Annotated in this window: 49 protein-coding genes and 1 tRNA gene (1 of these 50 cut by a window edge); 22 read left to right on the top strand and 28 right to left on the bottom strand. The window is 71.0% G+C overall.

What is annotated here, in order from left to right; translation table 11 throughout:
- Window positions 1–151: the 3' portion of an APC family permease gene (locus ACWD6P_RS11130; RefSeq protein WP_451443758.1), read on the top strand. The gene continues 1454 nt to the left of window position 1, outside the view; only the last 151 of its 1605 coding nucleotides appear in the window; its start codon lies off the left edge, out of view; it ends in the stop codon at window positions 149–151.
- Window positions 152–262: 111 nt separating this feature from the next.
- Here ACWD6P_RS11130 and ACWD6P_RS11125 read toward each other — a convergent pair whose 3' ends face one another.
- Together ACWD6P_RS11125 and ACWD6P_RS11120 are read right to left on the bottom strand one after the other, a co-directional pair.
- Entirely contained in the window at window positions 263–1168 is a 906-nt protein-coding gene (locus ACWD6P_RS11125; protein WP_451443757.1) for a zinc-binding dehydrogenase, read from the bottom strand.
- Window positions 1169–1506: 338 nt separating this feature from the next.
- Window positions 1507–3030, bottom strand: coding sequence for a CehA/McbA family metallohydrolase (locus ACWD6P_RS11120; protein ID WP_451443756.1), 1524 nt, complete (start codon window positions 3028–3030; stop codon window positions 1507–1509).
- A 241-nt stretch (window positions 3031–3271) separates the two neighbouring features.
- Between ACWD6P_RS11120 and ACWD6P_RS11115 the strand changes: the two genes are divergently transcribed.
- The 4 genes from ACWD6P_RS11115 (at window position 3272) to ACWD6P_RS11100 (ending at window position 11612) form a co-directional block, all read left to right on the top strand.
- On the top strand, window positions 3272–4096 hold the full coding sequence (locus ACWD6P_RS11115) for a TIGR03619 family F420-dependent LLM class oxidoreductase (RefSeq protein WP_451443755.1): 825 nt from the start codon (window positions 3272–3274) through the stop codon (window positions 4094–4096).
- A 433-nt stretch (window positions 4097–4529) separates the two neighbouring features.
- Window positions 4530–4931 carry a VOC family protein gene (locus tag ACWD6P_RS11110; RefSeq protein ID WP_451443754.1) on the top strand — a complete coding sequence of 134 codons (402 nt, stop codon included), beginning with the start codon at window positions 4530–4532 and terminating at the stop codon, window positions 4929–4931.
- A gap of 134 nt (window positions 4932–5065) precedes the next feature.
- Complete coding sequence (locus ACWD6P_RS11105) at window positions 5066–7729, top strand: bifunctional FO biosynthesis protein CofGH (protein WP_451443753.1); 2664 nt, start codon at window positions 5066–5068, stop codon at window positions 7727–7729.
- A 217-nt stretch (window positions 7730–7946) separates the two neighbouring features.
- A complete protein-coding gene (locus ACWD6P_RS11100; RefSeq protein ID WP_451443752.1) occupies window positions 7947–11612 on the top strand; it encodes a tetratricopeptide repeat protein in 3666 nt (1221 codons plus the stop codon).
- A gap of 4 nt (window positions 11613–11616) precedes the next feature.
- Here ACWD6P_RS11100 and ACWD6P_RS11095 read toward each other — a convergent pair whose 3' ends face one another.
- Window positions 11617–11871: a hypothetical protein gene (locus tag ACWD6P_RS11095; RefSeq protein ID WP_033271241.1), complete on the bottom strand. Its 255-nt coding sequence runs from the start codon at window positions 11869–11871 to the stop codon at window positions 11617–11619.
- 94 nt (window positions 11872–11965) lie between these two features.
- Window positions 11966–12934 carry a D-2-hydroxyacid dehydrogenase family protein gene (locus tag ACWD6P_RS11090; protein ID WP_451443751.1) on the bottom strand — a complete coding sequence of 323 codons (969 nt, stop codon included), beginning with the start codon at window positions 12932–12934 and terminating at the stop codon, window positions 11966–11968.
- Between the two features lie 330 nt (window positions 12935–13264).
- On the opposite strand from ACWD6P_RS11090, the gene ACWD6P_RS11085 reads away from it, so the two are divergent.
- Window positions 13265–14383, top strand: coding sequence for an ADP-ribosylglycohydrolase family protein (locus ACWD6P_RS11085; RefSeq protein ID WP_451443750.1), 1119 nt, complete (start codon window positions 13265–13267; stop codon window positions 14381–14383).
- Window positions 14384–14618: 235 nt separating this feature from the next.
- The gene (locus ACWD6P_RS11080; protein ID WP_451443749.1) at window positions 14619–15047 is read left to right on the top strand and encodes a DUF4345 family protein; all 429 of its coding nucleotides are present in this window, start codon (window positions 14619–14621) and stop codon (window positions 15045–15047) included.
- A 218-nt stretch (window positions 15048–15265) separates the two neighbouring features.
- Here the strand turns inward: ACWD6P_RS11080 and ACWD6P_RS11075 are convergent, their stop codons facing one another.
- From ACWD6P_RS11075 to ACWD6P_RS11065, 3 genes are all read right to left on the bottom strand, one after another.
- Window positions 15266–15700, bottom strand: a complete 435-nt coding sequence (locus tag ACWD6P_RS11075) for a hypothetical protein (RefSeq protein WP_451443748.1) — start codon at window positions 15698–15700, stop codon at window positions 15266–15268.
- A gap of 236 nt (window positions 15701–15936) precedes the next feature.
- Window positions 15937–16722, bottom strand: a complete 786-nt coding sequence (locus tag ACWD6P_RS11070) for an SDR family oxidoreductase (RefSeq protein WP_451443747.1) — start codon at window positions 16720–16722, stop codon at window positions 15937–15939.
- Window positions 16723–16978: 256 nt separating this feature from the next.
- Window positions 16979–18205, bottom strand: coding sequence for an aminotransferase-like domain-containing protein (locus ACWD6P_RS11065; RefSeq protein ID WP_451443746.1), 1227 nt, complete (start codon window positions 18203–18205; stop codon window positions 16979–16981).
- 162 nt (window positions 18206–18367) lie between these two features.
- Between ACWD6P_RS11065 and ACWD6P_RS11060 the strand changes: the two genes are divergently transcribed.
- The gene (locus ACWD6P_RS11060; RefSeq protein ID WP_451443745.1) at window positions 18368–19339 is read left to right on the top strand and encodes a hypothetical protein; all 972 of its coding nucleotides are present in this window, start codon (window positions 18368–18370) and stop codon (window positions 19337–19339) included.
- A gap of 102 nt (window positions 19340–19441) precedes the next feature.
- Here ACWD6P_RS11060 and ACWD6P_RS11055 read toward each other — a convergent pair whose 3' ends face one another.
- The 3 genes from ACWD6P_RS11055 to ACWD6P_RS11045 all read right to left on the bottom strand — a co-directional run bounded on the left by ACWD6P_RS11055 (window position 19442) and on the right by ACWD6P_RS11045 (window position 21733).
- Complete coding sequence (locus ACWD6P_RS11055) at window positions 19442–19651, bottom strand: DUF397 domain-containing protein (protein ID WP_451443819.1); 210 nt, start codon at window positions 19649–19651, stop codon at window positions 19442–19444.
- 198 nt (window positions 19652–19849) lie between these two features.
- On the bottom strand, window positions 19850–20716 hold the full coding sequence (locus ACWD6P_RS11050) for a helix-turn-helix domain-containing protein (protein WP_451443744.1): 867 nt from the start codon (window positions 20714–20716) through the stop codon (window positions 19850–19852).
- A gap of 264 nt (window positions 20717–20980) precedes the next feature.
- On the bottom strand, window positions 20981–21733 hold the full coding sequence (locus tag ACWD6P_RS11045) for a GOLPH3/VPS74 family protein (RefSeq protein ID WP_451443743.1): 753 nt from the start codon (window positions 21731–21733) through the stop codon (window positions 20981–20983).
- Window positions 21734–21957: 224 nt separating this feature from the next.
- On the opposite strand from ACWD6P_RS11045, the gene ACWD6P_RS11040 reads away from it, so the two are divergent.
- A complete protein-coding gene (locus ACWD6P_RS11040; protein WP_451443742.1) occupies window positions 21958–24849 on the top strand; it encodes a D-alanyl-D-alanine carboxypeptidase in 2892 nt (963 codons plus the stop codon).
- Window positions 24850–25134: 285 nt separating this feature from the next.
- Window positions 25135–26574, top strand: a complete 1440-nt coding sequence (locus ACWD6P_RS11035; protein ID WP_451443741.1) for a glycosyltransferase family 39 protein — start codon at window positions 25135–25137, stop codon at window positions 26572–26574.
- 12 nt (window positions 26575–26586) lie between these two features.
- Here ACWD6P_RS11035 and ACWD6P_RS11030 read toward each other — a convergent pair whose 3' ends face one another.
- Window positions 26587–26970 carry an ADP-ribosylation/crystallin J1 gene (locus ACWD6P_RS11030; protein WP_451443740.1) on the bottom strand — a complete coding sequence of 128 codons (384 nt, stop codon included), beginning with the start codon at window positions 26968–26970 and terminating at the stop codon, window positions 26587–26589.
- A 68-nt stretch (window positions 26971–27038) separates the two neighbouring features.
- The gene (locus tag ACWD6P_RS11025; RefSeq protein ID WP_451443739.1) at window positions 27039–27170 is read right to left on the bottom strand and encodes a hypothetical protein; all 132 of its coding nucleotides are present in this window, start codon (window positions 27168–27170) and stop codon (window positions 27039–27041) included.
- A gap of 63 nt (window positions 27171–27233) precedes the next feature.
- Between ACWD6P_RS11025 and ACWD6P_RS11020 the strand changes: the two genes are divergently transcribed.
- The gene (locus ACWD6P_RS11020) at window positions 27234–28064 is read left to right on the top strand and encodes an isocitrate lyase/PEP mutase family protein (protein WP_451443738.1); all 831 of its coding nucleotides are present in this window, start codon (window positions 27234–27236) and stop codon (window positions 28062–28064) included.
- Window positions 28065–28136: 72 nt separating this feature from the next.
- Here the strand turns inward: ACWD6P_RS11020 and ACWD6P_RS11015 are convergent, their stop codons facing one another.
- Entirely contained in the window at window positions 28137–28421 is a 285-nt protein-coding gene (locus ACWD6P_RS11015) for a hypothetical protein (protein WP_451443737.1), read from the bottom strand.
- Window positions 28422–28904: 483 nt separating this feature from the next.
- Here ACWD6P_RS11015 and ACWD6P_RS11010 point away from each other — a divergent pair, with 483 nt between their 5' ends.
- Together ACWD6P_RS11010 and ACWD6P_RS11005 are read left to right on the top strand one after the other, a co-directional pair.
- Window positions 28905–29504 (top strand): hypothetical protein, encoded by a 600-nt coding sequence (locus tag ACWD6P_RS11010; protein WP_451443736.1) that lies wholly within the window; start codon window positions 28905–28907, stop codon window positions 29502–29504.
- Window positions 29501–30775, top strand: coding sequence for a sensor histidine kinase (locus ACWD6P_RS11005; protein WP_451443735.1), 1275 nt, complete (start codon window positions 29501–29503; stop codon window positions 30773–30775). The genes ACWD6P_RS11010 and ACWD6P_RS11005 overlap by 4 nt, the downstream gene beginning before the upstream one ends.
- Before the next feature lie 11 nt (window positions 30776–30786).
- On the opposite strand, the gene recQ is transcribed toward ACWD6P_RS11005, so the two are convergent.
- The gene (gene recQ, locus ACWD6P_RS11000) at window positions 30787–32829 is read right to left on the bottom strand and encodes a DNA helicase RecQ (RefSeq protein ID WP_451443818.1); all 2043 of its coding nucleotides are present in this window, start codon (window positions 32827–32829) and stop codon (window positions 30787–30789) included.
- Between the two features lie 184 nt (window positions 32830–33013).
- Between recQ and ACWD6P_RS10995 the strand changes: the two genes are divergently transcribed.
- The 5 genes from ACWD6P_RS10995 (at window position 33014) to ACWD6P_RS10975 (ending at window position 40352) form a co-directional block, all read left to right on the top strand.
- Window positions 33014–34729, top strand: coding sequence for a sensor histidine kinase (locus ACWD6P_RS10995; RefSeq protein WP_451443734.1), 1716 nt, complete (start codon window positions 33014–33016; stop codon window positions 34727–34729).
- Window positions 34722–35411, top strand: coding sequence for a response regulator (locus ACWD6P_RS10990; RefSeq protein WP_451443733.1), 690 nt, complete (start codon window positions 34722–34724; stop codon window positions 35409–35411). Before ACWD6P_RS10995 ends, ACWD6P_RS10990 begins: the two co-directional genes overlap by 8 nt.
- 204 nt (window positions 35412–35615) lie before the next feature.
- Window positions 35616–36398 carry an ABC transporter ATP-binding protein gene (locus ACWD6P_RS10985; RefSeq protein WP_451443732.1) on the top strand — a complete coding sequence of 261 codons (783 nt, stop codon included), beginning with the start codon at window positions 35616–35618 and terminating at the stop codon, window positions 36396–36398.
- Window positions 36399–36476: 78 nt separating this feature from the next.
- The gene (locus ACWD6P_RS10980) at window positions 36477–39077 is read left to right on the top strand and encodes an ABC transporter permease (protein ID WP_451443731.1); all 2601 of its coding nucleotides are present in this window, start codon (window positions 36477–36479) and stop codon (window positions 39075–39077) included.
- Window positions 39078–39437: 360 nt separating this feature from the next.
- Entirely contained in the window at window positions 39438–40352 is a 915-nt protein-coding gene (locus tag ACWD6P_RS10975; RefSeq protein WP_451443730.1) for a hypothetical protein, read from the top strand.
- Window positions 40353–40598: 246 nt separating this feature from the next.
- On the opposite strand, the gene ACWD6P_RS10970 is transcribed toward ACWD6P_RS10975, so the two are convergent.
- From ACWD6P_RS10970 to ACWD6P_RS10920, 11 genes are all read right to left on the bottom strand, one after another.
- Window positions 40599–42014: a glycosyltransferase family 39 protein gene (locus tag ACWD6P_RS10970; protein WP_451443729.1), complete on the bottom strand. Its 1416-nt coding sequence runs from the start codon at window positions 42012–42014 to the stop codon at window positions 40599–40601.
- A gap of 136 nt (window positions 42015–42150) precedes the next feature.
- Window positions 42151–44370, bottom strand: coding sequence for an ABC transporter permease (locus tag ACWD6P_RS10965; protein ID WP_451443728.1), 2220 nt, complete (start codon window positions 44368–44370; stop codon window positions 42151–42153).
- Entirely contained in the window at window positions 44367–45035 is a 669-nt protein-coding gene (locus ACWD6P_RS10960; protein ID WP_451443817.1) for an ABC transporter ATP-binding protein, read from the bottom strand. Before ACWD6P_RS10960 ends, ACWD6P_RS10965 begins: the two co-directional genes overlap by 4 nt.
- Window positions 45036–45202: 167 nt before the next feature.
- Window positions 45203–45553 carry a hypothetical protein gene (locus ACWD6P_RS10955; RefSeq protein WP_451443727.1) on the bottom strand — a complete coding sequence of 117 codons (351 nt, stop codon included), beginning with the start codon at window positions 45551–45553 and terminating at the stop codon, window positions 45203–45205.
- 80 nt (window positions 45554–45633) lie between these two features.
- Window positions 45634–45978, bottom strand: coding sequence for a hypothetical protein (locus ACWD6P_RS10950; protein ID WP_451443726.1), 345 nt, complete (start codon window positions 45976–45978; stop codon window positions 45634–45636).
- Between the two features lie 240 nt (window positions 45979–46218).
- Complete coding sequence (locus ACWD6P_RS10945) at window positions 46219–46818, bottom strand: DUF3987 domain-containing protein (protein ID WP_451443725.1); 600 nt, start codon at window positions 46816–46818, stop codon at window positions 46219–46221.
- Window positions 46818–47615 carry a DUF3987 domain-containing protein gene (locus tag ACWD6P_RS10940; protein ID WP_451443724.1) on the bottom strand — a complete coding sequence of 266 codons (798 nt, stop codon included), beginning with the start codon at window positions 47613–47615 and terminating at the stop codon, window positions 46818–46820. The genes ACWD6P_RS10945 and ACWD6P_RS10940 overlap by 1 nt, the downstream gene beginning before the upstream one ends.
- Window positions 47564–47926 (bottom strand): DnaB-like helicase N-terminal domain-containing protein, encoded by a 363-nt coding sequence (locus tag ACWD6P_RS10935; RefSeq protein ID WP_451443723.1) that lies wholly within the window; start codon window positions 47924–47926, stop codon window positions 47564–47566. Before ACWD6P_RS10935 ends, ACWD6P_RS10940 begins: the two co-directional genes overlap by 52 nt.
- 342 nt (window positions 47927–48268) lie before the next feature.
- Window positions 48269–48344, bottom strand: a tRNA-Arg gene (locus ACWD6P_RS10930).
- A gap of 108 nt (window positions 48345–48452) precedes the next feature.
- On the bottom strand, window positions 48453–48773 hold the full coding sequence (locus ACWD6P_RS10925) for a hypothetical protein (protein WP_451443722.1): 321 nt from the start codon (window positions 48771–48773) through the stop codon (window positions 48453–48455).
- Window positions 48770–48985, bottom strand: a complete 216-nt coding sequence (locus tag ACWD6P_RS10920; protein ID WP_451443824.1) for a hypothetical protein — start codon at window positions 48983–48985, stop codon at window positions 48770–48772. The genes ACWD6P_RS10925 and ACWD6P_RS10920 overlap by 4 nt, the downstream gene beginning before the upstream one ends.
- Window positions 48986–49036: 51 nt before the next feature.
- On the opposite strand from ACWD6P_RS10920, the gene ACWD6P_RS10915 reads away from it, so the two are divergent.
- A complete protein-coding gene (locus ACWD6P_RS10915; protein WP_451443721.1) occupies window positions 49037–49732 on the top strand; it encodes a TetR family transcriptional regulator in 696 nt (231 codons plus the stop codon).
- Between the two features lie 53 nt (window positions 49733–49785).
- Here ACWD6P_RS10915 and ACWD6P_RS10910 read toward each other — a convergent pair whose 3' ends face one another.
- Window positions 49786–51033, bottom strand: coding sequence for a M6 family metalloprotease domain-containing protein (locus tag ACWD6P_RS10910; RefSeq protein ID WP_451443720.1), 1248 nt, complete (start codon window positions 51031–51033; stop codon window positions 49786–49788).
- 404 nt (window positions 51034–51437) lie between these two features.
- Between ACWD6P_RS10910 and ACWD6P_RS10905 the strand changes: the two genes are divergently transcribed.
- Window positions 51438–52049: a TetR/AcrR family transcriptional regulator gene (locus ACWD6P_RS10905; RefSeq protein WP_451443816.1), complete on the top strand. Its 612-nt coding sequence runs from the start codon at window positions 51438–51440 to the stop codon at window positions 52047–52049.
- A gap of 135 nt (window positions 52050–52184) precedes the next feature.
- Complete coding sequence (locus ACWD6P_RS10900; protein ID WP_451443719.1) at window positions 52185–53717, top strand: MFS transporter; 1533 nt, start codon at window positions 52185–52187, stop codon at window positions 53715–53717.
- A gap of 96 nt (window positions 53718–53813) precedes the next feature.
- On the opposite strand, the gene ACWD6P_RS10895 is transcribed toward ACWD6P_RS10900, so the two are convergent.
- Window positions 53814–54311 (bottom strand): MarR family winged helix-turn-helix transcriptional regulator, encoded by a 498-nt coding sequence (locus tag ACWD6P_RS10895; RefSeq protein WP_451443718.1) that lies wholly within the window; start codon window positions 54309–54311, stop codon window positions 53814–53816.
- Window positions 54312–54474: 163 nt separating this feature from the next.
- Here ACWD6P_RS10895 and ACWD6P_RS10890 point away from each other — a divergent pair, with 163 nt between their 5' ends.
- Window positions 54475–55242 (top strand): DODA-type extradiol aromatic ring-opening family dioxygenase, encoded by a 768-nt coding sequence (locus tag ACWD6P_RS10890; RefSeq protein ID WP_451443717.1) that lies wholly within the window; start codon window positions 54475–54477, stop codon window positions 55240–55242.
- Between the two features lie 30 nt (window positions 55243–55272).
- Here ACWD6P_RS10890 and ACWD6P_RS10885 read toward each other — a convergent pair whose 3' ends face one another.
- Entirely contained in the window at window positions 55273–56331 is a 1059-nt protein-coding gene (locus tag ACWD6P_RS10885; RefSeq protein ID WP_451443716.1) for a questin oxidase family protein, read from the bottom strand.
- Between the last annotated feature and the right edge of the window lie 292 nt (window positions 56332–56623).

Raw genomic sequence — 56623 nt, 5'->3', positions numbered from 1 at the left:
CTTCGGCATCGGCTCGGTCTTCGTCATCGGCGTCGGACTGCTCCTGCTGGGCGCCGTCATCATGCTGGTCATGCAGCGCCGCAGCCCCGCTTTCTTCCGCGGCGAGGTACTGACCCGGGCAACACCGGCACTGGTGGTGGAGGGGGAGTAGGCGGCGGGGGGCCGGGGTGTCCGGGTGTCGGGGTGCGGGAGTGCCGGGGCGCCCCGGCCCGCTCCGCCCCACCCCGGCCCGCCTCGCCCGCCCTAGCCCGTCCCGCCTCGTTCAGCTGGTCGTCAGGACCGCCTTGCCGCGTATCTCGCGGTTCAGAAGGGCCGTAGCGGTCTCGCCGGCCTGCTCCCAGTCGGCCACCCGGTCCACGCTCGCCTCAAGGCGGCCCTCTGAGGTGAGGCGGACGAGGTGGGCCAGGTCGGCACCGGTGTTGCCGCCCGCCTGGATGCCGATCAGCGTCAGACGGCTGAGTATCAGCTGGTACGGCTGGATGGGCGTCGGCTCCCCGGACGTCGCGCCGATCGAGATGACCGTGCCCTCCGGGGCTGTCCGCCCGAGCAACTCGCCCAGCAGCGACCCTCCGACGTTGTCCAGCACCACATCCACCGGCTCGTCCAGATCGGCCGGACGGGTCAGTACGTGGTCCGCGCCGAGGGCGGCCAGGCCCGCCCCGCGCGCCGGACTGCCGACGAACGCGTACACCTCGGCACCCGCCTGATGCGCGAGCTGGACGGCGAACCGCCCCACACCACCGGACGCGCCGGTGATCGCGACGCGCTGCCCGGGCCGTACACCCGCCCTGCGCAGCGCGCGCAGCGCCGTCAGGCCTGCCACCGGCAGCGCGGCGGCCGTCGTGAAGTCCACCGTGTCGGGCAGCACGGCGAGTTCATCGACCGGGACGGCCCGCAACTCAGCCCAGCCGGCGCCCCATCCCCAGGTGATCACGCGATCCCCCGGCTTGGGGCCGCGGCCACTGGCGGCCGCCCGCTCGACCACCCCGGCGGCGTCCCAGCCGGGCACCGTGCCCTCGGCGACGTCGTCGGACTTGGGCAGCTCGCCGTAGTTGAGCGATATCGCGTTGATCTTGACCAGGGCCTCGTCGGGCCCGGGCACGGGGTCGGCAACGGTCCCCAGCGCGAGCCGGCCGGGCGCGGAATGATCAACAACAAGAGCACGCATCGGAAATCCCTCCTGATGGGGCTGCGGAACGCGCACAGCGAACGCGCAATCCCCGCAGCGTGAACAGCGACGTGAAGCAACGCGAAGCGACTTGAAGCAACGCGAGGCAGCGTGAGCAGTGCGAAGCAATGACGCGTTAACCGGCGGTTGCCTCCGGTTATTCCGCTTGCCCCCGCCCCCTGCCCCCTACCGCCTGCTGTCTACTGCTCCGCCACCTCGCGTCAGCCGCAGTCGACTGACGTGGCCACCGCTCACCCGCGCAGGGCTCAGGCCCGCCGCCGGGCTCGGGCTCTCCGCCGGGCTCAGACCCTCCCCAGGGCTCAGGCCCTCCGCCGGGCTCAGGCCCTCCGCCGGCCCAGGAACACCGGATTGGTCAGGGCCGCCATCGGGCCCGGCAGCCCCGCCGTGGTCGGTGGGTGGCGGATTTCGGCGCGTATATAGGCGGCGTGGTCGGGGGTGGTCTGCCAGCTGACGGTGCCGTCGCCGGCGGGCGGCAGCGGGGTCGAGTAGAGCCGGCCCTGGTCGGTGACGAAGGAGACCGTGCAGCCCGGGGCGCCGGAGACCTTGAGCCGGGCGGTGGCTTTCGCCGTACGGGAGACCTCCAGGCGTTCGCCGATCCCGGCGTGTTCGCCACGCTCGCCGGTCACGGAGAAGGCCAGGTCGACCTTCGCGGACTCGGCGATCCAGACCCGGCCCGCCCGTATGCCGTCCTGCAGGGCGCGGCGCGAGAGATCGTCGGCGAGCACCACGGTCTGCGGCAGGCCGACGACATCCGGATCGCGATGGGCGTCGCTGTGGCCGACGGCCGGCAGCCAGTCCGCGCGCCCCCGGGCGTGCGCGACCAGGGTGTTGTCCCACTCGGCGAGGGTGACCTCGTCGTCGGGGGTGTACGGGCCGTTCCAGACCTCCACGGCATCGGCTTCGTTCAGCCCGAACTTCCAGCTGCAGCCGATGCATGTGGCGTGCGGATGCGCCGGGATGACCAGTCCGCCGGCCCGCCGGATGGCGCGCGCGTACTTCCCGAAGGCGTTGTCGCGAGCCCGGTAGCGCCAGTCGATGAAGACCCCGGGGTCGGTGCCCATCGCCACCACGTGCCCATTGCGGGTGGTGACCTCCTCGCCGGTCAGGATCAGCAGGTCATCCCCCCACAGGCCGTCCCAGGCGCGGTGCGCCGAGGTGGTGTTGTGCTCGGAGGTGTTGATGAAGTCCAGCCCGGCGGCGCGGGCCAGTGCCGCGATCTCGGCGGGGGTGCGCTTGCCGTCCGAGTGGACCGAGTGCAGATGGTTGTCGCCGCGGTACCAGGCGCGCCCGCGGCCCCGGGCGCGCTCGGGCGGGTACACAGGCGCCGGGGTGTGCCCGGCGGGCCCGTACCGCAGGGTGATCGTGACGTCGTAGGCCAGCCCCTGCGGCGCGACCGTGTACGGCCCGAGGGCGATGTGCCAGGTGCCGGCGTTGACGGGGCCGGGGAGGTAGCCCGGGGTGGCCTCGTCGGCGCGCAGGAAGAACTCGCTGCGCGCGCCGCCCGACCAGCCGCGGAAGCCGGCCCCGCCCGGCTCCGTGCCCCGCTCGTCGAAGATGCCGATGTCGCAGGCGTTGCCGACCGTGCCCTCGGGGACGGTGGGTTTGTCGTAGCGGTAGGAGACGGCGATCTCCCGCACCCCGGACGGCACTTCGACCGGCAGGTAGACGAAGTCCGGCGCCCCTGGAGGCAGATGGCCGGTGACCGTGCGGGTCTGCTCGCCCGGCCCGTCACCGGGCCGCCCGGCCGCCGGCTCCGCGTCGGCGAAGCTCACACGTCCGAGCGTAAGCGCGCCCGTCGCGCCCGCAACTGCCGAAAGTCTCAGAACGTCGCGTCGTTGCATCTCCGCCCCCGTGCCGTCTCGTGTCGTGTGTGGTGTCGTGCCCTGTCGAGTACTGCTGTGCGGCCCTGTACCGCGGCGCGGCCCCAGCCGCCGCGCGGACCCGTGCCGCTGCGCGGTCGGTTCGTTGCGCCGCGTGAAAACTGTTGTACGCGGCTGTGACGCGCAGGGAAAGGCCTGTGGATAACCGCCGGACGGTAGGGCAACATGCGGTCACTCACACGCGTGACGGAGGTGTCCACAGATGCGGATCGCGACCACGATCTTTCTGACCGACGAGACGATCCGGCCGGACCGACTCGCCCGTGAGCTGGAGCAGCGCGGATTCGCGGGCCTCTACCTCCCCGAACACACCCACATCCCCGCCAGCCGCGACACCCCCGCCCCCATGGGGGAGCCGTTGCCCCGCGAATACGGCCGCACCCTCGACCCGTTCATCGCCCTGGGCCAGGCCGCCGCGGTCACCGAGCGGCTCGGCCTGGGCACCGGCATCACCCTCGTCGCCCAGCACGACCCGGTCGACCTCGCCAAGCAGATCGCGACCCTCGACTTCCTCTCCGGAGGCCGCTTCACGCTCGGCATCGGCTACGGATGGAACGTCGAGGAGGCCGCCGACCACGGGGTGGAGTGGTCGACCCGGCGTGAGCTGACCCGCGACCGGGTGGCGCTGATGCGCGCCTTGTGGGCGGACGAACCGACGGCGTACAAGGGCGAATTCGGGTCCGTACGGGCATCCCTGGCCTACCCCAAGCCGGCACACGGCGCGCCGCGCACGCTGCTGGGCGGCGCGGCCGGCCCCAGACTCTTTGGGCAGATCGCCGAGTACGCGGACGGCTGGCTGCCGATCGGCGGCCGAGGACTGACCGAGACCGTTCCGGTCCTGCGGCAGGCCTGGTCGGACGCCGGACGCTCGGGCGAGCCGGTGGTCGTGCCGTACGCGGTCCGGCCCTCGGCCGGGAAGCTGGCCCACTACCGCGCGCTGGGGCTGCAGGAAGTGGTCCTGCAACTGCCCGCGGCGGGGGAGGCGGAGGTGCTGCGGACGCTGGACGACTTCGCGCAGTACCTGTGACCCAGCAGCTCACCGGGCGGCTGGCGCGCAGCACCGGTGACGTACCGGAGCGTGCCGTACGGGCAGCGTGACGGACGGGCAGCGTGACGGACCGCGGGCTGGCAGACGGGGCCGACGGACCGGGTGGGTGGCGGACCGGCTGTGTGACGGGGCGGGCTGCGGGCTGGAGGCGGGCGGCCGGCGGCGGGCGAGGGCCTCGGTGCGCCCTAGGACCAGGTGCGCCCTAGGACCATCGGTGTACGGCCCTCCCGGTCCTGGCCGGGACCGTAGACCGATCCGCGCCCGCGCCCGCGGTCGTACCGTCGAAGGTGAAGGACCCGCAGACCAACGGTCCCCAGGAGATCGATCACCGGTCCCGCAGATCGGCGGCCCGAGCCGAGCCAGAAGCTCACAGGGGCGTCGCTCGCGGAATCACAGAGATCAAGGAGATCCCATGCCTCGCCTCGACCACACGATCGTGCAGAGCACCGACCGTTTCGCCTCCGCCCGCTTCCTCGCCGACCTGCTGGGGGCGCCCGAACCGAAGTCGTTCGGCCCCTTCGCCGCCCTCAAGCTGGACAACGGGGTCGCCCTCGATTACGCCGAGCACATCACCGGCGGCGGTGATTTCGTGCCCACGCACTATGCGTTCCTGGTGACCGAGGAAGAGTTCGACGCGATCCTGGGCCGCATCAAGGAGCGCGAACTGCCCTACTGGGCTGACCCCATGCACAACAAGCCCCAGGAGATCAACACCCTGGACGGTGGCCGCGGCGTTTACATCAACGACCCCGACGGCCACAACATGGAGTTCCTGACCCGGACGTACTCCGACGAGCTGCTGGCCAGTCTGTAAGCGTGCGGAGAGCCGCCGCCGGGGAACTGCCCCCAACGGGTGCGGAAGGAACCTCTGTCCGCAGTGATCAGCGGCACACCGACCGCCCCTTCTCCGGCGGGGGCGCTGTCAGCGGGCGCTCGTATGCTCGGAGAATGACTTCCAGCGCGCAGGTACCTGACCAGGCATCCGGCCAAGGGGCCGACCGCGGGACGAGCGCCCGGCCCGGCTCTCAGGGCCGCCCCACGGCCAATGCGATGCGCCGCGCGCTCCGGCGGGCCCGCGACGGCGTGACGCTGGACGCCGGCGAGGCCGCGGTGCTGCTGCAGGCCCGCGGCGAGGACCTCAAGGACCTGTGCGCTTCCGCGGCCCGGGTGCGGGACGCCGGCCTGGAGGCCGCGGGCCGCCCCGGCGTCATCACGTACTCGCGCGGGGTCTTCATCCCCCTGACGCGTTTGTGCCGGGACAAATGCCACTACTGCACCTTCGTCACCGTCCCCGGCAAGCTGCGCCGCGCCGGCCACGGGATGTTCATGTCGCCCGACGAAGTGCTGGACATCGCGCGCCGCGGCGCGGAAATGGGCTGCAAGGAAGCCCTGTTCACCCTGGGGGACAAGCCCGAGGAGCGCTGGCCCGAGGCCCGTGAGTGGCTGGAGGCACATGGCTACGACGACACGATCTCGTATGTGCGCGCCATGGCCATCCGCGTCCTGGAGGAGACCGGGCTGCTGCCGCACCTCAACCCCGGGGTGATGTCCTGGACGGACTTCCAGCGCCTCAAGCCGGTCGCCCCGTCGCTGGGGATGATGCTGGAGACGACCGCCGAGCGCCTGTGGAGCGAGCCCGGCGGTCCGCACCACGGCTCGCCCGACAAGGAACCGGCCGTCCGGCTGCGCGTCCTGGAGGACGCCGGCCGCTCCAACGTCCCCTTCACCAGCGGTCTGCTGATCGGCATCGGCGAGACCTACGAGGAGCGCGCCGAGTCCCTGTTCGCGCTGCGCCGCATCCAGCGCGCGTACCACGGCATCCAGGAACTGATCATGCAGAACTTCCGCGCCAAGCCGGACACGGCGATGCGCGGAATGCCGGACGCCGAGCTGGAGGAGCTGGCCGCGACGATCGCGGTGGCCCGGCACATCATGGGGCCCTCGACCCGCCTCCAGGCCCCGCCCAATCTGGTCGACGGCGAGTACGCGCTGCTCATCGGTGCCGGAATCGACGACTGGGGCGGCGTCTCCCCGCTGACCCTCGACCACGTCAACCCCGAGCGCCCCTGGCCGCAGATCGAGGAGCTGACCGAGCGCTGCGCCACCGCCGGCTTCGAGCTGCGCGAACGGCTCCCCATCTACCCGGAGTTCATCCAGCGCGGCGAACCCTGGCTCGACCCCCGCCTGCTTCCCCATGTCCGCGCCCTGGCCGACCCGGAGACAGGGCTGGCCGTCGAGGACGCCCCGGTGGTGGGCCGCCCCTGGCAGGAGCCCGACGAGGCCTTCACGATGAGCTCCACGGGCCGTACGGACCTGCACCGCACCATCGACACCGATGGCCGCACCGCCGACCGGCGTGACGACTTCGACGAGGTCTACGGCGACTGGGAGGCACTGCGCGAGGCCGCCGCCCCCGGGATGGCGCCGGAGCGCATCGACACCGACGTACGGCAGGCCCTGTCGCAGGCCGCCGACGATCCCACCGGACTCACCGACCCACAGGCGCTGGCGCTGCTGCACGCCGACGGGCCGGCGCTGGACGCCCTGTGCAAGATCGCCGACGACCTGCGCCGTGCAACGGTGGGCGACGACGTCACCTACATCGTCACCAGGAACATCAACTTCACCAACGTCTGCTACACCGGCTGCCGCTTCTGCGCCTTCGCCCAGCGCCGCACGGACGCCGACGCCTACACCCTCTCCCTCTCCCAGGTCGCCGACCGTGCCCAACAGGCCTGGGACGTGGGTGCGGTGGAGGTCTGCATGCAGGGCGGCATCCACCCCGACCTGCCCGGTACGGCGTACTTCGACATCGCGCGCGCCGTCAAGGAACGGGTCCCCGGGATGCATGTGCACGCCTTCTCGCCCATGGAGGTCGTCAACGGCGCGACGCGCACCGGACTGTCCATCCGCGAGTGGCTCACCGAGGCCAAGGCCGCCGGTCTGGACACCATCCCCGGGACGGCCGCCGAGATCCTCGACGACGAGGTCCGCTGGATCCTCACCAAGGGCAAGCTGCCCACGGCCACCTGGGTCGAGGTCATCACCACCGCCCATGAGCTGGGCATCCGCTCGTCCTCGACGATGATGTACGGCCATGTCGACCAGCCGCGGCACTGGCTCGGCCACCTCCGCCTGCTGGCCGGGATGCAGCAGGCCGCGGAGGCCAAGGGTGTCGAGGGCTTCACCGAATTCGTCACCCTCCCCTTCGTCCACACCAACGCCCCCGTCTACCTCGCCGGTATCGCCCGTCCCGGCCCCACCACCCGCGACAACCGTGCGGTGACGGCCATGGCCCGGCTCCTGCTCCATCCGCACATCACCAACATCCAGACCAGCTGGGTCAAGCTCGGCACGGACGGCGCCGCCGAGATGCTCCGCTCGGGCGCCAACGACCTGGGCGGCACGCTGATGGAGGAGACCATCTCCCGTATGGCGGGCTCCAGTTACGGCTCCTACCGATCCATCCAGGACCTGATCGCCATCGCGGACCGGGCGGGCCGTCCCGCGCGACCCCGCACGACGACCTACGGCCCGGTGCCGCAGGAGCGTCAGAGCGCCGCCCTCGCCTCGGACGGGCATCTGCCGGCGCTGCTGCCGGTGGTGGAATAGCCGACCGCCGCAGGCGGGACACCGCCGCGGCGGGCAAGCCATCTCGACCATTCAACTCCTCGCGTAATTCGATGAGTTGCCTGGTCATCGCGGGTGCCGGGACAGGCGATCCGCCGGCTGATCCGGAGTTATCCACAGGCCCGCACGCGCGACTCCGCCGAGGGTTAATCTGCGTGAGCAGGGCGGCGAAGGCGCCGACGCGAAGGGGGTGGAAAGCGTGGATCGCAGCAGGATGTCGCGGCAGGAGTTGATCCGGCTCCGACGGCGGGAGGGGTTCGTCGGGCGGCGGGGCGAGATCGCGGTCTTCCGCGACAACTTCGCGCGGGTCGTGGAGGACCCGGCGCACCAGTTCCTGTTCCATGTGCACGGCCAGGCGGGCGTCGGCAAGACCTCCCTGATCCGGCAGTTCGAGAACACCGCGCGGGAGCAGGGCGCGCCGACCGCGTACATCGACGAGGCGGTGCACGGCGTGCCCGACGCGATGGCCGCCGTGAGCGGCCAACTCGCGGCTCAGGGCAGGCCCTTGAAGGCCTTCGACAAGCTGTTCACCGCATACCGGGAGCGGCGGCACGAGGTCGAGGCGGCGGTCGTGGCCGCGGAGGAGCAGTCTTCCGTGGCGGTGGAGCCGGGCGACTCCCGGGGGCCGGCCCCCTCGCCCGGCAGCGTGATCGCGGCTCAGGCCGGGCTCGCCGGCCTCGGTCTGCTGCCCGGCGTCGGAGCCGTCACCGGAGCGCTCGACCCCCGCCAGGTGGCACGCGGCGCGGAACGGCTGCGCGGGCTGCTCAGCGCCCGCTTGCGCAACCACGACGACGTCCAGCTGGTGATGTCGCCGCTGGAGGTCCTGACCCCGGTCTTCGTCCGGGAGATGAGCGCCGTCGCCGACGAGGTGCCCTGGCTGGCCCTCTTCTTCGACACCTACGAACGGACCGGGCCGCTGCTGGACGTCTGGCTTCGCGACGTCCTGGTCACCGACCGGTACGGCCCGCTGGCGCCCAATGTGGTGGTGACGCTGGCCGGACAGACGGCCCTGGACCGCCGATGCTGGGCCGACCACCTCGACTGTGTGGCGGAGCTGGGGCTCGACGCCTTCACCGAGGCGGAGGCGCGGCAGTTCCTGGCGACCAGGGGCGTCGTCGACGAACGCGTCGTCGAGGTGATCCTTCGGCTGTCCGGCGGGCTGCCGGTGCTGGTCTCCACCCTCGCCGAGAGCCGCCCCCGCGCGGCCGAGGCCGTCGACGACCCCAGCGACACGGCCGTCGAGCGGTTCTTGAAGTGGGAGACGGACCTGGTCCGCCGTGAGGCGGCACTGGCGGCCGCGCTGCCCCGCCATCTGGACGAGGACGTCTTCCGGGCCGTGGTGGATACGGCCGCCGCCGAGTTGTTCGGCTGGCTGTGCGGACTGCCGTTCGTCGCCGACCGGGCGGGGCGGTGGCAGTACCACGAGGTGGTGCGGACGGCGATGCTGCGCCTCCAGCGGCGCAGATCACCGCAGACCTGGACGGCGCGCCACCGCCGCCTCGCCGAGGCCGCCCGGCGCCACCGTTCGGAGTGCGCCGCCGACGCCGACCCGGTGCGGTCCTGGACGGACGAACGCTGGGTGGAGCACCGGCTGCGGGAGACCTACCACGCGCTGTGCGCGGATCCTCAGCAAGCTCTGCCCTCGGCGCTGGCAGACATCGTGGATGCGGCCGAGTACGAGCGGTCCGTCGTACGGAGAGTGGCGGAGAGCCTGCGCCAGGCCGGAGAGGACGCCGGCGCGGACGAGGTCAGGGGGTGGGGCGACCGGCTGGCCGGCGAACTGACCGAGGGCGGGGGCGGCCTGATCGCGGTGCTCACCGCGCTGCTCGCCCGGCCAGGCGGGGAGGCGGCCGAGCAGGCCCGTATCCACCGCATCCGGGGCGGGGAGTACCGCAAGGCCGAAGCCTGGCCGCAGGCGTTCGCCGACTACGACCGCTGCCTGGAGCTGGCGCCGCACAACGTCCCCGCCCTGCTCGGCCGGGGGCTGACCCACCGCTATATGCGCGCCTTCGAGCGCGCGGCCGAGGACTACGTCCGAGCCCTGGAGATCACCCCGGACTCGGTGGATGCCGCCTCCCAACTTGGTGAGGTCTACCGCCTCATGGGGCGCTTGGAACAGGCCGTCACCGAATTCGACCGGGCCCTGTCCGGCCGCCCCCGGCATGCCTTCACCCTGGCCAGCCGCGCCGTGTGCCTTCGGCGCCTCGGGCACCATGAGGAGGCCCTGGCGGGTCTGGAGCGCGCCATCGAGATCAATGCGGAGTACGCCTGGGCGATGGCCGAGCGGGGCGCGACCTACCGCGAGATGGGGCGCTACGACCTCGCCCTCGCGGAGTTCGACCGCGCCCTGGCGATCAACCCCGGCTATATCTGGGCGCATGCCCGCCGCGGTATCACCCTGCGCGTGATGGGCCGTTACGACGAGGCGCTGGCCGCCCTCGGGCGCGCGTGCGAACTCCAGCCGGAGGACCCCTGGGTGTGGGGTGAGCGCTGCAACACCTACCTGGACATGCGGCGTTACGAGCAGGCGCTCGTGGAGGCCGAACGGTCCCTCGCCGCCGACCCCGCATACGCCTGGGCCCATAGGGCCCGCGGTATCGCCCTGCATGCTCTGGGCCGTCATGAAGAGGCCCTCGAGGCACTCGACCGGTCGCTGGAGCTCGACGCGGACCGCACCGGTCCCGCGCATGAGCAGCGCGGCCTGGTGCTCCAGACGCTGGGGCGCGCCGAGGAGGCCCGCCTCGCACTCTCCGCCGCCCTGCGCCTCACCCCGGACTCCGCCCGGGCCCTGGCGGCCCGGGGAGAGACCAACCTGCACACAGGGCGATTGTCCGAAGCGCTGGCGGACTACGACCGGCTCATCGAACTCGCCACCCAACAGCCGCCCGAGGACACCGAAGCCACGGCCTCCGCCACGGTCCCGGCCTCAGCCACGGCCCCAGCCCCGACCCAGGTCTCAGCTTCAGCCATGGCCTCCGCCTCCGCTTTCGCCTTCGCCTTCGCCCAACGCGGCAAGGTGCATGTCCTGCGGGGCGACGATTCCCGTGCCTTGGCCGACTTCGATCGCGCGCTCGCCGAGGGCGGCCCGACCACCGCTCTTCTGGTCCTCAAGGCCGGCTGCCTGCGCCGTTCCGGGCACCTCGACGCGGCACGCGAGACGTTCGGAGCAGCCGGAGCAGCCGGAGCGGTTGGACCGTTCGGGGCGTTCGGGGCGTTCGGGGTCGCCGAGACACCGAGAGAAGAGGGCGGTCCGCTCGCTGACGTGGACGGTGTGCTCGCCAGCCAGGACGGTCCGCTCGCCGACCAGGCCGGTGCGCTCCTCGGCCAGGACGATGCGCTCGTTGGTCTGATGGTCCGGTACGAGGCGGCGCTGCTGGCCGGGGCGCTGGGCGGTGTGGATGCGGCCGAGTTCGCCTCCGCCTGGGAGGCACTGCGGGCCGACGCGATACACCCCGTCCCGGCGGGCGCCCCTACGGGCAACGACAACGACCCGAGCACTCTGAACCCACAGAGCCCGCCAAGCCCGCAAGGCCCACCAAGCCCGTTAAACCCACTGCACGCACCCAACCCGCTGGACCCCCAAAGCCCTCCGCACGCCCCCCTGAGCACAGCATTCGCCGTAGCAGTCGCCGTCATCAGTCGCTGTGCCCTAGGGGACTGGGCGGGTGCCGACGGTGTGATCGCGGAGCTGCTGGACGGGGGCCCCTGGGAGCCGCTGGCCTGGGCCGAGTTGGGGGTGCGCGAGCTGGCGCGGCTTCCGGGTGCGGACGCCGAGCGGCTGGAGGCGATACGCGACGGGCTGATACGCAGGATGGCGGAAGCGGCCGGCGGCGGGCCGGACGGGCTCTCGTACGCGCCCTCGTAATCGGCTACTCGCCCTCGTACTCCGCCTCGTGTTGCAGGATGCACTGCTGCCACTGGGACAGGGCCTCCTCGCGGTCGCCTCCGCTGTCCTGGGCGGCGACGATCAGCGCGTCGGCGGCCATCGCGGCGAGCCGTACCGCGATGTGGCAGACATCGCGCTGGGGGAGCGGCCGAAGGAGTTCCACCGCGCCGTCGCTGTCTCCGGAGAGCGCGGAGGCGACGACAGCCATGGTGGTGCGATCCCACTCGTACTCGGACATGGGGAGAGCATGCCCAGCAGGCGCCCTGACCATCATCGAATGGATGAGCGGCACGAACGTGAGATATCGGAAAGGGGTGGTGAGAACGGGCTGGTCATCGTCGGCCGCCCACCTGCCGGATCGGGCTGCCCGCCAGGTAGGCGGTGATGTCTTCGACGGCCTGCTGGAAGTAGCCCTCGTAGTTGCGGCGGGTGACATAGCCGAGGTGGGGGAGGGCGAGAACGTTCGGAAGGGTGCGCAGCGGGTGGTCGGCGGGCAGCGGCTCGTGGTCGAAGACGTCGAGGCCGGCGCCGGCGAACCAGTTTTCGCGCAGTGCCCGCAGCAGCGCGGGCTGGTCGACGATGGCGGCACGGGAGGTGTTGATGAGATAGCCGGTGGGCCGTATCCGGCGGAGTTCGTCCGCCCCGAGCAGACCGCGGGTGCGGTCGCTGAGGACGAGGTGTACAGAGACGAAGTCGCCGGCCTCAAGGAGCTCTTCCTTGGTGGCGGCGGCGCGTACACCCGCCTCCGCGGCGCGCTCGGCGGTCAGGTTCCGGCTCCAGGCCACGACGTCCATGCCGAAGGCCTGGCCGATCCGTGCGACCCGGGTGCCGATCTTGCCCAGGCCGAGCAGCCCGAGCGTACGGCCGTGCAGATCGGCGCCGAGCGTGCTCTGCCAGGGGCCGCCGGTGCGCATCGCGGTGCTCTCGGTGACGACGTTGCGGGCGAGGCCGAGGATCAGCGCCCAGGTCAGTTCGACGGGAGGTTCGGTGTTGCTGGCCGTACCGCAGACGGTGACGCCGTGCCGGGCGGCGGCCTCCAGGTCGATGGCGGCGTTGCGCATACCGGAGGTGATCAGCAGCCGGAGACGCGGCAGCCGGGCCAGGAGCGAGGCGGGGAACGGGGTGCGCTCGCGCATCGCGACGACGATCTCGCAGTCGCCGATCGCCGCGACCACGTCGTCCTCGGAGCGGAACGGCTCTCGCAGCGTACGGACGTCCACGGTGCCGGACAAAGGCGACCAGTCGGCCATGGAGAGGGCGACGCCCTGGTAGTCGTCGAGTACGGCGCAGCGCGGTGTCATGCGGTTCCTTCCCAGGGGCCGGGGCCGGGGCAGGAGCAGGAACAGGAGGGACAGGGGCGGATACGGCGGATAAAAGCCGCCGAGCCAGTGACTGTTCGCATACTCACCTGGCCGGAAATTGATCAATCCTGGTCGATTACAGTGCTGCGCCAGGGGCCCTGGCAAGGCCCCTGGACGTCGTCAGCTTCGGGAGGGCGCAGTGAGCGAGCGCAGCGAGCGTGCCATGCAGAGGTGCGCGCCGCGCGGGTGCGCGGCCGAGCGGGCGTGGGGGTCCCCCCGGCCGAAGTCCCCCAGCCACCGCTGGCCGGTACTCCCAGGGGGAGTGTCGGCATGAGCGCAGCGGGAGGCGGCGCCATCTGGGGGCGCGCGGAACAGCAGGACTTCCGCAGCCGGGTACGCGGCTGTCTGCTCGGCGGCGCCATCGGCGATGCGCTCGGCGCCGGTATCGAATTCGACTCGTTGGACGCGATACGCGAGGCGCACGGCCAGGAGGGCGTCACGGACTTCGTGCCCGCCTTCGGGCGGCGGGGTGCGGTTACCGACGACACCCAGATGACCCTGTTCACCGTCGACGGCCTGATCCGGGCCCAGGTGCGCCGCGACACGGGCGCCTGGCATCCGCCCACCGACGTCCACCGCGCCTATCTGCGCTGGGCCGCCACCCAGCACGACTGGGGCCCGGACGAGCGCAGGAAGGACGACGGCTGGCTCGCCCGCGAGGAGTGGCTCTACTCCCGCCGCGCGCCCGGACGGGCCTGCCTGACCGGGCTCGGCGACGAGGTGATGGGCACGCTCGAACAGCCCAAGAACCCCGATTCGAAGGGCTGCGGCGCCGTGATGCGCTCCGCGCCGTTCGGGCTGCTGGTCGGCTGGGAGCCGCAGCTGGTCTTCCAGCTCGCCGTCGAGTGCGCGGCGCAGACGCACGGCCACCCCACCGGCTATCTGGCGGCCGGCGCGTTCGCGGTCATCAGCCACTCGCTGGCCCGTGGCGAGGACCTCGACAGCGCCGTACAGAAGGCACTGGCGCACCTGGCCACCCGCCCCGGCCACGAGGAGACCACCGACGCCCTCAAGCGCGCGCTCGGCGCCGTACGGCAGGGCATGCCGACGCCCGCCCGGGTGGAGTCGCTGGGCGAGGGCTGGACGGCCGAGGAGGCGCTGTCGATCGGCGTGTACTGCGCACTGGTCGCCGAGGACATCCGGCACGGCCTGCTGCTCGCCGTCAACCACAGCGGTGACAGCGATTCCACCGGCGCCATCTGCGGCAATCTGCTGGGCACCCTGCACGGTGAGACGGCCCTGCCGCCGGTGTGGCTGGTCGAGCTGGAGGGCCGGGAGACGATCCTGCAGCTGGCCGACGACTTCTCCATGGAGATGACGCAGGGCGCGGCGCTGCACGGCCCGGCCGGCTCGTCGCCGGGGTGGCTCGCCCGTTACCCACGGGCCTGAGGCCGGCTACGGCTACCCACGGGCCTGAGGCCAGCGCCCATGGGCCTGAGGCCGGCTACGCCTACCCGCGGGCCTGAGGCCGGCGGCCGCGTCGTACACCCGGCGCCCAGGCTCCCGCCTGCCCCGCCACCTCATCGACGATGACGCACGGTGCACTCGGCGCCCGGCAAGCGGCTCGGCCGGAGCCCGAACGTGCCGTGGAAGGTGCTGCTCATTGCACGGCATCCTCCCCGGTATGAAGATTCCTCTGATGATCCCCATGGCGTCCGGCCCGGGCACGGCGCTCCCCCTCACCGCCGTACACCTCGCCTTCGCCCTCTTCTTCCTCGCGGCGGGGCTGTACGGGCTGGCCGCCCCCGCCCGTCTGGTCCGCCCGTTCGGCATCGGGCTGGACGGGGCGACGGCCCGTACCGAAGTGCGGGCCGTCTACGGCGGGTTCGGGGTGGCGATGGCCGCGCTGCTCGGCTGGGCGGCCGTCGATCCGGCGGACCTCCTGCGGCGCGGCGCGGTGCTCGCGGTCGCCGTCGCGCTGCTGGGGATGGCCGGCGGCCGCCTCGCGGCCCGCCTCGCCGAGGCGCCGGGGTCCTGGTACCCGTCGTGGTTCTACTTCTGGGTGGAGGTGTTCGCCGGGGGCGCGCTGCTGGCCACCGTCACGATGACCTGAGTCCCGGGTCGGGCGTATCCCCCGCACCGTCTTCCCGCGCAGGAGACCCGCCGTCCCCCTGCGCGGGAAGCCCCGCCGTACGTGCGGCAGCCGCCGCGGCTCCACCCGCCGCGCAGCCGCCGCCACCGCAGCCGCTGCCCCGCAGTAGCCGTAACCCTCGTCGCCCTCGTCGCCGCGGAGTTGATCCGTGCCAGCACCGCGTCCCGTTCCGCCGTGGCCTACGGCCGTAGGAGACCGATCAGGAGGAAGAGCACGAGCGAGGTGGCGACCGGCGAGACGATCTGGATCTGCAACTGGACGCCGGTCAGGCCGTAGTTGGTCAGCCAGAACGCGAACAGACCGGCTGCCCAGGACCCCAGCGCCGCCGTGGGCCCGGACCTGCGGAACACCCGCAGCAAGCCGAGCAGGAACGGGACGGAGATCGGCCCGACCAGTCCCGCCACCCACTTGATGACGACGGTGATGATGTCCTTGAACGTGGGCGAGTTGACCTGGGTCGCTATCGCCATCGACAGGCCCAGGAAGGCGACGGTCGACAGCCGCGCGGCCAGCAGCCCGGCCCGGTGCGGCCAGCCGCGCGCCTTCGCCGAGAGCGCCGGTGCGATATCGCGGGTGACCACCGCGGAGATGGCGTTGGCGTCCGAGGAGCACATGGCCATCGTGTGGGAGAAGAAGCCGACGGTGACCAGGCCCAGCAGGCCGTGCGGCAGCAGCCGTTCGGTCAGCAGCGCATACGCTCAGAAAGCCGAACCAGCGGGGAGGGGCGCCGGGCGTTCGCTTGACCGTCGGGAGGTCGGGAGGAGCGCCGTTCGGGCCGGTTCGCGCACGTCCGCGTCCGTCGTCAGCTCGGGCAGCGTCATCCGGTCGCGCGCGAGGGCAGCGCGGACGGCTACCGCATCAGCTCGCCCGCATTGACCAGCAGCGACTGGCCCGTGATGGCCCGCGCCCGGTCGGAGGCCAGAAAGACCGCGGTCTCCGCCACGTCCGCGTCCGTCGCCAGCTCGGGGAGCGCCATCCGGTCGGCGAGCCGGGCGAGCACCTCGGACTCCGGGACGCCTTCGGTATGTGCCTGGAACCGTACGTACGCCTCGACGGGCGGCCCCCACATCCACCCCGGCTGCACGGTGTTGACCCGGATCCGGTCCGGTCCCAGCTCGCGCGCCAGCGAGTACATCGCCGAGACCAGCCCGCCCTTGGACGCCGCATACGCCGCCTGCCGGACCTGCGAGGGCGCGGCGACCGACGACTGGGTGCCGATCATCACCACCGATCCGCCGCCGCGCGCCGTGAGCGAGGGCAGACAGGCGCGGGTCATCCGCAGCGTGCCGAAGAGGTTGACGTCCACGACGTCGCGCCAGGAGTCGAAGTCGGCCTCCCGCAGGCCGCCGAAGAGCGAGTCCAGGGCGGCGACATGGATCACCGCGTCGATGCCGCCGAAGCGCCGCTCGGCGAGCGCGGCCAGCGCCTCACACTGCGCCTCGTCGCCGATGTCGGTCGCCCGCCAGGCCGTACGCTCGCCCGAAGGGTCGATCCGCGCGGCCGATGCGGCGAGGTTCGCCTCCGTACGGGCCCCCAGCACGACCGAGGCGCCGTCCCGCACACAGGCCGCCGCGACCTGATGGCCGAGCCCGGCCCCGACGCCCGAGACGACGACGGTCTTGTTCCGCAGCAGCATCTCTGCCTCCTGGCCGGGCAGGCCGGCCGGTCCGCTTCCGACCGCGTCTGACGGAGCGTCAGGGTAGGGCCGGGGGTACGGGAAAGCCATAGCGGCGCGGCATCCGGCCGGCCGGGTGCGATCTCCCCGCACGGCTCCCTCCCCGCACGGCTCCGCACCGCCTGCGGTAACGGACTCGCAGGGCAACGGACCTGCAGGGCAACGGACTTGCAGCGCAACCGGGTTGCCGCCGCCGGGATGCCAGGCGGCCGCCCCCTCACCCCTCCCGGTGGCCGACACTCCCCAGCGCCGTCGCCAGTCGCTCCAGGCCCTGGCGGATCTCCTCCGGGGGGTGCGTCACAAACGACAGCCGGACGGCGGCGGCGTCCGGCGTCCCGGCGAAGAACGGCGCCCCGGGCACGTAGGCGACGTTCTGCCGTACGACCCCGGGCAGCAGGGCCGTGGCGTCGTACCCCTCGGGCAGCGTCGCCCAGACGAACATGCCGCCCGCCGGACGGTTCCACCGCGAGCCCTCGGGGAGCGCCGCGGCCAGCCCGTCGACCAGGGCGTCCCGCCGCTCGCGGTACGCGCCGCGCACCCGCGCCAGATGGGCGTCCAGGTCCGCGACCGCCAAGTACCGGGCCGCGGCCGCCTGGTCGATGGTGGAGGTGTGCAGATCGGCGGCCTGCTTGGCGATGACGCAGGCACGCCGCAGCGCGGCCGGCGCCCGCAGCGTGCCCAGCCGCAGCCCGGGCGCCGTCACCTTGGAGAACGAGCCCAGCAGCGCCGTACGGTCCTCGGCCCCGGGGAAGGACGCCACCCAAGGCACCGTCTCGCCCTCGAAGCGCAGCTCTCCGTACGGATCGTCCTCGGCGATCCACAGGCCGCGCCGGGCGGCGACCTCGGCGACCGCGGCCCGCCGCTCGGCCGACAGCGTGCGGCCGGTCGGATTCTGGAAGGTGGGGATGGCGTAGAGCAGCTTGGGCCGCTCGCGCGCGGCGATCTCGTCGAGCGCGGCCGGGTCCAGCCCCTCGTCGTCGGTTGGCACCGGCACCACGCGGGCACCGGCGAGCGAGAAGACCTGCAGCGCCGCGAGGTAGCAGGGGTCCTCGACCAGCACCGCGTCACCGGGCTCCAGCAGGGTGGTGGCCAGCAGCGACAGGCCCTGCTGGGAGCCGGTGGTGACCAGCACATCGGCCGCTTCGGTGGGCAGCCCGCGCGCCGTGTAGCGCGCCGCGACGGCCGCGCGCAGCGCAGGGTCGCCCTCGCTGGTGGAGTACTGCAGGGCCTGCCGCGGCTGTTCGGCCAGCACCTGCCGGAAGGCGTCGGCTATGCCCTCCGTGTCGAACAGCTCCGGCGCGGGCAGTCCGCCGGCGAACGAGATCACCTCGGGCCGGGCGGTGAGCGCCAGGATGTCGCGTACGGGGGAGCTGCCGGTCCGTGCCGCACGCGCGGCGAGCTCGGGGACGGGCGTGCGGGCGTCGGCAGGGGGCGCGTCCGGCATGGCAGCTCCAATCGCTCAGGTCTGCTGTTAACCGACGTTAGCTGCAGAGGGCAGGCAGCTTAAGCGGGGCGCGGGGAGGCGTGCAGGAGTGCCCGCATGGTGAACGCGCGGAGGCGCCGCATCTCTCCCATTCTGACGGTATGTCAGCTACATCTGTCGGTCATGACCGCAGACAGCAGGGGAACGCCCAAGGACGCAACCGCCGCCGCAGGGACGGCCGAAGCCGCCACCACGGACCACGTCGAAGCCGCAGCCACGGACCACGCCGCAGCCGCCGCCGCGGACCGCGCCGAAGCCGCCGTCGACACCCGGGTGGCCGCGTACGGCGAGCTGGCCGCTGTCGGCCCCTACGGTGTGCACCCCGGCCATGCGCTGATCACCATGGTCGAACCGCACCCGGGCCATGAGTACGCCTACAACCGCTGGTACGAGGACGACCACTACATCGCCGGCGCGATGGCGATGCCCTGGATGTTCGCCGGCCGCCGCTGGGTCGCCACCCGCGAGCTGCAGCTGCTGCGCTACCCGGAGAAGTCCGCCATCGCCCAGCCGGTCACGGCCGGCTGCTACCTCTCCACGTACTGGCTCACCGAAGGCCGCTACGACGAGCACATGAAGTGGACCGTCGGCATCAACAAGCGCCTCAACCGGGACGGCCGGGTCTATCAGGACCGTACGCATGTCTTCACGGCCTTCCAGGACCATGTCGCGACGGTCTACCGGGACGGCGCCGCGGGACCCCGGGACTTCCATGCGCTGGACCATCCGTACGCCGGGCTGGTGCTGGAGGTGGTCGACGCGGACGGCCCGGAGGATCGGGCCCGGCTGCTGGAGTGGCTGCGCGCCCGGCATCTGCCGCGGCGGCTGGCGGGCTCGCCGGCGGCGATGGTCATGGTCTTCCGGCCCACCCCGCTGCCGGGGGACCGCATGACGTATGTGAAGCAGGTCGAGGGCGTCGGCACCCGGCTCACGCTGCTGTGGTTCCTCCAGCGGGATCCGCGCGTGGGCTGGGCGGAGCACTTCGGCGGCCTGGGGGAGGAGGTGGCGGAGTCGGGGCTGGGGCGGGTGGAGCTGGTGGCGCCCTTCGTGCCGACCGTCCCGGGAACGGACCGGTACGTGGCCGAATTGCGCTGAGGTTTGCTCACGGGGCGTGGGCATGGCCGAGCCCCCTCGGCCGGGACGGCGATCCAGTCGAGAGGGCTCGTATCTGCGGGTTGTGGACCGTGACGGTTCAGGTCACGCCACGTCGAACGCGCCGTCGGCGACGTCCGACACAAAGCGGCTCCAGGACGAGTTGTCGAACGTGAGGCGCGGCCCCTCGGGGTCCTTGGAGTCGCGTACTGCGATGGCGGCGGTGGTGGGGAGGGCGATCTCCACGCAAGCGCCATTGCCACCGGAGTACGAGGACTTGGTCCAGGAGAATGCGGAATTCGGCTGCACGGCCATGTTCACTCCAACTCACTCTGAGTTACCGCGGATTCGGTAGTGATGACGCTACGCGCCAACATCACCAGCCGCAGAGGCCGTTCACCCGTCCGAATGGCATAGTTCTTGATCCCTTTTCATGGAGGAGGGGGCGGGTGTACCGTGCGAACCCGTTATCCGGAATCTCGCATTCCGCCCCATTTTCCCCATGTCCGGGCCTCACCCCATCTCATCCGCATGGAATTTCGCCGCGGTGGCGATGAACTCCCGGCTCTGTTCCGCACTCAACGCCTGTGCGCGCAAATGCTCGTACATGATGGTGTATTTGTGCACGTCGTTGGTTTTCTCCAGATAGAGGTCGCTCGTGACGCCCTCGATGTACACCACGCTGGAATCGGAGGCGTCATCGAATTCCAGGATGGAGAACGTTCCCGACATTCCGGCATGTGCTCCGGCGTTGTACGGAAGGACCTGGACCGTCACATGCGGCAGATGACTCATCTCGACGAGATGGTCGAGCTGCTCGCGCATGATCAGGTGGCTGCCGACCACCCGCCGCAGCGCGCTCTCGTCCAGCACGACCCACAGCCGCAGCGGGCGCTCGGGGTCGTTGACCCGCTCCTGGCGCCGCATCCGTACCTGGATCCGCTTCTCCAGGTGGTCCGGCGCCAGCTCGGGGACGGTGCCGGGAATGACCGCCTCGGCGTAGCCGGGGGTCTGCAGCAGTCCGGGCACCAGCAGCGACTCGTAGATCCGCAGTGAGGCCGCCTCGGTCTCCAGACCGATGTAGACGCTGTACGGGATGTCGCCGAAGGCATGCCACCAGCCCTGCTGGCGGGAGTCCTTCGCCATCTGCATCAGCGAATCGACTATCCGGTGGTCCTCGACCTCGTAGACCCCGCAAAGATCGCGGACATCGCGCTGGCTGATGCTGCGGCGGCCGTTCTCGAGTCTGCTGATCTTCGATTGGGAGACCAGCAGCCGCTCGGCCACCTCTTCAGCCGTCATGCCCTTGAGCTCGCGGAGCCTTCGCAGCTCCTGGCCCAACCGGCGTCGCCTGACGGTGGGATTGACATTGGACGCCACGGGAAGTGCACCTCCGGCTCCGTACTGCTGTCGTTTCTGTTCAGCAGACTGCCACTACAAGGTCACGCCGCGCAGTGAAACGCACACAGAAGGCGAGCGAGCATATGCGCGAGTGGCGGACCGGGCCGTCGTCCAGAACGGCCCGGCCCGCCACCCGCGCTCCTTGCTGCGGCTCCCGAACGGGACTGTGGGGACGGTGGTGCGGCTGGTGCGGAGGTTGCGCTGTACCGGTGGGGTACGGGACCTCGTAGGCGTCCTACGGCGTCAGCGGGCGCCCACTCGGGCCCGCCTGCCGTGGCCGTGCCCCGGCGCGCCGGCCGGCTCCGCCGTGGCACGGGACGCCGGTTGACGTACCGCTCCCGCCCCGGCGGCCTGCGACCGCCGGGGCTGTGCGCCGACGCCGTTCTGCACATCCATGACGGCGTGTGCGACCAGCCCGCCCATCGGGTCGTGACGGATCAGATCCCGGAGACGGGAGCGCGATGACCGCCCCTCGTTCCCTGGGTAGAGGTGCTTGCCGAGTCCGACCGCATGGGCCAGCGCGGCGAGCGCCGCGGTCCGCGGGTCCGGGGGTACGCCGGTACGGATCGCGTTGTCCAGCCGGGCCCTGATTTCCCGGCTGATGGCCGTCTCCGTCGCTTGGTAGCGCGTCGTCGGCAGCACCCCGCACATCTGTCCCGCCACGGCATGGACCATGCCGCACCGTTCGAGATGCGTGAGGTACGTCTGGCGCAGCCCCAGCCGGGGCCCGCCGATCCAGTGGACCGCGCGCACCGGACTGCCGCGTCGGCGCAGCAGTTCAAGCGCGGAGTCCAGAGTCGGATCTCCTGTCGGCCGTGCCATCACCACGGCGATACGATCCCCATCTGGGGCTATCCGTCCTGCCAGAGCCAGCTCTACTAGCTGGGCCCCGGCCAGGCCGAGGTCGAGCGACTGCGGCTGCGCTGTGGTGCCCGTTGTCGGGTCCAAAGCGAGCAGCAGAAGCTCCTCCGGAATTGTTCTGCGGCTCCTGCCCATCCATGCCTCCCCGCGTGGATGAATGACAGGGTGACCCCTCTCACATTCATCTGTCGAGAGTGCGTGGGGGGTTCGTTAGGGAACCGGTAGGTATGTCGTTCTCGTCTTGCACGTAGGCGACAGCTATCCGTGGGGTGCGGCGGATACCGGTTCGCGTGGCGGCGAGTCGGCGTCCCGCGGACACAGGACACTTGGAAACACTGGGCCAGGCAGCAGTGCGACGTATGAAGGAGACATCGGTGGCGGGCGAGTCCCCCGACAAGTCGGACAAGAAGCAGTCGTCGGGGGAGACGGCGCGGAGTGAACGTGATCCGCGCCTGTCGGTCTTCCGAGGGGAGCCGGACGAGCCGGCGAAGGAATCGGGAGCGAAGCCGGCGGCGGAGTCCGAGGTGCCTGAGGGGACTGAGGGGGCTGAGGAGGCCTCTGGGGACGGCGAGGGCGCCAAGGGCGGCGACGAGCGCCTGCGGGCCGCTGTGGCCGCCTGGGTCGCGGAGAAGGGCGACGAGGACGGCGACAGCGACGGGGGCGGTGACGCCGACGGCGACGACGGCGGTGACGCCGACGACCGTGCCGCCGGTTCCGACGACGACGCTGACCGTGCCGCCGGTTCCGATGGTGATGCCGACGGGGCTGCGGATGCGTCTGCCGACGCGTCTGCCGACGTGTCGACTGAGGCGGCCGACGAGGTAGCCGACGACGCTTCCGCAAAGAAGGAGCGGGAGCCGGGGAAGGGGTCGGCGCGGGAGTCGGAGTCCGAGGAGCGGGCTGCAGGCTCCGGCAAGGCGGGCGGGGAGTCCCAGGCCGACGGGGACGGCGGCAGTGCCGAGTCCGGGGCGAAGGCTGACGCCAAGGATGAGGCCGAGGCTGACGTCGAGGTCGCGGGCGCGGTCGAGCCGAAGGTCGAGGCCAAGCCTGAACCCAAGGCCAAGCCTGAGTCCAAGGTCAAGCCCAAGGCCGAGGCTGCGTCTGAGTCTGAGCCCGAGGCTGCGTCTGAGGCTGAGCCCGAGGTTGTTGATCAGCCGACGGCTGTCTTCAAGACCGTCGGGCCGCAGAAGGGCAAGCCCGCCGAGGTCGACGCCGAGGCCGGTGAGTCGGCGGTGGATGACGCGACCCGAGTGTTTGCTATTGCGAAATCGGCTAAGGGGAAGGGTGCGTCGGCCGAGCCCGTCGACCAGGCGACCGCCGTCTTCAAGGTCCCCCCGTCCGCCAAGGGCAAGCCCACGGACAAGAAGCCCACGGACAAGTCCAAGGACAAGCCCGAGAGCAAGACCGAGACCGAGCCCGAGACCCAGCCCGAGACCAAGGGCGGGGAGGCCGGGCCCAAGGGTGGTGCCAAGGGCGACACCAAGGACGCCCCCGAGCGCGACGCCGAGCGGACCAGCCAGTTCGTGGCGCTGAAGTCGGCGGATGACGACGGTACGGCGGGCAGGTCGCTGGGCAAGACGGCGCCCAAGACCCCCGCCACCCGTACGCCCGACAAGGCCGCGGAGAAAGCCGCGGACAAGCTCGCCGAGAAGCCCGCGGAGAAGCCGGCGACCAAGCCGGCCGCGAAGCCGGACGAGCCCGCGGACAAGGCTCCGGGCAAGGGCGAGGGCAAGGGCAAGGGCGAGAGTGAGGCGTCCGGCGGGGCGCGTGCCGACCGGGCCCCGGGTTCCCTGTCGTCCGCCGCCCCCGCCGCGAAGCCGACCGCGGCGCCCCAGTCCGCGGGCCGGCCGGGTGCCATGCCGCCCGCCGCCACGGGTGCCACTGCCGGGGCCGCCTCCGGCGCGCTGCCCGAGTCGGAGCGGACCAAGCAGCAACCCCTGCCGCCGCTCGACCTCCTGGCGAAGCTCACCAACACCCCGCCGCCGCCCGAGACCACGCTGCGCACGGTCGTCCGCCGGTTCAAGATCTGGACCCCGCTGGCGGTGCTGCTGGCGATCATCTTCGTGGTCGTCCAGGCGGTGCGGCCGCTGCCCGCCCCGATGGTCGTCCTCGGCGACGCCAAGTCCTCGTTCACCTTCGAGGGCGGCAAGCTCTCCATCCCGTGGCCCGAGAAGGGGCAGGCGGCGATCAAGGTCGTGGGCTCCGGTGAGCTGGGGACGTTCGGCGAGCAGAAGCCGGTGCCGACCGCGAGCGTCGCCAAGATCATGACGGCCTACGTCATCCTCAAGGAGCACCCGCTCAAGAAGGACGAGAAGGGCCCGGAGATCGAGGTCGACGCCAAGGCGGTGGCCGAGGGCGGCTCCGAGAGCGAGTCGCGGATCGAGGGGCTCAAGGCGGGGCAGAAGTTCAGCCAGCAGGACATGATCAAGATGCTGATGATCCCGTCTGGCAACAACATCGCCCGGCTGCTGGCCCGTTGGGACACCAAGTCCGGCAACGAGGCGGCGTTCGTCAAGAAGATGAACGACGCCGCCAAGGACCTGGGCATGACGAAGACCACCTACACCGACCCCAGCGGCCTGGACTCCAAGACCGTGAGCACCGCCGTCGACCAGCTCAAGCTGGCCGAGGCCGTCATGAAGTTCGAGGCCTTCCGCCCGGTCGTCGCCATGCCCAACGCCAAGATTCCGGGCCTTCCGGAGCCGATCAACAACAACAACGACAACCTGCTGCTGGCGCCCGGTCTGAGCATCAAGGGCATCAAGACCGGCTCCAGCACGGCGGCCGGCGGCACGCTGTCGTGGGCGGCCTACAAGACGGTGGACGGCAAGGACCGGCTGATCCTCGGCACGATGATGGACCAGCACTTCAAGGGCCTGGACCCCAACGGTTCCAACAGCCTCACCATGGTCAAGGACAACAGCAAGACGGTCATCGAAGCGGTGCGCGAGGCGCTCACCTCTGCCACGGCGGTGAAGAAGGGGCAGGTCGTCGGCTATGTCGACGACGGCCTGGGCGGGCTGACGCCGGTCGTCGCCACCAAGGACCTGAAGGCGATCGGAGTCCCGGGCCAGAAGCTGAAGTTGAGCATCGGCAACGGCGGCAAGACCCTCCCGCACGAGGTGAAGGCCGGTACCAAGGTGGGCGTGCTGACGGTCGGCAACGGCGAGAGCACCCAGAAGGTGCCGGTGGCCCTGCAGAAGGACCTCGTCGAGCCGGGCTTCGGAGCGAAGCTGACCCGGCTCGGGTGAGTGCGCCGGGGCTCCGGCCCGGCGGGCATCCCCTGCCCGTCCCCGGAGCCCCGGCACACACCACATCCCCTCCGGCCCCCCCCCGGAACTCTCCGTCACCGGAGCCCCGGCACACGCCACACCCCCTCCGCCCCCCGGAACTCTCCGTCACCGGAGCCCGTCATCGACGTAGCCCAGGCCGAGCAGCAGCCGCCGGCACCGCACCCGCCGGCACGGCAGCCGCAGGCGTACGCGTCCGCCCTGGCCGCGCGCCGTGCGTGGCTGGCCCAGGGCGCGGTGGTGCTGATGCCGTCCGGTCTGATGCTGCTCCTGGCGGCGTGGGGGATCCGCCGGCAGGGCGCCATCTGGCGGGACGAGGCGGTCACCTACGACATGGCGCACCGCGCGCCCGCCGATCTGTGGGCCACGCTGCTGCACGTCGATGTCGTACACGGCCTGTACTACGCGCTGATGCACGTGTGGTTCCGCCTCTGTGACGCCACGCTCGGCGACGCCCTCGGTACCGCCGTCGGCCTGCGACTGCCGTCCGCGGTCGCGATGACCGCCGCCGCGGCGGGCGTTGCCCTGCTGGGCCAACGGCTGGTCGGGCGGCGGGCGGGTCTGTTCGCGGGCCTCACCTTCGCGCTGGTCCCGGTCGTGCAGCAGTACGCGCAGGAAGGCCGCTCGTACGCGACGGTCTGCGCCGCGGTCGTCTGGGCCACGTACCTGCTGGTGGTGGCCGCCGCCCGGCCGCGCAGAAAACTGTGGCTCGGCTATACGGCGCTGATGCTGTTCGCCTGCCTGCTGCACGAGTTCGCGTGTCTGGCGCTGCCCGTACACGGCGCCGCGGTCGTGCTGGCGCGCCTGCCCCGTCGCGTGCTGCGGGCCTGGGCGCTGGCCGCCGGCACCGTCCTCGCCGGTCTGGCCCCGCTCGCGGTCTTCAGCACCCGGCAGTCCGCGCAGCTCAGCTGGCTGATGTGGCCGGATCCCCTGCAGCTGCTGACCTTCGCCGTGCTCGCGGTCCTCGGCCTGGCCTGCGCCCGCGTCCGGGTGCTCTCCCGCGGCCCGATCGGCCTGCGCGCCCTGGGCGTCCCCCTGCTCCTCCTGCCCACCCTCCTTCTGCTCCTCCTCTCCCACGTCGAGCCCGCCTACGTCGACCGCTACGTCCTCTTCTACGTCGTCGGATTCGCGCTCCTCGCGGGCGGGGCGCTGGCCCGGCTGCTCCGCCCGGCGGGTGAACAGGGGCAGACCCGTGCGCGGCGGCTGCGGCGCACGCTGGCGCTGGCCCTGGCCGTCGCGGCGCTGCTGCCGGTGAACGTCCGCCTCCGCACCGCGGACAGCCGGGTCGACGACGTCACCGCGGTCGCCCACGCCGTACGCGAGGCGGCCGAGCCCGGCGACGGCCTGCTGTTCATGCCGTCCCGCCGGCGCATCTGGGCGGCGACCCTGCCCCAGGAGTTCCGAGGTCTCGACGACCTCGCCCTGGCCGAGAGCCCCGTGGACTCCCGCACCCTCTACGGAACCGAGCTCTCCGGCGACGCCATCCGCGCGCGCATGCTGGCCACCCGCCGCATCGTCGTCGCCGGCGACCCCGACGGCCAGCCCGCCGACGACAACGACCAGGAGATCGCCAAGCGGGCCACCCTGCGCACCGCCTTCGAACGCTGCCGCACCACGGAGGTCCGCGGCGCCCGGATCACGGTGTACGGGCGGCCCGGGGCCTGCGACGGGGGCCCCGGGGGGTGAGCCGTCGCCCCGTCACGGCTCCTGCGGCGGGCGGAAGGTGTGGACCAGCTCGATACGCCCGACGATATGGCGGTTGAACTCGTCCAGCTCCTCGGCGGGGACCCATAGTTCGAGGATGGTCCGGCCGCCCGCCTGCCGGACGGGGTAGCGCTCGGCGAAGTCCGCGTCGATGGCGAAGCGGGTGACATGGCCGACCCCGGAGGCCGGGACGTTCCAGTCGCGGGCGATGCGTATCGCGTAGTCCTCGTTGAGGACGGGGTAGAAGATCGGCTGGTCGGGCAGGCGCGGCGGCCAGGCGCGCCAGCCGGACGCCTCGACCAGGGCGAGCTCCTCGGGGCCGGTGGGGCGCCAGAGAGTGAGGGTCGGGGCCCCCTCGGGGCGTGGCGTGTCGATCATGTCCGTACGGTACGCGGCAGGAGCGGGCGGGAGCGCGGGGATTTCACGGCCCCCCGGCCGCCCCGCCGTCACACGAGACCCGCCGCCGCCCCGTCGATCCCCAGCAGCTCATGGAGCGCCGGGCAGAAGGAGGCTCGGGCGCGGTCCGCGAGCAGCGCGGCCAGCCGCGCGAGCCGGGTGCTGTACGCCGGAGTGGTCATGACTCGAATCTCCGCCGCGAGTCTTCGGTGCCTACCGAAGGGAGACATGCCTACGGTGCCCGTATGAGCACCTCCCCGGAGTACGCCACCTTCCATTTCCACGCGCTGCACCACGCCGACCAGCCGCTGCTGCTGCCCAATGCCTGGGACGTCGCCTCGGCCGTCGCACTCGCCGCGGACGGATATGCGGCGATCGGTACGACGAGCCTGGGGGTCGCCGCGGCCCACGGCTATCCGGACGGGCGCGGTATGGCCGAGGCCCGGGATGCGACGCTGGCCCTGGCGCTGCGCCTCAACGGCCGGCTGGCCTGCCCCTACACCGTCGACATCGAGAACGGCTTCGGCGGCGATCCGGCCCAAGTCGCCGAACTCGCGGGCGAGTTGGCGGAGGCCGGGGCCGCGGGGATCAATCTGGAGGACGGGCTGCCCGGCGGCGCGGGGCTGCAGGACCCGGCCCGCCAGGCCGAGTTGATCAGCGCGGCGAAGGAGCGCGCGCCGGGGCTGTTCCTCAACGCCCGGATCGACACCCACTGGCTGGTGGACGCCCCGCCGCCGCTGTCGGTGACGCTCGCGCGCGCCGAGAGCTATCTGGCCGCGGGCGCGGACGGGGTGTTCGTGCCGGGTGTCGTCGCCGACGATGACGTGGCGGCACTGGTCGCCGGGGTTCCCGCGCCGGTGAACATCCTCTTCGCCCCCGGGCGGCACACCGTCAGCCGGCTGGCGGAGCTGGGCGTACGCCGCATCAGCACCGGCTCGCTGCTCTTCCGTACGGCCCTGCAGGCCGCCCTCGGGGCGGCGGACGCCATCCGTACGGAGCGGGAGCTGCCGGATGTGTCCGGAACGGGCCGTGCGGTGCTGGGGTACGAGGACGTGCAGCGGCTGGTAGGGGAGTAGCCGGGCGGGAACGGCGGGCGGACCCGCCGGTCGGGCGCGCGTGCTCCGCCCCGGCGGCTCAGGCCCGGCAGCTCAGGCCTGGCCGCCCCGGGCCTCCTGGCGCCGGCGGTGTACGGCGACGACCGTGCCCGCCACGCCCAGCGCGCCGACACCGCCCAGCACTCCCGCCTTGGGCAGGTGGCCGGCCTTCTCGGCCAGTCCGGCCAGCCCGTTGTCGGGCAGCATGATCGACGTCCGGCTCTCCGTGGGCGCGGTGGAATCGGCGGCGAAGGCGGAGCCTGCGGGAAGCAGCAGGACTGCCAGCGCGCCGGTCGCGACGGTGGCGGTACGGATCACGGAGCGGCGCTGGGCCCGCATGGGTACTCCTCGTCGGGGCGGCTCGGGCCGCCAATTGGGGCGTCTTACGGCACAGCACGTTACGGAGCGTCCTTAACGGCGATCCATACGTTGTGTAACAGTCAGCAAGATCTCTGGGATCGGTCCTGTGACGGGCCGTCCGGCAAGGCCCGCCAAACTCCGCAAAAGCTGCCAACGCGGCGGGGGTGGCGGGGGTGGCGGGGGTGGCGGGGTTACGGGGTGCGGGGCCGCGGGGGCAGCAGAGGGTGCTGCCGGGCCGCCACCCGCCTCCGGCGCTACCTGCCTCCGGGGCTTCACCGCCTCCGCTTCGTCACCGCCATCGGAATGGCCGCGCTGAAGATTCCCCCTCCAGCCACCTTGGATAGCGTGGTGTGGCCAGGTCGGTTCGTCCTGGTTTGTGGCGGTCATGCCCGCATGTGCGGCAGTACGTGGGCACGGAGTCAGGGAGGCGGTGGCAATGCCATGCGACGGTGGCGATGCCACATGCTCCCCCTCCTCCCCCTCCTCCTGCTCCTCGGCGGATGCGCCGGACTGGAGGGTCTGGAGAACGATGGGCGGGCCCGGGACGTCAAGGCCCCGCTCGCGCTGTGGCCGGAGTACTCGCCCGCCCCCCTCGGCCGGGACGACAGGCCCTCGGTGCTCGAACCCGTACGCGGTGTCCCGCGCGTCCCCGGCGGCAGCATGGCGGACGCGGACCCGCTCGCCGTCGTCGCCGCGGACTTCACCGCGGAAGGCAGGCGTCCGCCCGCCCCGGCGGACGTACGCAGCCCGCAGCTGTACGACGTCACGCACGACGGCAGGCCGGATCTGATCACCGCCATCGATCACGGCCCCCGCAACAGCGAGCTGCGCGTCTACACCGTGCGGCGCGGGGTGGTGACCCGGGTGCTCGCACTGCGTGCCGTACTGGCCGGGGTCGAACTGGCGGCCGGTCACCTCTCCATCCGTGAGCCCACCATGGATCCGCGCTACGTCGCCGTCACCGACTACGTCTGGGACGGCGACTCGATGGATCTGTGGGACCTCACCCTCGACGAGCCCCGCAAGCGGCTGGCCCCGGACACCGGTGGCGGCGGCACATGAGGCGCCCGGCGGTCTCCCTGCGCTGGAAGATCGCGCTGACCGTGATGGCGGTGAGCTGCGCGGTCGCCGCCGTCCTCGGCGTCCTCGCCCACGACGTGGTGGCCCGTCAGACCGTCGGCGCGCTCCGCAAGGAGACCCGCACCAACCTCGACACCGCCCTGGACGCCTTCGAGTACGGCACCTCGCGCGAGGGCATCAACTCCGTCCTCAACCCATCTGAACTCCCGGACAAACTGCGGGAGTTGGTGCGCTCCGGCAAGCGCGGCAGCATGGTCGGCACATATCGGGGCCACTCCGTCATGTGGGCGGCGGCGCCGGCCGACGGGCAGGTGATGGCCGTCTGGCACTCCTACGACAACACCCACCGCTCCCTGGAGAAGCTCGACACCGCCATCCTCGGCTCGGCCGTACTCGCCGCCGCGGTGGTGGCCCTCGCCGGGCTGGCCCTCGCCCATCGCATCAGCCGTCGGCTGACCACCACGGCGGCGGTCGCGCGCCGGATCACGGCCGGTGACCTGGACGCCCGGGTCGGCAGCGATGCAGGTCAGGGGCTCGGCGGCGGTCCGGCGGGGCGGGATGAGGTGGCGGCGGTGGCCGCCGCCCTGGACTCGATGGCCGGTTCGCTGCAGAGCCGGCTGCAGGCCGAACAGCGCTTCACCGCCGATGTCGCCCATGAACTCCGTACGCCCCTCACCGGCATCCTCGCCTCGGCCGAGCTGCTCCCGGAGGGCCGCCCCAAGGAGATGATCAACGACCGGCTGCGGGCGCTGCACCGTCTCACCGAGGACCTGCTGGAGATCTCCCGGCTGGACTCCGGTACCGAGCACGCCGATCTCGCCACGTACGAACTGGGCACGCTGGTCGAACGCTCCGTACGCGCCACCGGCCTCGACACCGAGGTGAGGATCCGCTCCGACGTGGTCGTCGAGACGGACCGCCGCCGCCTCGACCGCATCCTCGCCAACCTCGTCCTCAACGCTCACCGGCACGGCCGGCCCCCGGTCGTGGTGACCGTCGACGCCCCACCCGACGGCCCCCCGGCCATCGAAGTACGCGACCACGGGCCCGGCTACCCCGTTGAGCTGCTCCACCACGGCCCCCAGCGCTTCCGCACCGACGCCCCGGGCCGCGGCAAGGGCCATGGCCTGGGCCTGACCATCGCCGTCGGACAGGCCGCCGTCCTGGGCATCGACCTGCGCTTCTCCAACGCCCCCGATGGCGGCGCCCGAGCCGTCCTGCGCCTACCGCGCAGCCCCTCCGAGCCGCCCTGACCTACCGCCGCTCACCAGTCGATGTCATCCGGCGGCTCCGGCAGCACCTCATGATCGTCCGCCCCCGGCACCGCCGCCCCTGGCACCGCCGCCGCACGCCCATCCCCCAAAGCCGCGGCCCCTTCTCCGTCTCCTTCTCCGTCTCCTCGTCCGACTCCGGGGCCGTCTCCGACTCCAGGGCCGTCTCCGACTCCAGGGCCGTCTCCCTCTCCGCCTCCGTCCTCCCCCGCCAGCACATCCAGAATCTGCTGCCCGTACTTCGCGAGCTTGTTCTCGCCGACCCCGCCGACCGAGCCGAGCTCGGCGGTCGTCGCCGGCCGGAGGGTGGCGATCTCCCTGAGCGTCGCATCGTGGAAGATCACATACGCCGGAACGCCCTGCTCCTTGGCCGTCCGGCCCCGCCAGCCGCGCAGTGCCTCGAAGAGCGGCAGCGCCTCCTCGGGCAGATCCACCGGAGCCCGCTTGGCCTTGGCCTTCGCCTTGGCGGCCCGGGCGGCCTTCTCCGGCTCCCGCCGCATCGGCACCTCGCGCGCGCCGCGCAGCACCTCACCGCTGGTGTCCGTGAGGACCAGCGTGCCGTAATCCCCCTCGACGGCCAGCAGCCCCTGCGCCAGCAGCTGCCGCACCACACCCCGCCATTCGGCTTCCCGGAGGTCGCTCCCCACTCCGAAGACGCTCAGCGCATCATGATCGAACTGAATGACCTTCGCGGTCTTCTTCCCCATCAGGATGTCGATGATCTGCCCCGCCCCGAACTTCTGCCCGCGCTCCCGCTGCAGCCGCACGACCGTCGACAGCAGCTTCTGCGCGGGGACCGTGCCGTCCCAGGTCTGCGGCGGGGCCAGGCAGGTGTCGCAGTTGCCGCAGGCGGCGCTCTCCTGCCCGAAGTACGCCAGCAGCCGGACCCGCCGGCACTCCACCGTCTCGCACAGCGCCAGCATCGCGTCGAGGTGGGCGGCCAGACGCCGACGGTGTGCCTCGTCGCCCTCCGACCCGTCGATCAGCTTCCGCTGCTGCACGACGTCCTGCAGCCCGTACGCCAGCCAGGCCGTCGACGGCTGGCCGTCACGTCCGGCACGCCCGGTCTCCTGGTAGTAGCCCTCCACCGACTTCGGCAGATCCAGATGCGCCACGAACCGCACATCCGGCTTGTCGATGCCCATCCCGAACGCGATCGTGGCGACCACGACCAGCCCGTCCTCACGCAGGAACCGCGCCTGGTTCTCGGCCCGCGTACGGGAATCGAGCCCGGCGTGATACGGCACCGCGGCGATGCCGTTCTCCACCAGGAACTGCGCGGTCTTCTCCACCGACGCACGCGACAGGCAGTAGACGATCCCCGCTTCGCCCGCATGCTCGCTCCGCAGCAGCTCCAGCAGCTGCTTCTTCGGCTCGTTCTTCGCCGCGATCCGGTACTGGATGTTCGGCCGGTCGAAGCTCGCCACGAAGTGCCGGGCGTCCGCCATCCGCAGCCGTGAGGTGATCTCGGCGTGGGTGGCCTCGGTCGCGGTGGCGGTCAGCGCGATCCGCGGCACCTCGGGCCAGCGCTCGTGCAGCATCGACAGCGCCAGATAGTCGGGCCGGAAGTCATGGCCCCACTGCGCGACGCAGTGTGCCTCGTCGATCGCGAACAGCGAGATCTTCCCCCGGTCCAGCAGGCTCAGCGTCTGCTCCACCCGCAACCGCTCCGGCGCCAGATAGAGCAGATCCAGCTCCCCGGCCAGGAACTCGGCCTCGACGAGCCGCCGCTCCTCCAGATCCTGCGTCGAATTGAGGAACCCGGCCCGCACCCCGAGCGCCCGCAGAGCGTCGACCTGGTCCTGCATCAAGGCGATCAGCGGCGAGATCACCACCCCCACACCGCCCCTGACCAGCGAGGGAATCTGGTAACACAGCGACTTGCCGCCACCGGTCGGCATCAGGACGACCGCGTCCCCGCCCCCTATGACGTGCTCGATGATCTCCTGCTGGCTGCCGCGGAACGCCTCATACCCGAACACCCGGCGCAGCACCTGCACCGCCTCGCCCGCCTCCGAAGCGCTTTCCACATCCATGTCCACGACCACTTCCACGTCCGCCAGAGCCATCCCAGAAGCCTACGAGCTCCCAGCCCCCTGCCGCCGACCCTGTGGATAACTCCCATCCCGGCAAGCCTCGGCGGCCTCTCTCTTTGGGTAGAGGCCGAGTCGCCCCTAAGACGTAGGGAAGGTCCGTGCGGAGGCCTTAATAATCGGCGTTATGTCGTCCAGTAACCCGCCAGCTGTCGAGAACCACCCGTCCCGTAGGCCCTTTGCAGGGCCCGGGGAGCAGGGGCGGCACCTGTGGCGGGCGGTGGGGGAGGCGGTTCTGGCCGGGGGGCTGGTGCTGCTCACCCACGTCGGTGTGACGGGTATCGACGGCAGGCTGAAGGGCGGGGAGGCGGCGCTGGGGCTCATCGGTATCGCGTTGGTGCTGGTGCGGCGGCGGTGGCCGGTGGTTTGTGTGGTGGGGCTGGCGGTGCTGATGGGGGTGGTGCCTTCCGTGGCGCTGCTGACCGCGGTGGCCGCCTACAGCGCGACCCGGCAGCTGGAGACGCCGCGGCAGCGTGTCGGCGTGCTGCTCGGGGCGGTCGTCTCGGCGATGGTGACCTGCGCGGCGTCCGCGCCGCAGACGGAGCTGGGAAGCTGGCCCTTCGGCCTGGCATTGGGTGCGGTACTGGCCACCATCACGGTCGTGGTGCCCGGGCTGGTGGGCACCGCTGCGGGGCAGCAGGACCGGCTGTTGCGGGCGTTGCGGGAGCGCACGGCCGCCGCTGAGGAGGCGCGGCGGCTGGCGGACAGCGAGTCGCGGGTGCGGGAGCGGTCGCGTATCGCTGTGGAGATGCACGATCTGGTCGGGCACCGGCTGAGCCTGGTCTCGCTGCACGCGGGCGGGCTGGAGCTGGCGCTGGGCAGGGAGGCGCCCCAGCTGCAGGACGAGGCGGCCGTGGTGGGCCAAGCCGCCCGTGATGCGATGCAGGAGCTGCGGGAGGTGCTGGGGGTACTGGGCCCGTTGGGGCGGGACACCGGGACCGATGCGCTGACCGATGCGACGGGTACCCGCGCGGACATCGAGGCACTGGTCGAGGAGTCGCGGGGCGTCGGCATCCCCGTCGAGTTCTCCTGGGAGGGGGCCGATCTTGATGCGCGGCCGGCCCGGGTGCGGCGGGCGGTCCACCGGGTGGTGCGCGAATCGCTCACCAACGTGCACCGGTACGCGGTCGGGGCCCATGTGACCGTCACCGTTCGCCACGCCCACGGGCGGGTGCGCGTTCAGGTGCGCAACGGTGTGCCGCCCGTGCCACCCGCTGCCACGACCGGCCTCGGCACCGGGCGTGGACTGACCGGGCTGGGGGAGCGGGTGGCACTGCTCGGCGGCGACCTGGAGGCCGGCCGGACGCCTGGCGGAGGGTTCGCTGTGGCCGCAGATATCCCCGCCGACCCCGGGCCCGGCGCGGAGCGGGCGGAGGCGGAGCCGTACGAGAAGGGGCCGGGCGACGGCGACGGCGAGCACGGCGGCGGGCTCTCCACCCTCCAGCGGCGCCTCGCCGGTGCCGTCACCGGGCTGCTGGGCCTGGCGGGGGTGGGGGCGATGATGCTGTTCGGGGTCCTGCTGGTGGGCCATTCACGGTACGACCTCCCGCATGAGGGCCCCGAGAAGCCCCGGGTGGGGATGACCAAGGAGCGCGTGCAGCGGTCCGTGGCCGGCGAGGACGCCGTGACGCGTGCGGCGGCCCTCGGGCACGAGCCGCCGCGGCCGGGCTCCGCAACGGACTGCATGTATCCCTACACGGACAGGGAGTCCAAGGGCGGGCGAGTAATGATTGTCCGCTACTGCTTCCGGTCCGACATCTTGATCGCGATCGACCGTTTTGCGGTCCCCATGGTGACGGAACGAGCGACCGAACCGCCCCGTAGGAGCAGCACACATGACTGACCAGGCCGACTTCGCACGCACCGGGGCGAGTCCCACGATCCGGGTGGTGCTCGCGGACGACGAGGAGATGATCCGGCACGGCGTCCGGTTGATCCTCCGGCACGCCGAGGGCATCGAGGTGGTGGGCGAGGCGGTCAACGGCGCCGAGGCCGTCCGGCTCGCCACCGAGCACCGGCCCGACGTGGTGCTCATCGACATCCGCATGCCCGTACTCGACGGACTCGCGGCCGTCGAACCGCTGGTCGCCCTGGACCCCGCGCCGCAGGTGGTCATGCTCACCACTTTCGGCGACGAGGAGAACGTCACCCGGGCCCTGCGGGCCGGTGCCACCGGCTTCCTGCTCAAGGACGAGGGGCCGCAGGAGCTGATCCGCGCGGTGCGGGCGGCGGCTGCGGGGGATGCGGTGCTGTCGCCGGGCGTCACCGGGACCGTCGTACGGCGGATGCTGAGCGGCGGCGGGGCCGGGGCCGTCCCGGAGAGCAGGATCGTGGGGCTGACGGGCCGGGAGCGGGAAGTGCTGGTCATGCTGGGGGAGGGGCTGTCGAACCCGGATGTCGGCAGGCGGCTCGGCATCGGGGTGGGGACGGTCAAGAGCCACGTCCGGGCGATTCTGGAGAAGACCGGGTGCGGCAGCCGGGTACAGGCGGCGGTACTGGCGCACCAGGCCGGGCTCATGGGCTGAGCACCGGCCCGGGGCCGCCCGCCCTGTCTTCGGGCAGAGCTGTCGACTCTGCCATTGGGCAGAGGGACTGTGGTCCGTGAGGACGACCGGGCCGCGGCGGGTCTGCCATTGGGCAGGCGCCGCATTCCCGACCTGAGGGCGACGGATTCGGGGGTACGGCGCGACCACGATGGTCGGGACTTCGCACCCCTTCCAGGAGTACCCATGTCGCAGACCGCCACTGCCACCACCCGCCTTCGCGTCCCCTCTCCCGTCGCCGCCTGCGCGACCGGGCTGACCAAGGTCTACGGCGAGGGCGAGACCCGCGTCGTCGCGCTCGACTCGGTGACCGTGGAGTTCGGCCGCGGCCGGTTCACCGCGATCATGGGTCCGTCCGGTTCCGGCAAGTCGACGCTGATGCACTGCATGGCGGGGCTCGACGCCATCTCCGGCGGGTCGGCCCGGATCGGTGACACCGAGCTCTCCGGGCTCAAGGACCGTCAGCTGACCAGGCTGCGGCGGGAGAAGCTCGGTTTCGTCTTCCAGTCGTTCAACCTGCTGCCCACGCTGGACGCCCTGGAGAACATCACCCTGCCGCTGGACATCGCCGGCCGTAAGCCCGACCAGGAGTGGCTGGAGCTGATCGTGGGGACGGTCGGCCTCGCAGGGCGGCTGCGGCACCGCCCTTCGCAGCTGTCCGGCGGCCAGCAGCAGCGGGTCGCGGTGGCCCGTGCACTGGCCGGGCGTCCGGAGATCGTCTTCGCGGACGAGCCGACCGGCAACCTCGACTCCCGGTCCGGCGCGGAGGTCCTCGGCTTTCTGCGGGACTCCGTACGGGAGTTGGGGCAGACGGTGGTGATGGTCACCCACGACCCGATGGCCGCCTCCTATGCCGACCGGGTGGTCTTCCTCGCCGACGGACACGTCACCGACGATCTGCCCGCTCCCACACCCGAGGCCGTGCTGGACCGCATGCGGCTCTTCGACGCCAAGGGACGGACGAGCTGACGCGGCCCGCAGCCACTCACCGCCCCGTAGCCCGCATCCGCGCACCCGCCCCTCGCACCCAGGACTGAACCGATCACCATGCTGCGTACAGCCCTGCGCAACGTCCTTGCGCACAAAGCCCGATTGATCATGACCGCGCTCGCGGTCCTGCTCGGCGTCGCCTTCGTCTCCGGCACCCTCGTCTTCGCCGACACCACCGCGAACGCCTACCGCAACGCTTCCGCCCAGAGCCTCAAGGGCGTGGCCGTCTCCGTGCGGGCGGACGACGCCGCCGCCACCGACCCGTACGCCCCCGATATGGCGGGCGGCGAGGACAGCCAGCCGGCCACCGCCCTCGATGCCGCGCTGGCGCGGAAGATCCGCGCGCTGCCCGGCGTCGCTTCGGTACGCCCCACCGTCCACGGGCAGGCCACCCTGGCCGGTAAGGACGGCCGCCCGGTCAACGCCGACACCAACGGGCAGAACCTGGCCACCAACTACCAGCCGGGCCAGAACGGCAAGGACAGCCACTTCCCGCTGAAGGAAGGCCGCGGACCGGTTGCCGCAGGTGAGTTGGCCCTGGATGCCAAGACCGCCGAGAAGGCCGGCTACCGGATCGGCGACACCGTCCGCTTCGCCACCGACGGACCCGCCCTGACCAAGAAACTGGTCGGCACGGTCACCACCGACGACCCCCAGGTCACCGCCGGCGGCACCCTCACCCTCTTCGACACCAAGACCGCACAGAAACTGTTCCACCACCCCGGCCAGTTCGACGAGATCGCCGTCACGGCCGGTCCCGGCACCGACCAGTACGCGCTGACCGACCAGGTGCAGGCACTGCTCCCCGACAACGGTCCCAGGGCCACCAGCGGCGCCGAACTGGCCGCCGAGCAGTCCGCCCAGATCGCCAAGAACACCGGATACCTCACCAAGACCCTGCTGGTCTTCGCCGGTATCGCGCTGTTCGTCGGCGTCTTCCTCATCGCCAACACCTTCACCATGCTGATTGCCCAGCGCAGCCGCGAGATCGCGCTGCTGCGGGCCGTGGGCGCCTCGCGCCGCCAGGTCGAACGCTCCGTCCTCATCGAGGCCGCCCTGCTCGGCCTGGTGTCCTCCGTCGGCGGATTCGCGCTCGGCCTCGGCATCGCCGCCGCCATGGGCCCGCTGCTCAACACGACCGGTGCCGCACTGCCCGACGGGCCGCTGGTCATCACGCCCGCGGCCCCGCTGGCCTCGCTCGCGGTCGGCGTCGTCGTCACCGTTCTGGCCGCCTGGCTGCCGTCCCGCAAGGCCGCGAAGATCGCCCCCGTGGCGGCCCTCAGCAGCGTCGACCAGGCGCCGCCCGCCCGCGCCCTGCTGGTCCGCAACGTACTCGGCACCCTGCTCACCGGGGCTGGGGCGCTGGTGATGCTCTACGTCTCCACGCTCAAGACCAGCAAGGAATCGAACCTGCTGATCGCGATGCTCGGCGCCGCACTGACCCTCGGCGGCGTGATCGTGCTGGCCCCGCTGCTCTCCCGGCCGCTGATCACCCTGTCCGGCAACGTCACCACCCGCCTCTTCGGCGTCAGCGGCAAGCTGGCCAGGCAGAACGCGCTGCGCAACCCGCGCCGCACCGCAGCCACCGCATCCGCCCTGATGATCGGTCTCGCCCTGATCACCGGGCTGACCGTCGGCGCCCACTCCTCCCAGAGCGCCATGGCCAAGGAGGCCACCCAGGGCCTGAGTGCCGACTACAAGGTCAACTACAACACCACCCGCGGGCTCGACGCGGACGCGGCCGGCAAGGTCGCCCGGGTACCCGGGGTCGCCGCGGCCGCCCCTCTCACCACCGCACAGCTCGACACCCAAGGCCAGTCCGCCGTCATCACCGGCACCGACCCCACCGCCTTCGGCAAGGCAGCCCGACTCGACTTCCGCACCGGCTCACTGCACGACATCGGCCCCGGAAAGATCGCGGTCTCCGACGAGTTCGCCGAGCGAGCCGGGCTCCAGGTCGGCGCCACCCTCGACGCCGAGATGGGCGGCGGCATGGACGGCACCAAAGCCGCGAAGCGGAAGCTGACGGTCGTCGGCATCTACGCCAACACCCGCACCACCGACGAGGCGCTGGGCACCCTCGCCGACGTCCTCCCGTACTCCGTGACGAAGCAGCTCGACAACCTGCTGGTCAAGGCCGAACCCGGCAAGACCACCGGCCTCGACCGCAAGATCCGCGCCGCACTCGGCGACAGCCCCCTGCTCAAGGTCCGAACCCAGGAGCAGCTCATCAAGGACAAGAACGAGTCGGTCACCACGGTCCTGAGCATGATGTACGGCCTGCTCGGCATGGCCGTCGTCATCGCGATCCTCGGCGTCGTCAACACCCTGGCCATGTCGGTCTTCGAGCGCACCCGCGAGATCGGCATGCTGCGCGCCATCGGCCTCGACCGGGCCGGGATCCGGCAGATGGTCCGCCTGGAGTCGGTGGTCATCTCCCTCTTCGGCGCGGTCCTCGGCATCGGTACCGGCATCTTCCTGGCCTGGGCCGCAGGCGGCCTGACCACGTCCTCGATGCAGGAGTACGAGACCGTCCTGCCCTGGGGACGCCTGGGCACCTTCCTGGTGCTGGCCCTGATGATCGGCGTCCTGGCCGCGATCTGGCCGTCCCGCCGGGCGGCCCGCATGAACATGCTGCGCTCGATCCAGTCGACCTGAGCCACACCGCGGCACCCCACGACCGGACGGAGCCGGGGTGCCGCCCGCCGAACACCGCCGAAGCCCCGGCGATCAAGACACCTCCGCCCACCACCGAGGCCACCGACCTCTCCCTCCCTCCCTGCCGCCAACTCCCGTAACCGCGCCCCATGCCCGGCGTATCGGTCTTCGACACCGGCCCATGTCCGGGGTGCGCCCGGCCGGTGGTGACGCCACCAGCCCCCTGAAGCCCAGGCGCAGCCGACCCACGGGGTCGGTCGACGCCTGACGAGAAGGAAAGACCTAACGAGAAGAAACGAGGAGATTCGCGTGTCAATCCGATACATCCCCCGTGCTCAAACCCGCCGTAGGGCAAGTCTGGTGACGGGTGCCCTCGCCACCGCCTTCCTCACCGGCATATCCCTGATCGGCTCCACCACTCCGGCCCACGCCGAGGACGGCAACACCTACTTCAGCACCGAACAGGAAGCCCTCGACTGGCTGGGCGCGCGTTTCCCCCTGAACCAGCAGGAAGCCGTCAAGGGCTACCCGGTCAACGGCCAGGACTCGCAGCAGGTCAAGCTCGACGAGGTCGAGAAGGTCTACTCGCACGACCAGGCGCTCAAGGACATCCCGTCCAAGCTGGGCAGCGGATTCAACCTTGAACAGCCTGTCCCGACCGAGGGCGGCCAGTCCCTCACCACCGAGGATCCCGACGTCCGCACGAGCAGCAGCGACGACAAGGAGCCGTGGCTGAGCAACTGGGACGCCAAGTCGATGTGCGGCCAGCCCAGCCACAACCCCGGCGGCGAGCCGATGCCCTGCGGCTTCATCGGCGTGCTGGACCAGAAATACCCGGTCATGCAGACCTCGGCAGGGGTGATGGGCAAGGCGTCGTTCGACTACAAGTACGGGGCCATGGTCGGCCAGGACACCAGCCAGACCAGTGGCTGGTCCGTCGGCGGAAAGGTCACCTCACAGCTGAACACTCCCGGCGGGCCCGGTGGCGGCAACGCCGGTACGGAGCTCAACTTCACCTACAGCGAGTCGACCACCACCACCGACAAGTGGACGACCATGGTGGAGCAGACCAACAAGTACGAGGTCCCGGACCGCGTGAACGGCTGGGTCGAGGGGCGCGCCAACGGCGGTAAGTACATCGGGTACATCGTCTACAAGCTCGACTTCACCAACGCCGACGGAAACCGAAAGCAGAAGATGGTCCTCATCCCGGCACGCGTCCTGGTCCAGGGCAACACCACGGTCCCGATGACCTTCGTCAAGCGCGGGAGCTAGCGACACACGGGAGCTAACAGCACACCTGACCTGAACCACTTGGGCGGCCCCGCTCCCTGCGACAGACGACAGATGCGCAGGGAGCGGGGCCGCCCTGTCGGTGTAGTCCTCGACGCCGCCAGGATCTATGGACCCGAGAGCGATATCGCTGGCCGGGTGTCCGGACGCTTGGGGCGCCCTCACTGAGATTCGGACCGTGATCGGTCTGTACGTGGGGCGCCGGACCTGCGTGTTGTATGGCCCAGTTCACTTCACTCGTTCGTAAACGCTCACCTGACGACCCCGCTCAATCGTGTCCGAGCGGCGCACGAAGTGCTCGTCGAGGGCACGTTGCTTGGCGCGGTCGCGTGCCGATGCGGCTTTGGGGGGCCCGGGGTCGGTTACGACCACGATGCGCTGTGCGCTGAGCACGGCTCGCTCTATTGCGTCGGGCCCGGCCTCTATACCTTTCAACGTGCCTGACTCCACCGGGCTCTGGGCCAGAGCCAGATCTCGCAGGCCGGCGAACGCCTGGGGCGAGACGAGGGCCGTGTCACGGCGCGCGGCGGGAATGTAGAGCACGCCGTCGGCGGCGTGGCGTGTGTGACCGACGATGGCTGCCGCAGTCAGCACGTCGTCGACGCGACTCTGTACGGTACGCAGCCGGAGCTCGGTCGGGAGCAGCACCAAGAGCGCCAGGGCAACGGTGGCGGGGAGCAGAACGCGAGGGTGTGTCCTGATGCCCGCGGTGATCGTGACCAGGAGGACGCCGACGAGGAGCGCGAAACCTATGTACGCGAACAGTACATAGCGGGTGATGTAGAGCGGTTTGACGAGGGAGGCCATGGCCAGGCCGATCTGCGGCACCGCGCACAGCGGGAGCGCGACGGCGGCGAGGCTCACGTGCGCGCGCGGTACATCCTCCCGCAGGCTCTCCGGCAGCCGGCGCCGGTACGGCAGGCGCGCGTACGACAGGCGTGCGCAGAGCGCGGCGATCGTCACGGTGATCACCACGCCGAGCACCGTCGACCACCCGAGCGGCTTGATCCAGGAGACCTGGTCGGCCTGGGCCCGGCTGGCCAGCACCACGGGCAGGGTCCCGGCCACAGCACCGGCGGAGGCGAGCGCCCACCCGATGCGTCGGGCTCGGTCGGGGCGGACGTACACCACGGTGACCATGTGCGCGATCAGCGCGAACAGCGAGAACCAGTTGAGCAGCGCGGCGATCAGCACGGCCGCCCCGTACCCGGCCCACCGCTGGACGCTCGGTCGCTCAAGGGCGCCCACCAGTAGCCAGGTCGCGAGCGCCACGAAGGCGAGGACGAGCGCGTAGGGCCGGCCCTCCTGGGCGTACTCCTGGACCGCAGGCACGACCGCGAGGGCGAGCCCGGCCCCGATCCCCACCCAGCGCCCTGAGAGCCGGGCGCCGATCAGCGCCGTCAGCGCGCAGGCGCCGGCCGTGGCGAGTACCGAGGGCAGCCGCAGGGTGATCAGGCTGTCGCCGAAGACGGCGAACAACCCGTGCATCACCGCGTAGTACAGGCCGTGGACGACATCGACCTGGCTGACCATGTGTCCTATCTCGGCCAGCGACCGATGCGCCGCCTGCCAGGTCGCCGCCTCGTCCCGCCACATGCTGTGCTCACGCGTGATGCCCCACAGCCCAAGGACGAGCGCGAGCACGGCCGGACCAGCGCAGAGGGATATGCGACCATGCCGCACGGTATCGCCGTTGGCCGATCGTGTCGGGTGCGCTATGCCCGCTTGGTCGACCCCTTCGACACCATCCGAGTGCCTCCGGCCCCGAAGTGGGGATATGTCATTCACCATAGGGACGCCATTGGCTCGATTGCCGCACGGCTGCGCGTGCACCCCACCACCAGGTGAGGAGAGCCAGAACGGCGAGGGCGCCGGCTGTAGTGGCCAGGACACTGTTCGACAACTCGATGCCGTAAGCCACGCTTTCCTGCGGGGCGGCCAGCCAGCTTGCGGCGATCACGCTTGTGGCGATCGAGGCCAGCAAGGGCACGAGGAGCGCCCAGGCCGCTGTCGAGTAGTAGATCTTCCGTTGGCCGGTGAGCACGCTCAGCGGTGCGACCTTGCGGCTGAAGCGCAGGAACTCTGCCAGGTTGGCCAGGGCGACCGCCAGGGCGACGATCAGCACTCCCGGCAGGCCGAAGAAGACCACCCACTTGCCGTGCGCGACGGACTCCCGGGCCCCTACCAGCCACTCGGCACCCGGAGCGTCGACGCCGGCCGAGGCGACGGGCAAGGAATCTCTCAGGAGCTGCTTGATCTTCTGCTCCGGGAGATCCGTACCGTCGGAGGAAACCAGAGCGAGCTTTTCCGGGGCGGGGGAAGAGCGAGCAGGAAGAGCGGGGGCCTGTTGCACCTCGAACCGGTCAACCACCGGGCTGACCCACCGCAACGCTTCCACCAGTCGCTGGTCTGCGGCCCGCGATGACACGATGGTGGGCTGTGGTGAGCAGGTGAGCTGAAGGGCGCGCAGGGCCTGGCACGGGCCTTGGATACGAGCCGGTGCCGAGGCGCTGGGGTTCTTCGGCCGGTAGATGGCGAAGGTCTCCACCCCTGCCGGAAGTCGGCCGACCACGCTGTCCACCTGGTCACGGGGAAGCTGATCGGAAATCTTCATGAGCAGCACGCTGTGGCCGATGCGGTTCGCCGTGGCTTGGGCTGCCTGCGCATTTTCGCCGAACTGTGCGCTCATCAGCTGGATTTGACTCACCAGAACCAGGGCGATGCTGACCCCGGCGACCAGGCGCGCGGTCACTCCCGGGTGCGCGGCGGTGTGCCGGCCGGAGACCAGAGCTCCGGCGTCACCGGTGCGCCGTGACCACCGGGCCAACTGCGGCCCGAGCGCCGCGGCACCGACCGCGACGGCACACGGCAGGGTTGCCATCACCGCGACGACACCGGTGTTGTAAAGCTTCATCCTCAGGTCGGCGTAGTGGGACGGATCCAGCTGAGCCGGCCCCCACACTGTGAGGAAGAGCAGGACGGGGCAGGCGAGAGCCGCCCAGTGGAGCGCCCGGCCCTTGCGGGCAGAAAGCCGCGTCGAGCGCGACGTCCCTCGCCTTGCCTGACGGTGCACCAGGCACACGAGGAGGAGCATCCCCACTGCGGCCGCGAGGCCAGCCAAGAGCACCGGCGCCCACCACTGCCGCAGATCCGCCGCCGACAACCAGTAGTTGATCCAGGGAAGCCGGACGTTTCCCAGCGCCTGCACCAACAGTGCGGGCAGAGTACCCAGCACTGCACCGGCCCCGACGGGGATGGCTGCCTCGCCGAGGTTGAGCAGGGCACGATGACGTCGGCTACCGCCCAACGCACTGACCAGCGCAGTGCGCTTGTCCCTGCCCGCCGAGCCCATCCGTACCGCGACAACGGCGAGTGCGGCGGCGGGTAGCAGGATCAGATAGAGGGCGGTCAGGAACTTGCCTCGATCAGATATGAACCGCACATCGCCGGTCGGCATGCCGTTCTCACCGAAGCCGACGATGGGATATGCGCTCTTCTTGTTGAGCTGCTGCTCAGTCGGGTTGACGTAGGCGTATCGCTCACCGGGGCTTGCCAGCCCTTCGTCGCGGATGGTTCCGGCGACCTTGCCATACCTGTTCAGCGCCCCTTCGGCCCCCAGAAGGCGCTTCAGTTCCGGGGACAGCAGTGCCTCACCCGGAGCGGGCCAGCGGTCGACGCCCGGTGGCGGCGCCGCGCGCGGGGAGACGGGACGGACATACACCAGGCTGAACTGCCGACCTTGAACCTCGTCAAAGTTCGCCATCGCCAGCGCAGTCACAGGCTGTGCAGGAAAAGCGTCGTGAAACTGGAGCCCGCGGGCGGCTGTCCGCTTCTCGATCCCGTCGTAGGCGGCGTACGTCGCGCCAATCGCTGTCAAGCCGAGTGCCAGCATGGCTGTGGCCAGCAGCAGTGCGATTGCCCGCACTTGGCCGCCACCAGCGCGCCTCCCGGCTGCTCGTCCCATCCGCAGCAGCTGCCATGACAGCGAATTGCGCTTCATGAGCGTTCCCCTGCCTTCCGCTGCATGAGCGCCGCACCGGTGAGTTCGAGGCAACGGTCTGCCCGGTCCGCCACTTCGAAGTCGTGGGTGACCACGACGAGGGCACAACCCCAGCGCCGGGGGACATCGAAGAGCAACTCTGTGACGGCATCCCGGGTGGTGCGGTCCAGCGCTCCGGTCGGCTCGTCCGCCAGCAGGAGGGCCGGCTCATTGATCAATGCGCGGGCCACGGCAGTGCGCTGCCGCTCGCCCCCCGACAGCTGCCCAGTGGGTACCCCGTCGTAGGGCACCCCGAGGTCACGGAGAAGAGTTTCCGCCCGCTCATAGGCCTGGCCAGTGGAGGTCCCTCCCAGCAGCGCCGCCAACGCCACGTTCTCCACCGGGGTCAGTTCAGGCAACAGCTCGCCGAACTGGAAGACCACGCCCATGTGACGGCTGCGGTGCCGCTCCAGCGCTCGCTGGCGCATACGGACAACATCCAGACCCGCAACTTCAACACGCCCCTGCGACGGCCGGATCAGCCCCAGCACACAACCCAGCAGAGTGCTCTTACCGCTGCCGCTGGGCCCGACCACCGCTGCCGACTCACCCGCACCGACCTGCAGGTCCAAGCCGTCCAGCAGCACGCGATCAGCGACTTCGTAGCGAAGCCCGCTGATGTTCAACACGTCCCCGCTGCTGTCTCGTTCGCCCTTGCCTTGACCCACTGGTACCTCTCTCACCCACTGCGCACAGCGCAGGCAGGGTGGGAGGCAGCTAATGTGCTGCCTCCCACCCTGCCGCTTCAGATTCTGAACCGTGCGGCCCGAACGTCAGGCCGCCTGGAGTGGCTTCAGCCGCGGATTTCCCACCGGCTGCACTCGTCGTCGTTGTCCGGGACCCAGTTGCAGGTCCGCAGGTCGGTCACCCGGCCACCGGTGCCGCTGTAGGCGATGCTGCCCTTGCCACCCGACTTGTTCCACAGCGTGTAGTAGCTGTCAGGGTCCGTGGTGCGGTAATAGTTCGCGAAAGCAGATATGTCGCCATACTTATGGATCATTACCGCGACCTGGGTGTCCTTCTTCTGGGTCCAGGACCCCGCCTTGCCGCCAGGCGAGTAGCTCTCGAACGCGGCAACGGCAGGCGAAGCCCCCACCAGCGCCGCACCCGCTACCACGAGCCCTACGATCGTCTTCTTCATCATCTTGCGTTCCTCCCCCTAGGTAGGTGTATCGATCTCATCGCGCGACCTGCGTGGTGCCGCATGCCGACGCTCGCGAACCGTCAGCCGCGGACTTCCCACCGGCTGCACTCGTCGTCGTTGTCCGGGACCCAGTTGCAGGTCCGCAGGTCGGTCACCCGGCCACCGGTGCCGCTGTGGGCGATGTTGTTGACAATCCCCGACTTGTTCCACAGCGTGTAGTAGCTGCCCGAGTCCGTGGTGCGGTAGTAGTCCGCGTGGGCCTTCGTGCCTCTGCTGTGGATCATTACCGCAACCTGGGTGTCGCTCTTCTGGGTCCACGACCCAGCCTTCGAGGACGGCGAGTAACTCTCGTACGCGAAGGCCGACGATGCGCCCATCAACGCCGTCCCTGCGATGACGAGCCCCGCGATCGTCTTCTTCATCATCTGGAGCGTCCTCCCCTGGTGGAGGCACTGGCCCGATGCCGTGCCTCGTGATCGCGCCACAAGGTATGGATCTCAAGCCATGTATACAAGCGACATTTGGAACGTGTGTCTGAAAAAGTGCACTCTGCTGGGTGGGTAAGGTCGGATAAAAGAACTTATATAAGGCAGTTGAGGCCACAGGGTAGGAAGGTGGAGTATCGCATTGTTGTCCGATTTTAGGTGTCTGGAACTGGCTCAAGGTCACGGGCGAGCAGGGCTGTCGCCATCGACCAAGAGCGAGGGGTGTACGCGGTAGGTGATCGCAGGAAGTTTGCCGCGCGAGCCGTTCCGGGCCGGCTGGACGCTCCTCAGATAGCCGTGTTCTTCGAGCAGCTTCAGTGCCGGGGCGGTGGAGCTCACGGTGGGGAAGGCGCGGCGGCGGGCCGTGACGAGTTCATGGGCCTTGAAGCTGGTCACCTTCGTCCGACGGATCCAGTCGAGGACGAGCTGAGCCTTCTCGCTCTCCGTGTTGGTCTCCATGAGGTCGAAGGCCGCGAGCGCGTGGGCGGTGTAGTACTCGCCGATGGCGGTGGCGCGCTCGACCGTCGCGGCCTCGATTGGCTCGCCCCAGCGGCCTGTGGCGCGGTCGGCGAGGTGGAGGAGGCCGGCGATGCGGGCCACGGCGCCGACGCACTTGCCTGCCCAGTCGTCGATGTGCGCAAGGACGCCCTCGGGGCGGAGCTGGGGCTCGATGGCCTGAACAACGATCTTCCGGTAGCCGAGGGTCGAGGCAGGGAGGGAGAAGAAGAAGCGGGCCAGGAGACCTCGGCCGCGGGCGCCCGGGGTCTGGGCAATGTCCATCAGGACCGGGGCTGCAGGAAGACGCCGAGGTTGGGGCGGGAACTGTAGCGGCCCGCGATGATGTCGAAGAGGTCGCCTTCTGGGGAGAGGACTCCGAGTCGGCCGTGCGTGCTGAGGAGCTTGGTCAAGGTCTCGGGAGTGACGTCGCCGGACGCGGTGAGACGGGGCTTGGGCGGGACGACGATGGACTCGGCTTCCATACGCAGGCCCGCGGCCTCAGCGACCAGCGACGTGGACGCAGTGGAGTCGTCCGCCTTGCGGGCCTTGGTCATGATGGCCTCGGCGCGGGACTCTGCGGCTTCCTTGGCGACTTCGGCTTCGATGATGGAGGGGCGGGCATCCTCCTGCAGGGCTGCTTCGATGTCGTAGATCGGGCGGGTCATGGCCGCGAAGACGTCGGACTTGCGGGAGGCCGGGGGTATGGCGACGACCAGGTAGAGGTTCGTCTGCTCGATCCAGCCGTCACGGATCTGCACGTGGACGCGCCCGCCGGCGGCGGTGGAGAGCGCGGCGAGTGCCATGGTGGCGGCCATGTCAGCAGGGATTTGGGTGAACTCTGCGACAGCTGCTACCTGTTCGGCTACCCAGGCGGGGAGGGCATCGACGGGGAAAGTGGGCAACGGGCCTTGCTGGCCGAGCGGAGTTGGGACAGGCCAGTGTTCCTCGACTGCTGTGCGGTCAAGTGCGAGACGCGCTGTGGCAAGCAACTCGTCGTGGTCTTCGCCGGATTCGCATGCCGCTTGGATCAGTCGGGTGCCGACTTCGGCGATCTCCCGCCGACTCGCGTGTTCGCGCACGATCCTTGCGTGGTACGGCCCGGCGCTGGCCGTTCCTGGGCTCCGTAGAGGGTGTGCGGATAGGACGCCCCGCCCACGCGCTTCAGGTCGCCTGGCTTGTCCAGCGTGTCGGCAAGGACGATCGGACTCGGCGGGATGCCGCCGGCCACGAGCTCCAGGATCGCGCGCCAGATTGTCTCGTGGGCGGGGCGGTAGAAGACCGCGGGGTCCTGCCCGAGCTCCTCCTCGATCTCGGGCAGGACGGCGGCGTCGACCATGACGGCACCGAGGACGATCTGCTCGGCCTCGTGGCTGTTCGGCGCCTCCATCATCGGGATGACGTTGTCGCCGGGGGCGTGCTGGGGTGCCGGAGGCGGGCGTAGAACAGCTCCAGCATCTCGGCCGTGAGCTTGCCCGCCTTCAGGTCGCCGAAGGTCGGCTTGAGGTAGTTACGGATGAGCCCTCGGCCCGCTCGTACGACGTGTCGACATCGAGCTCAGTGACGCCCAGCCAGCGGTCGAGCAGGAAGGGCATCGTCACCTGGCTCTTGGGATGCCGCTGCTCGTCGACCTGGTTGAGGAGCCTGGTGCGGATCTTCTCGGCCTCGGGCCAGGTCTCGGCCTGCTCAAAGACCAGCGCGCCTACCTGAGAGAGGTAAACGCGCTGGTCAGACCTGGTGCCCCCGGCAGGATTCGAACCTGCGACACCCGCTTTAGGAGAGCGGTGCTCTATCCCCTGAGCTACGGAGGCGGGTTTGGGCCGCCCCTGAGGGGAGCCCAGGACAGCGTAGCGGATGGGGCCTGTGGGTTGTGGCCGGCTTAGCCGCTGAGGTGTCTGCCGGGCGGGCGTGTGGTGGGTTCAGCCGCCGATGTGCCAGCTGACCGTGCCGTCGAGGGTGACGAGGAGGGCGAGGAGGAGGAGATCGGCGGCGCCGAGGGCGAGGCCCAGGAGGGCGCGGCCGCGGCGGTTGGTGCCGCGGGCCAGGGCCAGGCCGCCGAGGATCAGGGCGCAGGGTCCCAGGACGAGGTTGAGCACCAGGGTGCCGAGCAGGCCGAGGATGAAGGAGGCCACGGCCATCTCGTCGGCGCGGGAGCGTGAACGGCCGCGCGGGCGGGGGGACTTGGCGGTGGCGGGCGAGGCGGCCCGGGTCGTCGAGTCGGCTTGGGTGAGCGCGGTCATCGGGTGGTCACCTCGGCCCGGTGGCGGTGTTCGCGCAGGGAGAAGACGAGCAGCCAGCCGGCGATGACGGCCGCCGCGATGAGGGTGACGGGGAGGGGGAGGTGTGCCGCGGTGCCCAGCGCGATCCCCATCAGGAGGAGGGCTGCGACGAGGAAGAGCATGATCTGCCTTTCCCACTCGGAGGACAGTTGTTCACTCAGTGACTCCAGCATACGACTCCTCACGGGTGGAGAAGTTCGGAGAACGGTTGTTTACTGGATGACATGAGTCACACCCTTGGGGTTCGGCAGGCCCAGAAGCAGAAGACCCGGCAGGCGCTGCTGGACGCGGCGCTCGGCCTGCTGGAGGAGCAGAGTCTGAGCAGCCTCGGTCTGCGGGAGGTGACGCGGGTGGTGGGGATCGCGCCGACCGCGTTCTACCGGCACTTCCGGGACATGGGCGAGCTGGGCGTCGCGCTCGTCGAGGAGGCGCTGGGGAGCCTTCATGTGATGGTGCGGGCGATCCTCGCCGAGCAGGACGGGGCCGAGGAGCGGATCGATCGTACGGTCGCGGTCGTCGAGCAGCATGTGCGCCGGCATCCGATGCACATCCGGTTCGTGGCGCGGGAGCGGCACGGCGGCGTACGGGCCGTGCGGCAGGCCATCGCGGGCGAGCTGGACCGGTTCGCGGCGGAGGTCGCGACGGCGCTCAAGTCCCAGCCGGTGTCGGAGGGCTGGCGCGATGACGAGGTGCGGATGCTGGCCGAGCTGTATGTGGACCGGCTGGTGACCACGGCCGCGGCGCTGCTCGACGCCGAGGAGGACGGGACCGAGGGCGCGGCCGAACGGGTGCTGCGGACGGCGCGCCGGCAGCTGCGGCTGATCAGCATCGGGCGGCGGCACTGGCACGAGGAGGGGCGGGGAGCACTTCCGGGGAGCACGGGGCGGGGAGCACTCCCGGGGAGCATTCCCCGGGAGTAGCGGGAGGAGGGGGAGTGGTGAGGGTGTGGGGTCTCGCTGGTGGGGGCTCGGGGTCAGGCTCGGGCCGGGGTCACGCGTACGCGGTAGGTGCCGTCCGGGTTCTCGGTGAGGACGGTGACCGAGGCCCCGGTGGTGTGGTCGGTGTAGGTCTCGCCAGGGCGGAACGGGGCGTCGGTCAGCTCCGCGTCGACGTACTTGTTCCCCTGATAGCAGCCGCCGCTGCGCGGGGTGGCGTCGATGACGCGGAGCGGGCCGCGGCCCGAGGGGACGTCGGTGGCGACGCGGTACACCAGGACGCCGGGCCGGCAGACCGCCGGTTCGAGCAGCCCGCGGGTGCGGGCCTCGACCACCAGCGCGGTGTGCGGCGAGGTGGGAACGACGACGATCTTGGCGCCGCCGGGGGTGGAGACCGGTGTGAGGGTGTGTTCGCCGGGCGTCCCGCGGGCCGGTGCGCAGTGCACCTGGTCGGCGGAGAGCCAGCCGAGCTTCCACTTGTGCCAGCCGACGAAGTCGTTGCTCGGCCCCCAGTCCTCGTCCATCGGGTCCCAGTGGCCCACGGGGGGCGGGGCGCGGCGCTCGTCGGTGTAGTAGAGGTCGGGCAGGCCGAAGCTGTGCGCGTTCTCGTGGTTGAGGACGCGGAAGGCGCTCTCCCCGGTCTGCCGGCTCCAGATGAACGACGTGTTCCGGAACGGCACCCCGTCGGCGGTCTTCAGCCCCAGGTCGGCGCCGCTGAAGGTGACCGACAGGACCGTACGGGTCGCGGGCGGGCCCGCGTTGGGTGTGGCGATGATGTTGATGAGGTCGTAGTCGCGGAAGTCGACGATCGGGTCGATGGTGCGGACGATCTCCTGGGACAGGGCGTGATAGCCGCGGTCCGCGGCCGGGTCGAAGCCGGCGCCGCGCTGGATGCGGTACGCCGCGAGCGGCCGTGACATGCGGATCCAGCGGAACAGGGGTACCGGCAGATAGCTGAGCCTGCCGTACGAGCTGGCGCGGAAGAAGTCCGTCGCGGCCGGGAAGAACTCGGCGAAGCGGGCGCCGGGCGACAGCGGGGCGCGGGCGTCCGGGAAGTCGATGAAGAGGGTCAGCGCCCGGACGACGCCGGAGGAGCGGGCGAAACCGGCGGGTGTGGCGGCGGTTTCGGCGACGTCGTCGGTGATGCCGTGCAGTGCGCAGGGGCCGGTCGGGCGAACGCCCGGCCCCGGAGGTATGGCCACGGCGCTGGGCGGCGAACCCAGTGCTATCGCCGCGGTCGCGGTGGCCGCGCCGGCGGCCAGCACCGCGCATATCTTGCGCTTCATACCGATCACCTTGGGTCGGCGGGTGATCCCTCGCGCGCGGAGTTACGTCAACTGGAGGCATGGGGCAGGCATGGGCAGGCATGGGCGGGTCTGGGGCGTGGGCCGGGCTGGGGGGCAGGGGCGGGCATGAGGGAGGGCGTGCGGGCGGAGTCAGTCCCCGGTCCTCCTGGGCCCGTTTGAAGGTGTGGGTCAGGTCACATCGGGCCGTGAAATATCCGGGGAGGTTCTCCCCGTTTAACCAGACGTCCGACGGAAACGGGGAGCGCCTCCCCGGTTCCTGGATCGGAGTCCAGACCCGAAGGCCGAAAGGAGTGAGCCGCGTGACCGCCCTCGCCCGCTGCGCGAAGACCGAGAAGCACAAGACCGAGAAGCAGAAGACCGAGAAGCAGGGGCAGCCGCCCCGTCTGCGGGCCGATGCCCTGCGCAACCGGGAGCGGATCATCGCGGCCGCTCGCGAGATGGTGATGGAGTTCGGTGCCGACGTCCCGCTCGATGAAATCGCTCGACGCGCGGGGGTCGGCAATGCGACGCTCTATCGTCACTTCGCCGATCGCCTGGAGTTGATCCACCACGTCACGCTCTCCGTCATGTCCCGTACGGCTGACCGCGCGGAGAGAGCCCTCGCCGAGGAGCCCGATGCCTTCCAGGCGCTGAGGCGCTTCGCCCACGAAGCGGTGGAGGAGCGGATCGGCGCGCTGTGCCCGATGCTCTCCGACAGCATCGATCGTGATCACCCCGATCTGCTCGCGGCGCGCGACCGCCTGGAGGCCGCCGTCGAGGCAGTCATGGGCGCCGCGCGCGACAGCGGCCAGCTGCGTCCCGACATCGCCGTCGGTGACCTGATGGTCGCGCTCACCCAGCTCACCCGGCCGCTGCCGGGCAGTGGCTGTATGGACTTCGACAAGTTCGTGCACCGGCATCTGCAGCTGTTCCTGGACGGCCTGCAGACGCCCGCCCGCTCCGAACTGCCCGGGTCCGCCGCCACGTTCGAAGACCTCAGGCGCCGCCGCCCGTAACCGGACCGGCCACCGCCGCGCACGACCACACCACACCACACCCGTCCCTCCCCCCTTCCTCCCCTTTTTTCCGCCACCCCTTCTTCTCCTTGCTCCGCTCCTGTTCGCACACCGCATCACTAGGTGGATCCCGCCATGCCTGAAACCGTCCCGTCCGTCGATCCCCGGCGCTGGAAAGCGCTGATATTCATCGCTCTCGCCCAGCTGATGGTCGTCCTCGACGCGACCATCGTGAACATCGCGCTGCCCTCCGCCCAGGAGGACCTCGGTATCACCGACGCCAACCGGCAGTGGGTGATCACCGCCTACGCACTGGCCTTCGGCGGGCTGCTGCTCTTCGGCGGCCGCGTCGCCGACCTGTGGGGACGCAAGCGGACCTTCATCATCGGGCTGGTCGGATTCGCGGTCGCCTCCGCGCTCGGCGGGGCCGCGGCCAACGAGGGCATGCTGCTGGGCGCGCGGGCGCTGCAGGGTGTCTTCGGCGCGCTGCTGGCACCGGCCGCGCTGTCCCTGCTCGCGGTGACGTTCACCGAGGCCAGGGAGCGCGCGAAGGCGTTCGGGATCTTCGGTGCGATCGCCGGTGGCGGCGGCGCCGTGGGCCTGATCCTCGGCGGTGTGCTGACCGAGTACATGAACTGGCGCTGGACCTTCTTCGTCAACATCCCGTTCGCCGTGGTCGCCGCGACCGGCGCCCTCCTGGTCATCCGCGAGCCCGCGGAGGGCCGTAACCCCTCCCGGCTGGACGTCCCCGGCGTCATCCTGGCCACGCTCGGACTGGTCTCGCTGGTCTACGGGTTCACCCGCGCCGAGTCCGACGGCTGGCTGGCCGGTGCGACCCTCGGCCTGTTCGCCGCGGCCGCCGTGCTGCTGCTGGCGTTCGTGCTGATCGAGTCCAAGGTCAAGGCCCCGCTGCTGCCGCTGCGGGTGGTCGCCGAGCGCAACCGCGCCGGTGTCTATGTCTCGCTGGGCCTCGCCGTGATCGGCATGTTCGGCCTCTTCCTCTTCCTGACCTACTACCTCCAGATCGTGAAGGGGTACACGCCGGTCGCCACCGGTCTGGCCTTCCTCCCGATGATCGCCGGCATGATCACCGGCTCGACGCAGATCGGCGCCCGGCTGATGAACCGGGTCCGTCCGCGGCTGCTGATGGCGCCCGGGTTCGTGGTGGCCGCGGCCGGCATGCTGATGCTGACCCAGATCGACCTGGACACGTCCTACCCCGCGCTGATCCTGCCCGGGTTCCTGCTGATGGGCCTCGGTATGGGTACGGCGTTCATGCCGGCGATGTCGCTGGCCACGCACGGGGTCCAGCCGCAGGACGCCGGTGTCGCCTCGGCGATGGTCAACACCTCGCAGCAGGTGGGCGGCGCGATCGGTACGGCCCTGCTGAACACCATCGCCGCCAGCGCCACCAGCGCGTACGGCACCGCGCACGCGGCCGGTGCGCGCTCGGCCGACCTGCTCAAGCTCCAGTCGATGGTGCACGGCTATACCACCGCCATCTGGTGGGCGGTCGGCATCCTGGCCCTGGCCGGGGTGATCGCCTTCACCTTCATCAACACCGGACGGCCGGGCGGCGGTTCGCCGGTGGCCTCGTCCGGCGACGGGGCGGGCACGGCCAGGGGCTCCGCCGAGGACGAGGTGCCGGTTCCGGTACTGGCGCACTGAGCGCACTGAGAGCACTGCGTCACTCATACGCGCGAAGGCCCCCCACGGGTCTGCTCACTCCCACAGGTGCCGGCCTCTTCCGGTTCCGCCGATACGTCAGCGGAGCCAGGGGAGGTCGGCACCGTGCGGTTGCAGCCCTTCGGTCATCACCTGGCAGATCTCGGCCAGTTGGCGGACCTGCTCCGGGGAGAGCCGGTCGAAGATCGCGGAGCGGACGGCGGCGACATGGCCGGGGGCGGCCTTCTCCAGTACCCGCATTCCCTCGTCCGTGAGGTAGGCGTTCTGGCCACGCTTGTCGGAGGGGCAGTTCTCGCGGCGCACCCAGCCGTTCTTCTCCAGACGGGCCACCGCGTGCGAGAGCCGGGAGCGGGTGATCTTGGCGTTCTGGGCCAGCTCGGTCATCCGCATCCGGCGCCGCGGCGCGCGGGACAGCTGGACGAGCAGGCCGTAATAGACGTGCGGCATCGCGGCGTCGCGCTGCAGCTGCCGGTCGAGGTGGTCCTCCAGGAGCGTGGTGGCGTGGAGGTAGCACTGCCAGGCGTATTGCTCCTCGTCGGTGAGCCAGCGCGGCTCGGTTGCGGGTTCGGTGCTCATACCATCCACTCTCTCACCGCTCGGAGAGTTCTTTAAGTTTTAACAATGTTGGGCTAGGCTGGACCCTAACGCTTGAACATTCAAGTACTGCGGAGTGCGGTGGCTGAATGTTGACGACCCCGTCTACCGCCCAGTGTGACGCCGTGGAGTTGATATGTCCCTCATGCCGGCTCTCTATCTCAGCCACGGCGCACCCCCGCTCGCCGACGACCCCTGGTGGCCGGGCCAACTGGCCGCCTGGGCCGCTCGGCTGCCGCGCCCGAAGGCGGTGCTGATCGTCTCCGCGCACTGGGAGGAGGCCCCGCTCGCCCTCGGCGCCACCGTGACGATGCCCCTCGTCTACGACTTCTGGGGCTTCCCGCAGCACTACTACCGGGTGCGATACCCGGCCCCCGGTGCACCGGCGCTGGCCGAGCGGATACGCAAGACGCTCCGTACGGCGGGCACGCCCGTGGTGGACATGCCCGCCCGGGGGCTCGACCACGGTGCATACGTCCCGCTCGTCGAGATGTTTCCGGACGCCGACGTCCCGGTCCTCCAGATCTCGCTGCCGACCCTCGACCCGCGCCGGCTCCACGAGGCCGGACGCCGGCTCGCACCGCTGCGGGAGGAGGGCGTGCTGATCATCGGCAGTGGCTTCTTCACCCACAACCTGGCGGCGCTGCGGCAGCGTGACGGCGGCACGCCCGCCTGGTCGGCGGAGTTCGACGACTGGGGGCGGCGGGCCCTGGAGGCGCAGGACCTCGATGCGCTCTTCGACTTCGCGCACAAGGCGCCGGCCGGCCGTCTCGCCCATCCGCGTACCGAACATTTCGCGCCACTGTTCGTGACCCTGGGGGCCGCGGACGCCGTGGGGCAGCTGGATGCCGGGCGAAGCATGATCGACGGATTCTGGATGGGGTTGGCGAAGAGGTCGGTGCAATTTGGCTGAGTGCGGCCGAAGTGCCGCGCGCGGTCCGGTTCAGTCGTCCTCGACGATCAGCCGGACGGCGTTCAGGGCCGCCGACAGGGCGCGGGTGTCGCCGTCCTCGGAGGCCGCCGCGACGTCCAGGGCGGTGTCCGCGAACTTGATCGCATGCTCGTTGCCGTTGGCGACCGCCCGCTCGAAGACCTCCTCCGGGGTGAGGGAGGCGGCGTCGGGGGCCGGGCGCCGGGTGTCGGCGGCGTAGATGGCGGTGACCGCGGACGTCGCGGCCCAGGCCACCGCGTAGGAACTCGCCCACAGCTCCCGGGGGAGCGCCGGCAGCGTGCGCAGCACCGCGTTCGGCGCGGTGGCCGCGTGCACCAGCATGATGCCGTCCCCGTGGCCGTAGTCGCCGTAGTTGAGCGTGGCGGCCCGTACGAGCGAGGCGAGGCCCTTGCGTACGGCCTCGGGGTCGTCGGGGAGGTACAGCGACTCGGTGGCGGCTAACCAGCCCGGCGTCTTGGGGAGTTGGGCGTACCCCCGCACCGGCGTCACCTGCTGCTCGGCGACACGGGGGAGGGCGGCCAGCGCCTCGGCCGGGGTGGCCCGGCCCGCGGGGCGCACGTCGGCGGGCAGCAGCAGATGGCGGGCGGCCCAGTAGCCGAGGGCATGCGCCAACTCCGCGATACGCGGACCGTCGTTGCCGTCCTCGCCCTCCGTCAGGAGGCTGCGTACGGCGTGTCCCACCCGGATGACGGGGTGGGTGGCGGCGCCGGCGATACCGGGCAGCAGCCGAGGCCACCACTCGGCGAGGATCTCGCGCCAGGGCCGCTCGGCGACCTGTCCGGTGAAGTACGCGGTCCAGTCGGTGACCCGGGCCGGATCGCCCAGCGCCTCCCGCCAGTTGGCGTCGGTGATACGGGCGCCGGCGCTCGGTACGCCCTCCAGTTTGTTCTCGTACGTGTCCAGCCAGCGGTGGACGGTACGGGCCTGGCCGTGGCGGACCAGGGCCTCGACGGCCATCGGGCCGTGATTGCTGAGAAATCCGTTGAACTCGGGGCCGGAGGCGTGCAGCCGCTGAAGGGCCTCGCCGAGTGTGCCGCTCGTCGTGTCCATGGCCCGAGGCTAGGTTGGGCGCGGGGGGTTGCGTAACGGGCTTCCGGCCTAGGCCGATGGTCTTCCGCTGCGCTTTGCCTGCCGCGCACGTTTTCGGCTTTCCCGCCGTGGGGGTTTGTCGCCGTTGCCCTTCCGCTGCGCTTTGCCTGGGGCGACGTTTTCGGGTTTCTCGCCGTTGCGCCTGCGGCGGGCGTTGCCGCTGCGCGGGGCGTTTTCGGCTGCCGGTGGCGGTCCTCCGGGGCAGTGTTTCGGACGTGATGGCGGTAGAGGCGGGAAAACGGCAACAACGGCC

The organism is Streptomyces sp. NPDC002446, assembly GCF_053595675.1.
The sequence above is the reverse complement of the archived record's forward strand: the minus strand, read 5'-3'. Positions and strand labels throughout refer to the sequence as shown.

Bases quoted from the DNA above. Each gene is read 5' to 3' on its own strand.
- ACWD6P_RS11080 (WP_451443749.1), top strand. From the start codon at position 14,619: ATGAAGATTCCTCTGATGATCCCCATGGCGTCCGGCCCGGGCACGGCG.
- ACWD6P_RS11060 (WP_451443745.1), top strand. From the start codon at position 18,368: ATGACCGCAGACAGCAGGGGAACGCCCAAGGACGCAACCGCCGCCGCA.
- ACWD6P_RS11015 (WP_451443737.1), bottom strand. From the start codon at position 28,421: ATGCGGGCCCAGCGCCGCTCCGTGATCCGTACCGCCACCGTCGCGACC.
- ACWD6P_RS10965 (WP_451443728.1), bottom strand. From the start codon at position 44,370: ATGAAGCGCAATTCGCTGTCATGGCAGCTGCTGCGGATGGGACGAGCA.
- ACWD6P_RS10915 (WP_451443721.1), top strand. From the start codon at position 49,037: ATGAGTCACACCCTTGGGGTTCGGCAGGCCCAGAAGCAGAAGACCCGG.
- ACWD6P_RS11020 (WP_451443738.1), top strand. From the start codon at position 27,234: ATGAGCACCTCCCCGGAGTACGCCACCTTCCATTTCCACGCGCTGCAC.
- ACWD6P_RS11105 (WP_451443753.1), top strand. From the start codon at position 5,066: ATGACTTCCAGCGCGCAGGTACCTGACCAGGCATCCGGCCAAGGGGCC.
- ACWD6P_RS11070 (WP_451443747.1), bottom strand. From the start codon at position 16,722: ATGCTGCTGCGGAACAAGACCGTCGTCGTCTCGGGCGTCGGGGCCGGG.
- ACWD6P_RS11125 (WP_451443757.1), bottom strand. From the start codon at position 1,168: ATGCGTGCTCTTGTTGTTGATCATTCCGCGCCCGGCCGGCTCGCGCTG.
- ACWD6P_RS10885 (WP_451443716.1), bottom strand. From the start codon at position 56,331: ATGGACACGACGAGCGGCACACTCGGCGAGGCCCTTCAGCGGCTGCAC.
- ACWD6P_RS10985 (WP_451443732.1), top strand. From the start codon at position 35,616: ATGTCGCAGACCGCCACTGCCACCACCCGCCTTCGCGTCCCCTCTCCC.
- ACWD6P_RS10955 (WP_451443727.1), bottom strand. From the start codon at position 45,553: ATGATGAAGAAGACGATCGTAGGGCTCGTGGTAGCGGGTGCGGCGCTG.
- ACWD6P_RS10895 (WP_451443718.1), bottom strand. From the start codon at position 54,311: ATGAGCACCGAACCCGCAACCGAGCCGCGCTGGCTCACCGACGAGGAG.
- ACWD6P_RS11115 (WP_451443755.1), top strand. From the start codon at position 3,272: ATGCGGATCGCGACCACGATCTTTCTGACCGACGAGACGATCCGGCCG.
- ACWD6P_RS11120 (WP_451443756.1), bottom strand. From the start codon at position 3,030: ATGCAACGACGCGACGTTCTGAGACTTTCGGCAGTTGCGGGCGCGACG.
- ACWD6P_RS11090 (WP_451443751.1), bottom strand. From the start codon at position 12,934: ATGACACCGCGCTGCGCCGTACTCGACGACTACCAGGGCGTCGCCCTC.
- ACWD6P_RS10900 (WP_451443719.1), top strand. From the start codon at position 52,185: ATGCCTGAAACCGTCCCGTCCGTCGATCCCCGGCGCTGGAAAGCGCTG.
- ACWD6P_RS10950 (WP_451443726.1), bottom strand. From the start codon at position 45,978: ATGATGAAGAAGACGATCGCGGGGCTCGTCATCGCAGGGACGGCGTTG.
- ACWD6P_RS11040 (WP_451443742.1), top strand. From the start codon at position 21,958: ATGAAGGAGACATCGGTGGCGGGCGAGTCCCCCGACAAGTCGGACAAG.
- ACWD6P_RS10890 (WP_451443717.1), top strand. From the start codon at position 54,475: ATGCCGGCTCTCTATCTCAGCCACGGCGCACCCCCGCTCGCCGACGAC.
- ACWD6P_RS10995 (WP_451443734.1), top strand. From the start codon at position 33,014: ATGTCGTCCAGTAACCCGCCAGCTGTCGAGAACCACCCGTCCCGTAGG.
- ACWD6P_RS11055 (WP_451443819.1), bottom strand. From the start codon at position 19,651: ATGGCCGTGCAGCCGAATTCCGCATTCTCCTGGACCAAGTCCTCGTAC.
- ACWD6P_RS10980 (WP_451443731.1), top strand. From the start codon at position 36,477: ATGCTGCGTACAGCCCTGCGCAACGTCCTTGCGCACAAAGCCCGATTG.
- ACWD6P_RS11075 (WP_451443748.1), bottom strand. From the start codon at position 15,700: ATGTGCTCCTCGGACGCCAACGCCATCTCCGCGGTGGTCACCCGCGAT.
- ACWD6P_RS10910 (WP_451443720.1), bottom strand. From the start codon at position 51,033: ATGAAGCGCAAGATATGCGCGGTGCTGGCCGCCGGCGCGGCCACCGCG.
- ACWD6P_RS10935 (WP_451443723.1), bottom strand. From the start codon at position 47,926: ATGATGGAGGCGCCGAACAGCCACGAGGCCGAGCAGATCGTCCTCGGT.
- ACWD6P_RS11095 (WP_033271241.1), bottom strand. From the start codon at position 11,871: ATGTCCGAGTACGAGTGGGATCGCACCACCATGGCTGTCGTCGCCTCC.
- ACWD6P_RS11045 (WP_451443743.1), bottom strand. From the start codon at position 21,733: ATGGGCAGGAGCCGCAGAACAATTCCGGAGGAGCTTCTGCTGCTCGCT.
- ACWD6P_RS11025 (WP_451443739.1), bottom strand. From the start codon at position 27,170: ATGACCACTCCGGCGTACAGCACCCGGCTCGCGCGGCTGGCCGCGCTG.
- ACWD6P_RS11005 (WP_451443735.1), top strand. From the start codon at position 29,501: ATGAGGCGCCCGGCGGTCTCCCTGCGCTGGAAGATCGCGCTGACCGTG.
- ACWD6P_RS11065 (WP_451443746.1), bottom strand. From the start codon at position 18,205: ATGCCGGACGCGCCCCCTGCCGACGCCCGCACGCCCGTCCCCGAGCTC.
- ACWD6P_RS10920 (WP_451443824.1), bottom strand. From the start codon at position 48,985: ATGCTGGAGTCACTGAGTGAACAACTGTCCTCCGAGTGGGAAAGGCAG.
- ACWD6P_RS10925 (WP_451443722.1), bottom strand. From the start codon at position 48,773: ATGACCGCGCTCACCCAAGCCGACTCGACGACCCGGGCCGCCTCGCCC.
- recQ (WP_451443818.1), bottom strand. From the start codon at position 32,829: ATGGATGTGGAAAGCGCTTCGGAGGCGGGCGAGGCGGTGCAGGTGCTG.
- ACWD6P_RS11035 (WP_451443741.1), top strand. From the start codon at position 25,135: ATGCCGTCCGGTCTGATGCTGCTCCTGGCGGCGTGGGGGATCCGCCGG.
- ACWD6P_RS11010 (WP_451443736.1), top strand. From the start codon at position 28,905: ATGCTCCCCCTCCTCCCCCTCCTCCTGCTCCTCGGCGGATGCGCCGGA.
- ACWD6P_RS11030 (WP_451443740.1), bottom strand. From the start codon at position 26,970: ATGATCGACACGCCACGCCCCGAGGGGGCCCCGACCCTCACTCTCTGG.
- ACWD6P_RS11085 (WP_451443750.1), top strand. From the start codon at position 13,265: ATGAGCGCAGCGGGAGGCGGCGCCATCTGGGGGCGCGCGGAACAGCAG.
- ACWD6P_RS10990 (WP_451443733.1), top strand. From the start codon at position 34,722: ATGACTGACCAGGCCGACTTCGCACGCACCGGGGCGAGTCCCACGATC.
- ACWD6P_RS11110 (WP_451443754.1), top strand. From the start codon at position 4,530: ATGCCTCGCCTCGACCACACGATCGTGCAGAGCACCGACCGTTTCGCC.
- ACWD6P_RS10945 (WP_451443725.1), bottom strand. From the start codon at position 46,818: ATGGACATTGCCCAGACCCCGGGCGCCCGCGGCCGAGGTCTCCTGGCC.